This window comes from Shinella sp. WSJ-2 (genome assembly GCF_003432075.1).
GTDB lineage: Bacteria > Pseudomonadota > Alphaproteobacteria > Rhizobiales > Rhizobiaceae > Shinella.
Window position 1 is genome coordinate 111,887 of the sequence record NZ_QWBU01000003.1, and the last position, 55,162, is coordinate 167,048.

General features: G+C 64.1%; 57 protein-coding genes and 1 riboswitch (2 of these 58 cut by a window edge). Of the genes, 21 read left to right on the forward strand and 36 right to left on the reverse strand.

The genetic code is table 11. The features are described from left to right. A protein-coding gene (locus D0Y60_RS08190) for a glycine--tRNA ligase subunit alpha (protein WP_117368681.1) crosses the window boundary here: on the forward strand, positions 1-172 show its 3' portion. 788 nt of this gene lie to the left of the window's left edge; 172 of the gene's 960 nt are visible here — the last part of the coding sequence; its start codon lies beyond the left edge, outside the window; it ends in the stop codon at positions 170-172. A gap of 74 nt (positions 173-246) precedes the next feature. On the opposite strand, the gene D0Y60_RS08195 is transcribed toward D0Y60_RS08190, so the two are convergent. Further along, on the reverse strand, positions 247-492 hold the full coding sequence (locus D0Y60_RS08195) for a hypothetical protein (RefSeq protein ID WP_245409123.1): 246 nt from the start codon (positions 490-492) through the stop codon (positions 247-249). A gap of 150 nt (positions 493-642) precedes the next feature. On the opposite strand from D0Y60_RS08195, the gene D0Y60_RS08200 reads away from it, so the two are divergent. The 4 genes from D0Y60_RS08200 (at position 643) to D0Y60_RS08215 (ending at position 5,839) form a co-directional block, all read left to right on the forward strand. Continuing rightward, positions 643-1,191, forward strand: a complete 549-nt coding sequence (locus tag D0Y60_RS08200) for a LemA family protein (RefSeq protein ID WP_117368683.1) — start codon at positions 643-645, stop codon at positions 1,189-1,191. A gap of 14 nt (positions 1,192-1,205) precedes the next feature. After that, entirely contained in the window at positions 1,206-3,140 is a 1,935-nt protein-coding gene (locus D0Y60_RS08205) for a DUF2207 domain-containing protein (RefSeq protein WP_117368685.1), read from the forward strand. A gap of 85 nt (positions 3,141-3,225) precedes the next feature. Further along, positions 3,226-5,340, forward strand: coding sequence for a glycine--tRNA ligase subunit beta (gene glyS, locus D0Y60_RS08210; protein WP_117368687.1), 2,115 nt, complete (start codon positions 3,226-3,228; stop codon positions 5,338-5,340). Positions 5,341-5,353: 13 nt separating this feature from the next. Continuing rightward, positions 5,354-5,839 carry a DUF523 domain-containing protein gene (locus D0Y60_RS08215; protein ID WP_117368689.1) on the forward strand — a complete coding sequence of 162 codons (486 nt, stop codon included), beginning with the start codon at positions 5,354-5,356 and terminating at the stop codon, positions 5,837-5,839. Positions 5,840-5,939: 100 nt separating this feature from the next. On the opposite strand, the gene D0Y60_RS08220 is transcribed toward D0Y60_RS08215, so the two are convergent. The 3 genes from D0Y60_RS08220 to D0Y60_RS08230 form a co-directional block, all read right to left on the reverse strand. Next, positions 5,940-6,401 (reverse strand): plant virulence effector HPE1-like domain-containing protein, encoded by a 462-nt coding sequence (locus D0Y60_RS08220; RefSeq protein WP_117368691.1) that lies wholly within the window; start codon positions 6,399-6,401, stop codon positions 5,940-5,942. A gap of 106 nt (positions 6,402-6,507) precedes the next feature. After that, the gene (purD, locus tag D0Y60_RS08225; protein WP_117368693.1) at positions 6,508-7,779 is read right to left on the reverse strand and encodes a phosphoribosylamine--glycine ligase; all 1,272 of its coding nucleotides are present in this window, start codon (positions 7,777-7,779) and stop codon (positions 6,508-6,510) included. A 77-nt stretch (positions 7,780-7,856) separates the two neighbouring features. Further along, positions 7,857-8,096, reverse strand: coding sequence for a hypothetical protein (locus D0Y60_RS08230; RefSeq protein WP_117368695.1), 240 nt, complete (start codon positions 8,094-8,096; stop codon positions 7,857-7,859). 168 nt (positions 8,097-8,264) lie between these two features. Here D0Y60_RS08230 and D0Y60_RS08235 point away from each other — a divergent pair, with 168 nt between their 5' ends. Continuing rightward, positions 8,265-9,074, forward strand: a complete 810-nt coding sequence (locus D0Y60_RS08235; RefSeq protein ID WP_199564126.1) for a MipA/OmpV family protein — start codon at positions 8,265-8,267, stop codon at positions 9,072-9,074. Between the two features lie 60 nt (positions 9,075-9,134). Beyond that, positions 9,135-10,100, forward strand: coding sequence for a 4-hydroxybenzoate octaprenyltransferase (gene ubiA / locus D0Y60_RS08240; RefSeq protein ID WP_117369661.1), 966 nt, complete (start codon positions 9,135-9,137; stop codon positions 10,098-10,100). Positions 10,101-10,154: 54 nt separating this feature from the next. Here the strand turns inward: ubiA and D0Y60_RS08245 are convergent, their stop codons facing one another. The 3 genes from D0Y60_RS08245 to D0Y60_RS08250 form a co-directional block, all read right to left on the reverse strand. After that, positions 10,155-11,525 (reverse strand): cyclopropane-fatty-acyl-phospholipid synthase family protein, encoded by a 1,371-nt coding sequence (locus tag D0Y60_RS08245; protein ID WP_117368699.1) that lies wholly within the window; start codon positions 11,523-11,525, stop codon positions 10,155-10,157. Between the two features lie 109 nt (positions 11,526-11,634). After that, complete coding sequence (locus D0Y60_RS24720; RefSeq protein ID WP_158565434.1) at positions 11,635-11,805, reverse strand: hypothetical protein; 171 nt, start codon at positions 11,803-11,805, stop codon at positions 11,635-11,637. Positions 11,806-12,050: 245 nt separating this feature from the next. Beyond that, the gene (locus D0Y60_RS08250; RefSeq protein WP_117368701.1) at positions 12,051-12,614 is read right to left on the reverse strand and encodes a DUF6101 family protein; all 564 of its coding nucleotides are present in this window, start codon (positions 12,612-12,614) and stop codon (positions 12,051-12,053) included. A gap of 285 nt (positions 12,615-12,899) precedes the next feature. Between D0Y60_RS08250 and D0Y60_RS08255 the strand changes: the two genes are divergently transcribed. Beyond that, on the forward strand, positions 12,900-15,221 hold the full coding sequence (locus tag D0Y60_RS08255; protein WP_117368703.1) for a DUF1217 domain-containing protein: 2,322 nt from the start codon (positions 12,900-12,902) through the stop codon (positions 15,219-15,221). 3 nt (positions 15,222-15,224) lie between these two features. Here the strand turns inward: D0Y60_RS08255 and D0Y60_RS08260 are convergent, their stop codons facing one another. Both D0Y60_RS08260 and D0Y60_RS08265 read right to left on the reverse strand, forming a co-directional pair. Further along, positions 15,225-16,655 (reverse strand): FAD-binding oxidoreductase, encoded by a 1,431-nt coding sequence (locus D0Y60_RS08260; RefSeq protein ID WP_117369663.1) that lies wholly within the window; start codon positions 16,653-16,655, stop codon positions 15,225-15,227. Positions 16,656-16,671: 16 nt separating this feature from the next. Further along, entirely contained in the window at positions 16,672-17,646 is a 975-nt protein-coding gene (locus D0Y60_RS08265; protein ID WP_117368705.1) for an L-threonylcarbamoyladenylate synthase, read from the reverse strand. Positions 17,647-17,803: 157 nt separating this feature from the next. On the opposite strand from D0Y60_RS08265, the gene D0Y60_RS08270 reads away from it, so the two are divergent. Next, a complete protein-coding gene (locus tag D0Y60_RS08270) occupies positions 17,804-18,853 on the forward strand; it encodes a diguanylate cyclase (RefSeq protein WP_117368707.1) in 1,050 nt (349 codons plus the stop codon). Between the two features lie 41 nt (positions 18,854-18,894). On the opposite strand, the gene D0Y60_RS08275 is transcribed toward D0Y60_RS08270, so the two are convergent. Both D0Y60_RS08275 and D0Y60_RS08280 read right to left on the reverse strand, forming a co-directional pair. Continuing rightward, positions 18,895-19,209, reverse strand: coding sequence for a hypothetical protein (locus tag D0Y60_RS08275; RefSeq protein ID WP_117368709.1), 315 nt, complete (start codon positions 19,207-19,209; stop codon positions 18,895-18,897). A gap of 50 nt (positions 19,210-19,259) precedes the next feature. Then, positions 19,260-19,835, reverse strand: a complete 576-nt coding sequence (locus D0Y60_RS08280; RefSeq protein ID WP_117369665.1) for a DUF6656 family protein — start codon at positions 19,833-19,835, stop codon at positions 19,260-19,262. 353 nt (positions 19,836-20,188) lie between these two features. Next, a riboswitch (cobalamin riboswitch) is annotated at positions 20,189-20,398 on the forward strand. Between the two features lie 103 nt (positions 20,399-20,501). Between D0Y60_RS08280 and D0Y60_RS08285 the strand changes: the two genes are divergently transcribed. Then, positions 20,502-21,743, forward strand: a complete 1,242-nt coding sequence (locus tag D0Y60_RS08285; RefSeq protein WP_117368711.1) for an aromatic ring-hydroxylating dioxygenase subunit alpha — start codon at positions 20,502-20,504, stop codon at positions 21,741-21,743. 1 nt (position 21,744) lies between these two features. Then, positions 21,745-22,848 carry a hybrid-cluster NAD(P)-dependent oxidoreductase gene (locus D0Y60_RS08290; protein WP_117368713.1) on the forward strand — a complete coding sequence of 368 codons (1,104 nt, stop codon included), beginning with the start codon at positions 21,745-21,747 and terminating at the stop codon, positions 22,846-22,848. A 43-nt stretch (positions 22,849-22,891) separates the two neighbouring features. Here the strand turns inward: D0Y60_RS08290 and D0Y60_RS08295 are convergent, their stop codons facing one another. After that, positions 22,892-23,986 (reverse strand): GH25 family lysozyme, encoded by a 1,095-nt coding sequence (locus D0Y60_RS08295; RefSeq protein ID WP_245409125.1) that lies wholly within the window; start codon positions 23,984-23,986, stop codon positions 22,892-22,894. Between the two features lie 173 nt (positions 23,987-24,159). On the opposite strand from D0Y60_RS08295, the gene D0Y60_RS08300 reads away from it, so the two are divergent. The 5 genes from D0Y60_RS08300 (at position 24,160) to D0Y60_RS08320 (ending at position 30,573) form a co-directional block, all read left to right on the forward strand. Next, positions 24,160-24,684, forward strand: a complete 525-nt coding sequence (locus D0Y60_RS08300) for a BA14K family protein (protein WP_199564127.1) — start codon at positions 24,160-24,162, stop codon at positions 24,682-24,684. 188 nt (positions 24,685-24,872) lie between these two features. Next, the gene (locus D0Y60_RS08305; protein ID WP_117368717.1) at positions 24,873-26,645 is read left to right on the forward strand and encodes an acyl-CoA dehydrogenase; all 1,773 of its coding nucleotides are present in this window, start codon (positions 24,873-24,875) and stop codon (positions 26,643-26,645) included. Between the two features lie 10 nt (positions 26,646-26,655). Continuing rightward, on the forward strand, positions 26,656-27,411 hold the full coding sequence (locus D0Y60_RS08310) for a crotonase/enoyl-CoA hydratase family protein (protein WP_117368719.1): 756 nt from the start codon (positions 26,656-26,658) through the stop codon (positions 27,409-27,411). A gap of 187 nt (positions 27,412-27,598) precedes the next feature. Continuing rightward, the gene (locus D0Y60_RS08315) at positions 27,599-29,692 is read left to right on the forward strand and encodes a methyl-accepting chemotaxis protein (RefSeq protein ID WP_117368721.1); all 2,094 of its coding nucleotides are present in this window, start codon (positions 27,599-27,601) and stop codon (positions 29,690-29,692) included. A gap of 122 nt (positions 29,693-29,814) precedes the next feature. Further along, on the forward strand, positions 29,815-30,573 hold the full coding sequence (locus D0Y60_RS08320) for an SDR family oxidoreductase (protein WP_117368723.1): 759 nt from the start codon (positions 29,815-29,817) through the stop codon (positions 30,571-30,573). Positions 30,574-30,589: 16 nt separating this feature from the next. Here D0Y60_RS08320 and D0Y60_RS08325 read toward each other — a convergent pair whose 3' ends face one another. Together D0Y60_RS08325 and D0Y60_RS08330 are read right to left on the reverse strand one after the other, a co-directional pair. Further along, positions 30,590-31,843, reverse strand: coding sequence for a class I SAM-dependent RNA methyltransferase (locus tag D0Y60_RS08325; protein WP_117368725.1), 1,254 nt, complete (start codon positions 31,841-31,843; stop codon positions 30,590-30,592). Further along, positions 31,840-32,592 carry a TlyA family RNA methyltransferase gene (locus D0Y60_RS08330; protein WP_117368727.1) on the reverse strand — a complete coding sequence of 251 codons (753 nt, stop codon included), beginning with the start codon at positions 32,590-32,592 and terminating at the stop codon, positions 31,840-31,842. Before D0Y60_RS08330 ends, D0Y60_RS08325 begins: the two co-directional genes overlap by 4 nt. A 369-nt stretch (positions 32,593-32,961) precedes the next feature. On the opposite strand from D0Y60_RS08330, the gene D0Y60_RS08335 reads away from it, so the two are divergent. Further along, the gene (locus D0Y60_RS08335; RefSeq protein WP_245409126.1) at positions 32,962-35,028 is read left to right on the forward strand and encodes a HAMP domain-containing methyl-accepting chemotaxis protein; all 2,067 of its coding nucleotides are present in this window, start codon (positions 32,962-32,964) and stop codon (positions 35,026-35,028) included. Between the two features lie 66 nt (positions 35,029-35,094). Here D0Y60_RS08335 and D0Y60_RS08340 read toward each other — a convergent pair whose 3' ends face one another. Then, positions 35,095-35,367: a hypothetical protein gene (locus D0Y60_RS08340; RefSeq protein ID WP_117368729.1), complete on the reverse strand. Its 273-nt coding sequence runs from the start codon at positions 35,365-35,367 to the stop codon at positions 35,095-35,097. Positions 35,368-35,557: 190 nt separating this feature from the next. Between D0Y60_RS08340 and D0Y60_RS08345 the strand changes: the two genes are divergently transcribed. After that, positions 35,558-36,574 (forward strand): DUF4424 domain-containing protein, encoded by a 1,017-nt coding sequence (locus tag D0Y60_RS08345; protein WP_117368731.1) that lies wholly within the window; start codon positions 35,558-35,560, stop codon positions 36,572-36,574. A 25-nt stretch (positions 36,575-36,599) separates the two neighbouring features. Here D0Y60_RS08345 and dxs read toward each other — a convergent pair whose 3' ends face one another. From dxs to D0Y60_RS08380, 7 genes are all read right to left on the reverse strand, one after another. Beyond that, positions 36,600-38,519 (reverse strand): 1-deoxy-D-xylulose-5-phosphate synthase, encoded by a 1,920-nt coding sequence (gene dxs / locus D0Y60_RS08350; RefSeq protein ID WP_117368733.1) that lies wholly within the window; start codon positions 38,517-38,519, stop codon positions 36,600-36,602. A 238-nt stretch (positions 38,520-38,757) separates the two neighbouring features. Further along, the gene (locus D0Y60_RS08355; RefSeq protein ID WP_117368735.1) at positions 38,758-39,156 is read right to left on the reverse strand and encodes a DUF1801 domain-containing protein; all 399 of its coding nucleotides are present in this window, start codon (positions 39,154-39,156) and stop codon (positions 38,758-38,760) included. A 14-nt stretch (positions 39,157-39,170) separates the two neighbouring features. Continuing rightward, positions 39,171-39,581, reverse strand: coding sequence for a DUF1801 domain-containing protein (locus D0Y60_RS08360; RefSeq protein WP_117368737.1), 411 nt, complete (start codon positions 39,579-39,581; stop codon positions 39,171-39,173). 9 nt (positions 39,582-39,590) lie between these two features. Continuing rightward, positions 39,591-39,797 carry a hypothetical protein gene (locus D0Y60_RS08365; protein WP_117368739.1) on the reverse strand — a complete coding sequence of 69 codons (207 nt, stop codon included), beginning with the start codon at positions 39,795-39,797 and terminating at the stop codon, positions 39,591-39,593. Between the two features lie 12 nt (positions 39,798-39,809). Beyond that, positions 39,810-40,238: an SRPBCC domain-containing protein gene (locus D0Y60_RS08370; protein ID WP_117368740.1), complete on the reverse strand. Its 429-nt coding sequence runs from the start codon at positions 40,236-40,238 to the stop codon at positions 39,810-39,812. Continuing rightward, positions 40,235-40,558, reverse strand: coding sequence for a metalloregulator ArsR/SmtB family transcription factor (locus D0Y60_RS08375; protein WP_117368742.1), 324 nt, complete (start codon positions 40,556-40,558; stop codon positions 40,235-40,237). Before D0Y60_RS08375 ends, D0Y60_RS08370 begins: the two co-directional genes overlap by 4 nt. 127 nt (positions 40,559-40,685) lie before the next feature. Then, entirely contained in the window at positions 40,686-41,609 is a 924-nt protein-coding gene (locus tag D0Y60_RS08380) for a pirin family protein (protein WP_117368744.1), read from the reverse strand. 152 nt (positions 41,610-41,761) lie between these two features. On the opposite strand from D0Y60_RS08380, the gene D0Y60_RS08385 reads away from it, so the two are divergent. Continuing rightward, positions 41,762-42,148, forward strand: coding sequence for an ester cyclase (locus D0Y60_RS08385; RefSeq protein WP_117368746.1), 387 nt, complete (start codon positions 41,762-41,764; stop codon positions 42,146-42,148). A gap of 3 nt (positions 42,149-42,151) precedes the next feature. Here the strand turns inward: D0Y60_RS08385 and D0Y60_RS08390 are convergent, their stop codons facing one another. The 3 genes from D0Y60_RS08390 to D0Y60_RS08400 form a co-directional block, all read right to left on the reverse strand. Continuing rightward, entirely contained in the window at positions 42,152-42,400 is a 249-nt protein-coding gene (locus tag D0Y60_RS08390) for an exodeoxyribonuclease VII small subunit (RefSeq protein WP_117368748.1), read from the reverse strand. A gap of 2 nt (positions 42,401-42,402) precedes the next feature. Further along, entirely contained in the window at positions 42,403-43,329 is a 927-nt protein-coding gene (locus tag D0Y60_RS08395; RefSeq protein ID WP_117368750.1) for a histone deacetylase family protein, read from the reverse strand. 70 nt (positions 43,330-43,399) lie between these two features. Then, positions 43,400-44,350 carry a zinc-dependent alcohol dehydrogenase family protein gene (locus D0Y60_RS08400; protein WP_117369671.1) on the reverse strand — a complete coding sequence of 317 codons (951 nt, stop codon included), beginning with the start codon at positions 44,348-44,350 and terminating at the stop codon, positions 43,400-43,402. Between the two features lie 21 nt (positions 44,351-44,371). Here D0Y60_RS08400 and D0Y60_RS08405 point away from each other — a divergent pair, with 21 nt between their 5' ends. Further along, complete coding sequence (locus tag D0Y60_RS08405; RefSeq protein WP_245409127.1) at positions 44,372-44,773, forward strand: thioesterase family protein; 402 nt, start codon at positions 44,372-44,374, stop codon at positions 44,771-44,773. On the opposite strand, the gene D0Y60_RS08410 is transcribed toward D0Y60_RS08405, so the two are convergent. The 6 genes from D0Y60_RS08410 to D0Y60_RS08435 are packed head-to-tail and all read right to left on the reverse strand — an operon-like array spanning position 44,759 to position 49,693. Then, positions 44,759-45,154: a GFA family protein gene (locus tag D0Y60_RS08410; protein WP_117368755.1), complete on the reverse strand. Its 396-nt coding sequence runs from the start codon at positions 45,152-45,154 to the stop codon at positions 44,759-44,761. The two genes, D0Y60_RS08405 and D0Y60_RS08410, sit on opposite strands and share 15 nt — an antisense overlap. Then, the gene (locus D0Y60_RS08415; RefSeq protein ID WP_199564148.1) at positions 45,151-46,338 is read right to left on the reverse strand and encodes a thiolase family protein; all 1,188 of its coding nucleotides are present in this window, start codon (positions 46,336-46,338) and stop codon (positions 45,151-45,153) included. The genes D0Y60_RS08410 and D0Y60_RS08415 overlap by 4 nt, the downstream gene beginning before the upstream one ends. Beyond that, positions 46,322-47,809: an AMP-binding protein gene (locus D0Y60_RS08420; RefSeq protein WP_117368759.1), complete on the reverse strand. Its 1,488-nt coding sequence runs from the start codon at positions 47,807-47,809 to the stop codon at positions 46,322-46,324. Before D0Y60_RS08420 ends, D0Y60_RS08415 begins: the two co-directional genes overlap by 17 nt. A 4-nt stretch (positions 47,810-47,813) precedes the next feature. Further along, entirely contained in the window at positions 47,814-48,377 is a 564-nt protein-coding gene (locus D0Y60_RS08425; protein ID WP_117368761.1) for a biotin transporter BioY, read from the reverse strand. Between the two features lie 36 nt (positions 48,378-48,413). After that, a complete protein-coding gene (locus D0Y60_RS08430; RefSeq protein ID WP_117368763.1) occupies positions 48,414-49,019 on the reverse strand; it encodes an energy-coupling factor transporter transmembrane protein EcfT in 606 nt (201 codons plus the stop codon). Then, positions 49,013-49,693, reverse strand: coding sequence for an ABC transporter ATP-binding protein (locus tag D0Y60_RS08435; protein ID WP_117368765.1), 681 nt, complete (start codon positions 49,691-49,693; stop codon positions 49,013-49,015). Before D0Y60_RS08435 ends, D0Y60_RS08430 begins: the two co-directional genes overlap by 7 nt. Before the next feature lie 182 nt (positions 49,694-49,875). On the opposite strand from D0Y60_RS08435, the gene D0Y60_RS08440 reads away from it, so the two are divergent. Next, complete coding sequence (locus D0Y60_RS08440; RefSeq protein ID WP_117368767.1) at positions 49,876-51,075, forward strand: winged helix-turn-helix domain-containing protein; 1,200 nt, start codon at positions 49,876-49,878, stop codon at positions 51,073-51,075. Between the two features lie 9 nt (positions 51,076-51,084). Here the strand turns inward: D0Y60_RS08440 and D0Y60_RS08445 are convergent, their stop codons facing one another. The 5 genes from D0Y60_RS08445 to D0Y60_RS08460 all read right to left on the reverse strand — a co-directional run. Continuing rightward, a complete protein-coding gene (locus tag D0Y60_RS08445; RefSeq protein ID WP_117368769.1) occupies positions 51,085-52,044 on the reverse strand; it encodes a hypothetical protein in 960 nt (319 codons plus the stop codon). 81 nt (positions 52,045-52,125) lie between these two features. Then, positions 52,126-53,226: a 3,4-dihydroxy-2-butanone-4-phosphate synthase gene (ribB, locus tag D0Y60_RS08450; protein ID WP_117368771.1), complete on the reverse strand. Its 1,101-nt coding sequence runs from the start codon at positions 53,224-53,226 to the stop codon at positions 52,126-52,128. Between the two features lie 27 nt (positions 53,227-53,253). Beyond that, positions 53,254-54,351 carry a chorismate synthase gene (gene aroC, locus D0Y60_RS08455; protein ID WP_117368773.1) on the reverse strand — a complete coding sequence of 366 codons (1,098 nt, stop codon included), beginning with the start codon at positions 54,349-54,351 and terminating at the stop codon, positions 53,254-53,256. Between the two features lie 100 nt (positions 54,352-54,451). Next, a complete protein-coding gene (locus D0Y60_RS24600) occupies positions 54,452-54,940 on the reverse strand; it encodes a hypothetical protein (RefSeq protein ID WP_147324509.1) in 489 nt (162 codons plus the stop codon). A 177-nt stretch (positions 54,941-55,117) separates the two neighbouring features. Then, a protein-coding gene (locus tag D0Y60_RS08460; protein ID WP_147324510.1) for an EAL domain-containing protein crosses the window boundary here: on the reverse strand, positions 55,118-55,162 show its final stretch. 3,507 nt of this gene lie beyond the right edge of the window; 45 of the gene's 3,552 nt are visible here — the last part of the coding sequence; the start codon falls outside the window, past its right edge — the gene reads right to left on this strand; it ends in the stop codon at positions 55,118-55,120.

Here is a 55,162-nt window from a genome sequence, read left to right on the forward strand (position 1 = left end):
CCAGTGCATCAAGGCCAGTCACGTCTTCAACCTGCTCGATGCGCGCGGCGTGATCTCGGTCACCGAGCGCCAAAGCTATATCCTGCGCGTGCGCACGCTGGCCAAGGCCTGCGGCGAGGCTTTCCTGCTGACCGATGCCGGCGGCGTGAACTGGGCCAAGGACGCGGCCTGATCCGCTTCCGCAGATCTCCCAACGCAAAAAGCCATCCGGACCGGATGGCTTTTTTGTTTGCGGATGAAAGAGCCTCAAGCCTGCGAGGAAACCTTCACGCCGAGTTCCCAGACGGGCTTCAGGGTGGGGAAGGCGCCGGTGGGGAGCTGGCCGGCATAGGTCTGAAGAGCCCGGCGGACACCCGTCGGACGGTCGACCGAAGCGCCCATCGTGTAGGCGAGAAACAGGGCGGTGAAACCGAGGACGTTGAGGGTGAAGGTGAGGGCTTTCATGACGGTGGCTTCAAGGTTCGTGTTGGCGATGAAGCGACTATCGGCCAAAGCGCGTCCGCGCGCGGTTCCCGCGGTGACAGGGTCCGGGAGCATCTGTGCGTATTGATGCATTGGCTGCCGGCACCGCCCGCGACAGGGCTTTCCTGCCGCGCGGCGAGTGCTAAGTTTCAGCGAGAGAACAGAGGAGCGGAGAACCCCATGATCGGTCTGGCAATAGCGGCGGTGGTCGTCATGTACGCCATCATCATCTACAACGGCCTCGTGCGTGCGCGCCAGGTCAAGGAAGAGGCCTGGTCAGGCATCGACGTGCAGCTGAAGCGCCGCGCCGATCTCATCCCCAATCTCCTGGAAACCGTGAAGGGCTACGCCGCGCACGAAAAGGAGACGCTGGAAAAGGTCGTGGAATTGCGCAACCGCGCCCAGGCCGTGCCGGCGGGGGATGTTACCGGCCGAGCTGCCGCAGAGGGCATGCTGAGCCAGGCGCTCGGCCGTATCTTCGCGCTTGCCGAAGCCTATCCGGATCTGAAGGCCAACCAGAATTTCGCTGAATTGCAGCAGACGCTGGAGACCACCGAAGGCGAGATCCAGATGTCGCGGCGCTACTACAACGGCGCGGCGCGCGATCTCAACGTCAAGGTCGAGAGCTTCCCGTCGAACCTCGTGGCAAACGTCTTCAAATTCGCCAAGGCGCCCTATTTCGAGATCGACAACCCGGCCGACCGCGCTGTGCCGACCGTGAAATTCTGATCCCGGAGTTTTCCATGACGCGGATTGCTGCGCTGCTGACGTTTTGCTTCTTCGTTCTCGTCGGTACCGCGGCGCGGGCGGAGGAGTTCTTCGACCGCTACGATTCCGATATCAAGGTGGCGAAGAACGGCACGCTGACGGTGACGGAGGCGATGCGCGTCTATGCCGAGGGTAACCAGATCCGCCGCGGCATCTATCGCGATTTCCCGCTCACCTTCGTCGATGCCAATGGGCGCGAGCTACAGGTCGGCTTCAAGATCCTGAGCGTCGAACGCGACGGCAAGCCTGAGCCCTATCACACCGAAAGCATCCGCCGCGGCGTGCGCATCTATTTCGGCTCGGCCGACGTGCTGCTTGATCCCGGCTACCACGATTACCGCCTGACCTACGAGACGACGCGGCAGATCCGCTTCTTTGATAGCCATGACGAGCTGTTCTGGAACGTCACCGGTACGGAATGGGCGTTTCCGATCCGCCAGGCGACGGCGACCGTCACCCTGCCGGAGGGCGTGAAGGCGGAGGAGCTGACCTATTTCACCGGCCCGCTCGGCGCGACGGACAAGAACGCGCGGGCGGAAAATCTGGGTAACGGGGCGACGTTCGAGACCACCCGTCCGCTCGGTGTCATGGAAGGATTGACGATCGGCGTGAAGATGCCGGCCGGCAGCATAACCAAGCCGACGGCGGCGGAGGAGCGCATGCTGTTCCTTCAGGATAACAAAAGCCTCTTCCTCGCCTTCGGCGGGTTGATCGTCGTCGTGGGTTATTATCTCTGGGCTTGGCTCTCGGTCGGCCGCGATCCGCTGGCCGGCGTCGTCGTACCGCGCTGGGATGCGCCGGAGGGCCTGTCGCCGGCGCTCGTCAACTATATCGACGAGAAGGGCTTTGGCGGGCAGGGCTGGACGGCGGTATCGGCCTCCTTCCTCAACCTCGCGGTCAAGGGGCTGGTAGAGCTCAAGGACCTGAAGAACTCCATCACCGTCACCCGCACCGCAAAGCCCATCGAGGGGCCGCTGCCGACCGGGGAGGCGACGCTGATGTCGTCGCTGCGCGCCGAGGGCAGCCTCTTCGTCATCGAAAAATCCAACGGCAAGCGCGTGCAGACGCTCGGCAAGGATTTTCGCGAGGCGATGGAGCGGGAACACCGCCGCAAATATTATCTCGCCAATTGGCCGCAGGCGATCGGCGGCGTGCTGCTGTCGCTGGTCTGCCTGGCGGCACTGCTCATCTTCGGCGCGCTGCCGGAGGAGGGGATCGCGCTGGTCGTCGTTCCCGTCTTCGCCTCGGTCTTCATCTCGATCTTCGCCGTGGCGCTCGGCCAGAACCTGCGGCAGGCGCGCTCGCTCGGCGCACGCATCTTCGCGGTCGCCATCATCGCCTTCGTCGGCTTCATCTTCCTCACGGTGTTCGGCGGCCTTGCCATCGGCTTTTTCGTGACGGGGGCGGCAAACGGCCAGCTGCCGCTGCTCGCCGCGCTCTGCGGCATCCTCGTCACCAATCTTGTGTTCTTCTTCCTGATGGGCGCCCCCACCCCGCTCGGGCGACGGATGATGGACGGTATCGAGGGGCTGCGGCAATATCTGACGCTGGCCGAAAAGGATCGCATGAACATGGCCGGCGCGCCTGATATGTCCCCCAGCCATTTCGAGAAGCTTCTGCCCTATGCCGTGGCGCTCGGCGTGGAAAAGCCGTGGGCCGAGACCTTCGACCGTTGGCTTCTGGCGGCAGCTGCGGCCGGCGCTGCGGCAAGCTACCAACCCGCCTGGTATCACGGCGACAGTTTCTCCTCCGGCAGCTTCTCCGATCGCATGGGCGGCTTTGCCGGTTCCATGGCGAGCACCATGACATCCTCGCTACCGGACCCGCCGAAAAGCTCGTCCTCCGGCTTCTCCTCGGGCGGCGGCTCCTCCGGTGGCGGCGGAGGTGGCGGCGGCGGGGGTGGCTGGTAGACTTTTCGGCATTGAGCGGATGACAATTGCGCCGGGGCTTGCTAAGTCCCCGACCAGTTGAAAATCCTGATGTTTGTGAACGCCCATGCCCGATCTTCTGCTTGAACTCCGCTCCGAGGAAATTCCCGCCCGCATGCAGCGCAAGGCGGCCGGCGACCTGAAGAAGCTCCTGACCGATGCACTGGTCGAAGCGGGCCTGACCTATGAGGGTGCACGCGAATACTGGACGCCGCGCCGCCTGACGCTCGACATCCGCGGCCTCAATGCCCGTTCGAGCGATGTGCGCGAGGATATCAAGGGACCGGCGACGTCAGCACCCGAGCAGGCGATCCAGGGCTTCCTGCGCAAGGCGGGCCTCGCCTCGATTTCCGAGGCTCATGTCCATTCGGATCCGAAGAAGGGTGATTTCTATGTCGCCCATGTCGTCAAGCCCGGCCGCCCGGCAGACGAGATCATTGCCGGCGTGATGCCCGGCATTATCCGCAATTTCCCTTGGCCGAAGCCGATGCGCTCCGGCGCCGGCTCCGCCAAGCCCGGCTCGCTGCAATGGGTGCGCCCACTGCAATCAATCGTCTGCACATTCGGCTCGGAAACAGAGGAGACGCGCGTCGTGCCCTTCGAGGTCGGTGGCATCGTCGCCGGCAACGTCACCTATGGCCACCGCTTCCATGCGCCCGAGGCCATCACCGTGCGCCGCTTCGAGGACTATGTATCGAACCTCGAAAAGGCCAAGGTCGTGCTCGATGCCGAGCGCCGCAAGCAGATCATCGCGACGGATGCCAACAACATCGCCTTCGCCAACGGCCTTGAGCTCGTCGAGGACGAGGGCCTGCTGGAAGAAGTCTCCGGCCTCGTCGAATGGCCGCAGGTGCTGATGGGGACCTTCGAGGAAGAGTTTCTGGCGATCCCCTCGGAAATCATCCGCCTCACCATCAAGACGAACCAGAAATGCTTCGTCACCCGCAAGCCGGGCGCCGAAACGCTCTCCAACCACTTCATCCTCGTCTCCAATATCGAGGCGAAGGACGGCGGCAAGGAGATCGTGCACGGCAACGGCAAGGTCGTGCGCGCCCGCCTGTCGGACGCCAAGCACTTCTGGCTGCGCGACCAGGGCAACCTGCCCGACCTCGAAACGCTCGAAGCCTCGGCCGCGAAATTCAACCTCGATCTCGCCAAGCCGCTCGACCAGCGCATGGCCAAGCTCGACGCGCTGAACGTAACGTTCCACGCCAAGCTCGGCACACAGGGTGCGCGCGTCGAACGCATTCGCACGCTCGCCGCCGAACTCGCGCCCGTTGTCGGTGCCGATCTCGCGCTTGTCGACCGCGCCGTGGTGCTCGCCAAGGCGGACCTGCGCACGGAGGCCGTCGGCGAATTCCCGGAATTGCAGGGCATCATGGGCCGCAAATATGCCCTGCTGCAGGGCGAGGATGCCGCCGTCGCCGAAGCCATCGAAGACCATTACAAGCCGCAAGGCCCGTCCGACCGCGTTCCGGCCGGTAAAGTCGGGCTCACCGTGGCGCTTGCCGACAAGCTCGACACGCTGATCGGCTTCTGGGCCATCGACGAGAAGCCGACCGGCTCGAAGGATCCCTATGCGCTGCGCCGTGCAGCGTTGGGTGTCATTCGAATGCTGCTCGAGAAGAACGTCCGCCTGCCGCTCGCTTCGGTGGCGAAGGACCCGGATCTCATTACCTTCTTCCATGACCGCCTCAAGGTCTATCTGCGCGACATGGGCGCGCGTCATGATCTCATCGACGCCGTGCTGACGCCCGAGGCCGACGATCTGCTGATGGTCGCCCGGCGCGTCGAGGCGCTGACGGCCTTCATCACCTCGGAAGAGGGGCAGAACCTGCTCGCCGGCACCAAGCGGGCCACGCAGCTTCTCGCCGCGGAGGAGAAGAAGGGCACCGTCGTCGATGGCGCGGTTTCGCCCGCCCTTCTGCTGCTCGATGCGGAGAAGGCTCTGTACGCCGCCGTGGAAAGCGCCTCGAAGGATGCAGCCGCCGCCGTCGCCAAGGAAGACTTCCGCTCCGCCATGGAGGCACTCTCGACGCTGCGCGGCCCGGTCGACCAGTTCTTCACCGACGTGCTCGTCAATGACGAGGACCCGGCGATCCGCGCCAACCGTCTCGCGCTTCTGGCCGCCATCCGTTCGGCGACCGGTACGGTTGCCGATTTCTCCAAGATCACGGGGTAAGGGACGGGCGCTGATGGCCGGGAAAATCCTCATCAGCGCCTGCCTTGCCGGTCTGCCGGTCCGTTACAACGGCTCGGCCAAGCCGCTGATCCATGATGCCGTCGAGCGCTGGAAGGCGGAGGGGCGGCTGGTGACGCTCTGCCCGGAGCTCGCAGGCGGCTTCCAGGTGCCGCGTCCGCCGGCGGAAATCGAAAACGGTCTCAACGGCGACGACGTGCTCGACGGGCGCGCGCGGGTGCTGGAAATTTCCGGTGGGGATGTCTCGGCCGCCTATATCGACGGCGCGCGCATCGCGCTCGATGTGGCGCGTGAGAACGGTTGCCGCCATGCGCTGCTCATCGATGGCAGCCCGTCCTGCGGGTCCGGTTTCGTTTACGACGGCTCGTTTTCCGGCCGGAAGCATGCGGGGCAGGGGGTGACGGCGGCGTTTCTGCGCCGCAACGGCATCGCAGTCTATTCCGATCGTGAGGTCGACCAACTCGTGGAGGCTATCGGCTGACACGAATACGCCCCTGCTTGAGGTCAGGGGCGTATCGTCCGCTTGCGCGGAATCCTGTCAGTCTGGAGGGACCGAGAGGCAGGGTCCCGCCAATATGGGGTCAGTTGACGCGTAATTCAAATCCTGACGGATCAAACTCCTGTGAAGAGGCGATCGCCGCCGTCTTCGCATCGCGTGCGGCGTCGCTGTCGAGCGCGCTTGTCTTGGCGGTGGCATCCACCGCGATCGTGGTGTCTTCCACCGGTGCTGCGGCATCGGCCGCCTGCACGGTCTCGGCCGGTGCCTTGCTGACGAACAGCACCGGCGATCCGCCCATCCAGGCCTCGGTGCGGTAGATCTTGCGCTCGCCGTTGGCTTCGCGGATCTCGACCTTCTGCGTGCCGGGGTCGATGGCGTCGACGTGATAGGTGCTTGCCTCGCGCTTCGGCTTCAGGGCCGGGCAATCGTCGCAGCTGACGGTCTCGATGCTTCCGGCCGTCGTCGTGCTGCTGACGGGCTCGAACGAACCGGCAAAAGCAGGGGCGGCGGCAAGCAGCACGGCAAAGATCAGCAGGGTGCGCATCGAAGGGTCTCCCTCATGGTTGAGAGGACAATAGCGCCCGCCGGTTACGGTCTCGTCAGGAGAAATGGTAAACTTTGAACTACCGGGCGTTTTGCGCCCGGCCGCATCAGGCCTGTTCGCGGGCGACGGCGCGCCAGCCGATGTCGCGCCGGCAGAAGCCGTTGTCCCATTCGACCTTGTCGAGCGCCTGGTAGGCCGCAGCCTGGGCTTCGGCAACCGTCGGTGCCACGGCCGTGACATTGAGCACGCGCCCGCCGGTCGCGACCAGCTGTCCATCCTTCAGTGCTGTGCCGGCATGAAACACCTTGGTGGCGGCATCATCGGCGGGAATGGACCGGATCGACGTGTTCTTCTCGTAGCCGGCCGGATAACCCTTGGAGGCCATGACGACCGTGAGCGCCGGGGCGTCGCGCCACTCGGCGGAAACCTTGTCCAACCGGCCGATTGCGGCGGCATGCAGGATCGGCAGGAGATCGCTTTCGAGGCGCATCATCAGCACCTGGCATTCCGGGTCACCGAACCGCACATTGTATTCGATGAGTTCCGGACCCTTGGCGGTGATCATCAGGCCGGCGAAGAGCACACCCTGGAAGGGATGGCCATCAGCCGCCATGCCGCGGATCGTCGGCTCGATGATCTCCTTCATCGTGCGCTCGACCATCTCGGCCGTCATGACGGGGGCAGGCGAATAGGCGCCCATGCCGCCGGTGTTCGGGCCGGTATCGCCGTCGCCGACGCGCTTATGGTCCTGTGCCGAGGCGAGCGGCAGCGCGTTCACGCCGTCGCAGAGGCAGAAGAAGCTCGCTTCCTCGCCATCGAGGAAGGCCTCGACCACGACTTCCGCCCCGGCCGCGCCGAAAGCGCCGTCGAAGCAGTCGTCGACGGCGGCCAGCGCCTCGTCGAGCGTCATCGCCACGGTCACACCCTTGCCGGCGGCAAGCCCGTCCGCCTTGATGACGATCGGTGCACCCTCAGCCTGGATATAGGCCTTGGCGGCGGCGGCATCGGTGAAGCGCTGGTAGGCGCCGGTCGGAATGTCGTATTTGGCGCAGAGATCCTTGGTGAAGCCCTTGGAGCCCTCGAGCTGGGCGGCGGCGGCGGAGGGGCCAAACACGGCGATGCCGGCGGCACGCAGCACATCGGCAATGCCGGCAACCAGCGGCGCTTCCGGACCGACCACGACGAAGCCGACGCCGTTTTCCTTGCAGAAGGAAACGACGGCGGCGTGGTCATCGATGTCGAGCGAAACGAGTGTGGCACATTCGGCGATGCCGGGATTGCCGGGCGCCGCATAGAGCGTGTCGAGGAGCGGAGATTGCGCCAGCTTCCAGGCGAGTGCATGCTCGCGTCCGCCCGATCCGATCAACAGAACCTTCATGCCCGTACCCTCGATCCGTCCTTGGTTGTGAGGGCGGGTTAAGGGGGCAGGGCGCAAAGGTCAAGGGCTGCGGGGCGTCAGAGGGTGGCCGCGCCCTTTTCATCCACGCTGCGGCCGACGTTTTCCAGTTCGGTGTCGATCAGGTGCACGTCCTCGTACCAGCCGTCGTCTTCCACCATGGCGCTTTCGGTGGCGGCGCGCTGGAGGGCGCGAGCTTCGGTGCGCAGTCTTTCCAGCTTGACGATCTTTTCCTTGCGGGAAAGGCCGGTATCGCTGCGGATCGCGTTGAGTTTCAGTTCCATCGTGCTGACGGTCATCGGAAATCTCCTTCTTTCGTCAGCAAAACGCCGGCTGGAACGAATCGTTCCGAGTGCCCGCGCCCGAAGGGATGGTTAGCGAAACGGTAATGAAACGCGGCTATTCCTAATGAAATCGAAGGTTTCGGCGGCCCGCGGCGGGTCTGCCGGCAAAGCGAGGATTGTGTTTTGCGTATCCGTATCCCGACCGCAATGACTGCGGCCGCCCTCATTCTTGCGCCCGTTTCCGCCCTGGCTGGCGACGGCGAATATTTCTGGTCCGGTGACTGGTATCTGAAGGTCGGCGCCGCCGGGTTCGCCGCGCCGCGCTATCAGGGCGCCAAGTCCTATCTGTTCCAGGTCACACCGATGATCTCGCTCGGCAAGGCCGGCAGCACGGTGCGCTTCTCCTCTCGCAACGACAATCCGTCCTTCGCGCTCATCGACAATGGCGGCTTCCGTGCCGGTGCCACCGGCAAGCTGGTCATGCCGCGCGACGAGGACGATTCCGAGGATTTCAAGGGCCTGACGCCGGTCAAGCTCGGCGGTGAACTCGGTGCCTTCGCCGAGGCCTATCCGACCGACTGGCTGCGCGTGCGCGGCGAAGTGCGCCATGGTATTCGCAGCCATCACGCTGTCGTCGCCGATCTCTCGGCCGATGCCTTCGTCGATGTCCGCCCGGATGTGCGCATCTCCGCCGGCCCGCGCATGACGCTCGCCTCGAAGGACTATATGAACGCCTATTACGGCGTGAAGCCCGGCCAGACCGCCGAGTCCGGCCTTGCCGCCTACAATCCGAACGGCGGCGTCGAATCCATCGGTGCGGGCGCGGCGATCACCTGGCAGGTCAACGAGAAGATCGAGACCAGCGCCTTCGCCGAATACAAGCGCCTCGTCGGCCCGGCCGCGGATTCGAGCCTCGTCAAGCAGCGCGGCGACCGCGACCAGTTCCTGATCGGTCTTTCGGCGACCTATCGCTTCGATTTTACGCTGCGGTAAGACCATGCGGCCTCGTGGCGGCTTGACCCCGGTCGAGCCGCTTGCGATCTAGGCTGCATGATGAGCCAGACACCCGATTCAAGTCACCCCGATTCAGGCCGCGTCGCCGACGCCCCCTCGCAGAACTGGGTTTACCGCGTGCTGCCGCGCGGTCTCTGGCCCTATGCGCAGCTTGCCCGCTGGGACCGGCCGATCGGCTGGCAGCTGCTGATGCTGCCGTGCTTCTGGTCGGCGGCGCTGGCGGCCAATGTGGCGGCCTCCGCCGGCACATTCAGCGCCGGGCGCCTCGTCTGGCATCTCCTGCTGTTCTTCATCGGCTCGGTTGCGATGCGCGGCGCCGGCTGCACCTACAATGATCTCGTCGACCACGAGATCGACAACGCGGTGGCGCGTACGCGCTCGCGCCCGCTGCCGTCGGGCCGCGTCACGCGCGGCCAGGCAAAGATCTTCATGGTTCTGCAGGCCCTTGCCGGTCTCGTGGTGCTGCTGCAGTTCAACACCTTCTCGATGGTGCTCGGCGTTGCCTCGCTCGCCATCGTCGCGATCTATCCCTTCGCCAAGCGCTTTACCGACTGGCCGCAATTCTTCCTCGGCATGGCTTTTTCCTGGGGCGCACTGATGGGCTGGGCAACGGAGTTCGGCACGCTCGCCGCCGCCCCCGTCGCGCTCTATATCGCCGCCATCGCCTGGACGATCGGCTATGACACGATCTACGCCCATCAGGACAAGGAGGACGATGCGCTGATCGGCGTGCGCTCGACCGCGCGCCTGTTCGGCGAGAAGACCGCGCAATGGCTGATGGGTCTCTACGGCCTGACGGTCGCGATGATCGCCGTCGCGTTCTGGCTGGCCGGCGTGGGGCTTGTCGCGTGGCTTGGCCTTGCCGTCGTGGCACTGCTTCTCGCGCGCCAGATCGGCTCGCTGGAAATCGACGACCCCGAACAGTGCCTGGCGCTGTTCAAGTTCAACGGGGTCGTCGGTCTGATCCTGTTTGTCGGGCTGATCGCCGCGCTGCCCTTCGCGTAGGGCATACACAGCCGAAGCGAAATCGCTTCGGCGCCGAACAGACAATCAAGTCAATCAGGCGGTCTTCAGAACGCTTGCCGGTGCGTCGGCGTCGATCCGGCGTGCGCCGCCATATTCCGTCGTGCGGTCGAAGCCGATGCCCGAGGCGCCTGAGCGGCGGCTGGTGGCGACGACCTGGAACGCATTGAGCGCGCCACGGTGGAAGGAGAGGGCGCAGAGCGAGAGATAGAGCAGCCAGATGCGGGTCTGCGGCATGCCGACGAGGGCGGCACCCTCTTCCTTGCGGTCATAAAGGCGGCGCACCCAGTGCTCGGTCGTGTAGCCGAAATGCTCGCGCACGGCTTCCACTTCATGCACCTCGAAGCCGGCCTGTTCGAGCGCGCCGGTGGTCATGCCGATATGGTCGAGCTCGCCGCCGGGGAAGATGTATTTGATGATGAACTGCATATAGGGCGTCAGCCGTGGGAAATCTTCCGGGCGCGCCGTGTTGCGGCGGAAGCTCGCCTGGCCGAAATAGACGCCGCGCGGGCGCATGTGCTTGCGCAGGTACTTGTAGAAGTCCTGGTGGTTGGCGATGCCGACATGCTCGATCATCTCGACCTGGGCGATCTTGTCGAAGACCTGGTCGTCGGAAAGGCTGCGGCAATCGCGCAGTTCCACCTTCACGCGGTCGCCGAGGCCCATATTGGCGACCTTGGTCTTCACATGGGCGAACTGCTCTTCCGACAGCGTCGTGCCGTAGGCTTCGACACCATAATGCTGGGCGGCGTAGCACAGGAGGCCACCCCAGCCGCAGCCGGGGTCGAACAGCTTGTCGCCGGGGGCGAGCCGCAGCTTGCGGCAGATCAGGTCGAGCTTGTTCAGCTGCGCTTCGTCGAGCGACGAATCCGACGTCGGGAAATAGGCCGAGGAATAGACCATCTCCTTGTCGAGGAAGAGCTCGTAGAAGGCGTTGGAGAGATCGTAGTGGAAGCCGATCATCTCCTTGTCGTCACGGCCGCTGGTCGGTTTGACGCCGGCCGTCTTGGTGAAGCGCTTGACGAAAGATGAAACGGAATAGCTTTTCAGAAGAAGGGGCAGCGCCATCTTCAGCATGCGCACCTTGTTGACCTTGCGGTGCAGGGAGAGGAACTGCAGATGGTCGACCCGGCGCATCGCATCGACGGGGTTAGCGCCGACGATGTCGAGATCGCCCGTCGCATAGAGTTCGGCCACGCTGATCAGCGACGGCGCGCGCAAGAGGCGGCGTAGCACGTTGGCGGAAGCAATGACGAAACGGATATCGTCCTTGGCACCGGTGCCGAGCGGGATGATCGTGCCGTCCCAAAGTTCAAGGCAGATATTGACGTCGAGATGTTTCGCCAATTCTCCGATGACGGCCTTGGTTGCTTGCAGTTCCCGTTCCGTACCAAGTTCGCGCGACATAAAGAGACTTCCCGACGTTTCAAACCGGAGTGCAATGTGCTGTTTCACGGACTGTTGTCAACCGCCGCGGGCAAAATGTCGGGGAATACAGGGCGCTCGAAGCCCTGATTTACCGGTAGCGCGGCGCCCGCCCTCCGGCCGCGCTACGCTCTTCGAGGCGCCGCAGGGTTGCGGGGTGTACGGCGAGTTCAAACCCGCGGCGCGGCGGGCGGCCGCGCTCGATAAGAGCCGCATCGGCCTTGCGGACCTGGACGAGAAGGGTGGTGAAGAGCTTTGCCATCGTTATTGTGTCCTTGCGTTCTGCGCCGCGGCTTAGGCCGCTCGTGTTGAACGCTCTTTCCCACGCGGCGCGCGGCAAAAGTGTTCCGGAGGGAACAGGGCACGAAAAAAGCCGGCCGCAGGGGACGGCCGGCTTTTGGTCCATTCCCGACACGAGGCGGTCGCGCCCGGAATGGCCGAAGAGAAAGGGCGTCATCGCGACTGGAGGAAGCGCAGACGCCCCAAGGGCTCATGTTATCGGCATGCTCAACGGCGAGCGATGATCTCTCGGCCGTCGATCTTCATCTGCACGCCGAGCTTGCCCGTCGTGCGGCGCACGAGGAAGCGCGGGCGGCGATCTGCGAAATAGGAGTGGCGGCGGCGCGGCTTGGCGGGCCGGTTCGTGCCGGTCAGGTGGTCGTCGAGCGGGCGGGCGACGCCGTCGGCTTCCACCATCAGCATGGGAATACGGTAGGCGTCCGCCCAGCTGCGCCAGTCGGCGGCAATGTCGCAGAGGTCATGCGCCACGAGGAGCGGGATGCAGAGATCCGGATCGTCATGGTGCAGTTCCAGCGTCACGGTCACGTCGCCGTTGCCATGGTCGATGGCGCGGGCGGCGACACCCTTGAAGGCGCGGGCCGGCAGTGCGATGGAGAGCGGCAGGCCGCTCGACGGCAGGATCTTGCGCAGCACGGCGCCGCGTTCGTCGAGGGTGATGGTGGCATCTGTTCCCTCGCCGCGCAGCTCGAAGGTCATCGCCTGCGGGAAGCGCTTGGGATCGAGGCGGAGCGTGGTGCCGGCCCAGGCCGGCTTGGAAACGGTATTCAGCATGTCTTTCGCCCTTGTTTTCCTTGAGAGCCGGTTTCCGGTCTTCTCATCGGGACTTTTCGTCCTCTGAGGGCGAGAATAGGCGTGGCCCCTTCCTCGTCGCTTAAAAATCGCGGTTAAAAAAACTTTGCGCTTTCTGATGGTTATCAAAACCGCACGGGCTAGGGTTTAGGAGAAGTGAACATCGCCCGGGGCATTTGAACCGTTGCGGAGAAAGGCCCGGACAAGCCACGCGCGCGAAAATACGGTATAATCGGCCTGCGTATGATCCGAAGGAAGAGCGCCTCGATGCTGTCGACCTATACGAGCTACAACCTCATCGCGAACGACATGTTGAAGTCGCTGAACCGCACCGCGACGGAAACGGTCAACGCCCGTGATGCGGAATATTACAAGGAAAACATTGGCAAGGTCACCTCGGTCGACGAATTCCTTGGCGACTACCGGCTCTATTCCTACGCGGTGAAGGCCTTCGGTCTCGAGGAGATGACCTACGCCAAGGCCTTTATGAAGAAGGTGTTGGACAGCGACCTGACGGACAGCGCGAGTTTCGCAAACAGCCTGACGGACGAGCGCTACCGTAACTTCGCGGCCGCCTTCAGCTTCGCCGATTCGACCGCCTCCGCGCAGACCGAAGTGCAGCTCGACGAGACGATCGGCCTCTACACCGCGACCGCCAACAATGCCGGCGACGTCATCAAGGAAGAGACGCGCTACTACAATATCGTTATCGACAGTACGACCAATGTTGATCAGTTCCTCAACAACGACCGTCTGCGCAATTACATGTTCACGTCCTACGGCATCGACCCGGACACCTATTCGCGCGCGACGGTCCGCGGCGTGCTGACGAGCGATCTCAACGATCCCGCAAGCTATTTCAACACGCAATTCGAGCCGAAGAAGACGGCGGCCGTGGCGGCGATCCAGGCCGCATCGGACGAATTGTCGACCTTGGCGAACAACGCCACCAACGCCGCCCGCATTGCCCAGCTGAAGGCCGAGATCACCAAGCAGAATGCTGTCATCACGGGCGTCGAGAAATATCGTACGCTGGCGGAAGCCTATAATTTCAACCCTGATGGCACGGCGACGGCCGGCAGCGTTCAGGATGCCAGCCAGAAGGCGGCGACGAACGAGCTCTACACGCTTTCGAACCCGCGCGTGACCTCGGCTGCGGCGCTGCTCAACCGGGCCTATTTCGAGGAGAAGATCGGCTCCGTCACGAGCGTGAGCGAGCTTGTCAGTGATTCTCGCATGCTGAGCTACGTCAAGACGGCCTTTGGGCTCGACAAGCTCTCGGTCGTCAGTTCCACGATTTCCAACATCCTGACGAGCAGTGCCGATCCGAGCGACACGTCGAGCTATATCAATCTGTTCGGCGGAGAGGACAAGGCGGCGTATTTCGCGCTGCGCAACGCCTTCAACTTCCAGGAGGACGGCACGCTTGCGGCCGGCGATGCCGCCCAGACGGCTGCGCAGACAGCGACTGTCGGCAACGCCTATATGAACACTTACAACGACAAGGACGACGAGGCGGACGCGACCGCCGTCAAGCGCTTCAAGAGCCAGATCAGCGCGGTCAAGACGGTGGCGGACTTCGTCGGCGAGTCTTCGGTGTACGACTTCGCGTTGAAGGCCTTCGGCCTCGATCCGAAGAAGGTCTCCGCGCTGACGATCAAGAATGTGCTGAAAAGCGACCTCAACGATCCCAAGAGCTACGTGTACCAGCTCAAGGACGAACGCTATGTCGAGCTTGCCAAGGCGTTCAATTTTGATGCGAAGGGCACCATCACCGCGCCAAAGCTCGCGCAATCCGAGGCCGAGATCATCGTCACCTCGCGCGCCTATGTAGTGGAAAAATCCCGTTTCGGAACGGAGGACGACAAGACCAAGGCGCAGGACGAGGCGAAATATTACTCCGTCCAGATGCAGAAGATCGAATCCGTCGATGAGCTGCTGGCCGACAAGCGCCTCGTCAACTTCGTGCTCGAAGCCAACGATATCGACCCCAAGAGCGTCGATACCACCTTCCTGAAGAAGATTTTCGCCTCCGACCTCGACGATCCCAAGAGCTTCGTCAACCAGCAGGCCGACCGTGCCTACCGCAAGATCGTCGCCTCGTTCAATTTCAATGCCGAGGGTAAGGTCCAGCAGCCCGATGACGCGCAGATCCAGTCACGCCGCGGCATCTACGAGACGATCGACAACTATGTGCGCCAGCAGCTGGAAGAGGAGGCGGGCAACGACAATGCCGGCGTGCGCCTCGCGCTCTATTTCGAGCGCAAGGCCGGCACGATCTCCAGCGCCTACGACGTTCTCGCCGATGACGCGCTCTTCGAGGTGTTCAAAACGCTCTTCCAATTGCCGGACGAAGTGGGTAGCGCCGACATCGACGCCCAGGCCGATATGGTCAAGCGCTACCTGAAGCTCGAAGACCTGCAGGACCCGGAAAAGGTCTCGAAGATGATCGTCAAGTTCTCGGTGCTCTACGACCTCGACAACCAGGCCACCGACAATCCCGCTTTGTCGGTGCTGACCAGCTCCGGCTCCGCCGGAATCAGCGCTGACACGATGATGTCGCTCGCGCAGCTGCGCACCGGCGGTTAACGTTCAGATCGCGACGACCTTGCCGGGGTTCATGATGCCGGCCGGGTCGAAGGCATGCTTGACCCTTCGCATCAGGTCCATCTCGATCGGCGCGCGCACCGCCGCCAGCTCATCGCGCTTCAGCTGGCCGATGCCGTGTTCGGCGGAGATCGAGCCGTCGTATTTCAGGACGATGCCGTGCACGAGATGGTTCATCTCGCGCCAGCGGTCGAGGAAGGCCTCCTTGTCGGCGCCGACGGGCTGCGAGATGTTGTAGTGGATATTGCCGTCGCCCATATGGCCGAAGGAACAGATGCGCGCGCCCGGCATCGCCGCCATCACGGCCGCATCGGCCTCGGCCATGAAAGCCGGAATGGAGGAGACCGGCACGGAGACGTCGTGCTTGATCGAGCCGCCCTCCGGCTTCTGCGCCGGCGACATGCTTTCGCGCATATGCCAGAGCGCCTTGCGCTGTTCCTCGCTGGAGGCGATCACGGCATTCTCGACCGGTCCTGCCTCGATGCCTTCGGCCAGCAGCGCCTCCATCATGCGGCTCGCCGTCTCGGCGGCGTCCGACGTCGAGATATCGATCAGCACATACCAGTCATGCCGGGTGGCGAGCGGATCGCGCACGCCGGGAATGTGCCGCGTGGTGAAATCGACGCCGAGGCGCGGCATCAGCTCGAAGCCGGTCAGTGCCGCGCCGCAGCGGCTCGCGGCACGCTCGAAGAGGGCGAGCGCATCCTCGACGGATTTCAGTCCGGCAAAGGCCACCTCGTGGCCGAGCGGGCGCGGAAAGAGCTTTAGCACCGCTCCGGTGATGACGCCGAGCGAGCCCTCGGCGCCGATGAAGAGATCACGCAGGTCATAGCCGGTATTGTCTTTCTTAAGGCGGCGCAGGCCGTTCCACACCTCGCCGGTCGGCAGCACGACTTCAAGGCCGAGGCAGAGCTGGCGCATATTCCCATAGGCGAGCACCGCGGTGCCGCCGGCATTGGTGGAAAGGTTGCCGCCGATCTGGCAGGTGCCTTCCGAGCCGAGCGACAGTGGGAAGAGCCGGTCGACCTCTTCCGCCGCCTTCTGTATGTCCGCCAGCACCGCACCGCCGTCGGCGACGATGACATTGCCGACCGGATCGACATCGCGGATGCGGTTGAGGCGCGAGAGCGACAGCACGACATCCGCCATGCCCTCGCGCGGCACGCTGCCGCCCACATGGCCCGTATTGCCGCCCTGCGGCACGATGGCCGTGCCGGTTTCGGTGGCGAGCGCCAGGATCGCCGAGACCTCCTTCACCGAGCCGGGCCGCAGCACCAGCGGCGAGGTGCCATGGTAGAGCCCTCGGCTTTCGACGAGATAGGGCGCGATGTCCTTGTCTTCGACCAGCGCATGGGCCGGACCGGTGATGGCGGCGAAACGGGCGATCAGCGCGGGGGAAAGCGTTGCGGCAACCATGGTCGTCGTCTCCATATCATCCGCGCGGGGCGGCGGCCCGCTGCAAACGGTCGTTGATCGCCTCGCCGAGGCCGGTGGCGGGAATGGGTGCGAAGGCGATTGCATCCGCACCCGTGGCGTCCGCCTGTTTCATATAGCCGAAGAGATTGGCGGCGGCTTCCGCAAGGTCGCCGGACGGGCTGAGGTCGAGCACCAGGGCGGCTTGCGCCTCGCCGGGAAGCGGCGCGCCCCCGAAGCGGATCAGCACTTCGCCGGGCCGCACGTCGCTTGCATTAAGCCGCACCGGTGCATCCGGCGCATAGTGCGAGGCGAGCATCCCGGGCGCCTCGATGGTCGCGCCGGCCGTCTCGTTGCGCTGAACGGTGAGGCCGGTGACGCGTTCGATCTCGGCGGCGTCCAGTCCGCCGGGCCTCAGCAGGCGGATCGTCTCGCCCTCGACCTTGATGATTGTCGACTCGAGCCCGACCACTGCCGGCCCGCCATCGAGCACCAGTTCGAGCCTCGAGCCGAAATCGTCGGCGACATGGCGGGCGGTGGTGGGGCTGATGCGGCCGGACGTGTTGGCGCTGGGGGCGGCGAGCGGCTTGCCGAAGACGGCGAGCAGCCGGCTGGCAAATCCCTTGGGAATGCGGATGCCGACCGTATCAAGCCCGGCCCGCGCCAACGGATGGATGGCGCTCTCGGGTCGGATCGGCAGGATCAGCGTCAGTGGCCCTGGCCAGAACGCTTCGGCGATCTTGCGCGACAGCGGATCGAAAACGGCATGTCTTTCCGACATGGCAAGATCGGCCATGTGGCAGATCAGCGGGTTGAAGCGCGGCCGGCCCTTCATTTCATAGATGCGGGTGATGGCGAGCGGATTGGTGGCGTCGGCGGCAAGGCCATAGACCGTCTCGGTCGGGATGGCGACCGGCACGCCGCGACCGAGCGTTTCGGCGGCGCGCGCCAGCGCTTCCTCCGCATCCCTGCGCGTATCAACGATGTCAGCCATTTCGCCCTTCCGTCTTTGCCGCTTCCTTTACAGGGCTTTGCCGGCAAATGCCAAGAGTTCGGCGGATGGCTAAAATTCGAACGGCCGGATTAGAGGGCTCGAAAGACGGGACTGTTATGGTCACGGTGAAAAGTCCCGCAAGCAGGTCCGCATCTGAATGGCAAACAGGAAATCCTCGACCACCGACGTCGCCTTGCGCGTTGCAACGGCCATGAAGCAGATGGGCATAGACGGCCTGCCGCGCAACTACGAACTGGTCTACGAGGCCTATGCCGGCAGCAACCCGGATCTCGTACGCGACTTCATCGCGCTCGGTAAATACAAGACCCAGGCCGCGCTCGATGAACTCGGCCGCAAATACCTGCCGCACCAGCACGAGGCGAGCGTGCTGCAGCGCTCCGCGGGTGCGATCAGCAACGAGATGAGCAATTTCATGGACCTGCTCAGCCAGGAGCGCTCCTCGCTGAACGACTATGGCCGCCTGATCGGCGAGGCCTCGCAGGTGATCGGCAGCGTCGGCGGGGCGCTCGGCAGTTCGCTCGAAGCCTTGCAGCGTGCCACCGAGCTGCGTGTCACCCACACGGCGGAAATGGCGGAAAAGGTCGCCGCGCAATCGGCCACGATGGACGGCATCCAGAAGGAGATGGCGGAATTCGAGGCGATGAAGTTCGTCGATCCGCCGACCAAGCTCGGCAATCGGCGCGCCTTCAACAAGGCGCTCGCCCGAGTCTATTCGAACCCCAATCTGCCGATGCTCTGCGGCGTCGTGGTGGCGGAGGTGGATGCCGAACGCCGCTTCTCACCGGCCCAGATCGAGGCTCTGTCCGATCATCTCGTGACCTTCTACGGCGGCCTCATCCGCCAGGCCTTCCCGACGAACGACCTTGCCGTACGCTTCGATGGCTTGCGCTTCGGCTTCCTATTCAACACGGCTGATGAAGGGGAGGTGGAGCGGCTGATCGACCTCCTGCGCGCCGCCTTCCAGACGGTGGCGCTGCGCGACCCGCGCACCAACCGCAATCTCGGCCATCTCACGCTGTCGGCCGGGGTCTGCATGTCGGATCGCGCCGACAGTGCGCTGGACCTCTCCTCGGCCTGCGAGCGGGCGCTTCTGGAGGCGAAGGCCTCCGGCGGCGACCAGATCGTCATCTACGGCCGCGGCGACGAGGTGCCGGCGGGCAAGGAATGGATGCTGTATCGGGCGTGAGAAAGCGATCTCGGAAACCCGCACGGTTCGTGTCGGGCGCGTTATAAGTCCGGCTTGGGAATGGCCATCAAGGGCCGCGTATCAACACGATTAAACTCGAGTTCCCCGAAGTCGCCCGCGATTGTCTCATAGAGTATGACATCAATGAGCGCACCGTCTTTGTCATTCGAGAGTTGGGAGGCGGCCAATGTCACGCTCCCAGCCGTGAGCGTGGCGCTTCTGATGGTGTGCGCGTTGTCTACTATGCAATCGACCACTTGCACGGCATCCAAATAGTCATCGGGCCAGTCAGGCTCGAACTTTTTTATCCAAAGCCTTTCAAGTTCGACCAGATATCTGGGATTTGCCGTCCACATGCCGTTCGACGTCTCGTGCTTTCGAAATCTGATGGCGATCTGTCGACAGACTAAAGCGCCTGAATGATCTTGCGCAGCGCCTCGTTGCGGGCGCCGAGCATCAGCACGTTCTTCATGGCGAGCTTGGGATCATCCGTGCGGAAGATAACGCCGTTGCCGCGCACCTTGCGGTCGATCGCGAGACGACCTTCATGGTCCGTCGGCGTGATGGCCACGGCGAAGTACATGCGGCCGTGCTTTTTCGAAATGCCGGCGAAGAACTGCTCTTCCTCGCCGATCTCGGCAAAGAAATTGGCCATGTAGAAGGCCCATTGCACATTCTGGAAATCCGCGAAACTCGAATTGGCCACGGTGATATGGCAATAGCCGAGATGCGGTGTCTCTGCGAGCGTGCGGTGGAAGATCAGCTTCGGAAAATGGATGGAGCGGTGAAAACCGTTGATGCGGTCATGGGTGACGGTGCCGGCGCGTTCCAGCTTGCGGCCCGTGCGTTCGGCCACCTCGGCATAGGAGAGATAGCGTTTCTCGCTTGGGCTCCAGTTGTCGGGCGTGCGGTCGATGCGGCCGGTGCGCAGGAATTCCGTGTGCACGGCGGATTTCGGCGGGTTCGCGCGCTTATAGGCCACGGCATCGTAATAGCGAAACTTCGTCTGCTGTTGCTGCACGCCGCGCACTCCCTGTTCGCGCGGCGCTTTGCGCGCACGCCCTGATGGCGAAAGTTTATGGAAACGCCGTTAAGCATTCCTTGCGGTTTACCCCCTCAAACCTTGCAGGGCGATTTTCATGGTCGCAATATGACAAGGTGCCGCTTTACGCGCCGCCTTGCCTGTTCTCGCGCCAATACGCGTGATTAAAAGGCATATTATATTGATATATATCGATAAATATTGCAGTGGAGGCAAGCCGCCTTCATTTCTCGTCTGTCGTCAAATCATGAAGACGCGTCGTTTTTTGACATGTCGAGCCATGATTCTTGCGGTTAGATAAAGACACTCAAGGTGTCGCCTTCTAGGGAGGGCGGAGAATTGGGAAGCCGGTTGAAATCCGGCGCTGCCCCCGCAACGGTGTTGGAGAAAAAGCGGCAAAAAGCCACTGGACGGAAGTCTGGGAAGGCGCCGCATCGGTCGCAGGCTTCGTCCTGCATGACCACTCCTCAGCCCGGAAACCAGCCTGGAGAAAAGATCGTGACTGGCTGCGGCGGGCGGCCGGGAAGCGTGCACGCCGGGCGTTTTCACGCCCGGATGCCGTCTCCTCCGTGCGCCTCATCCCTAACTGGACTTATGAGGATTGCCATGGATATCCGCAGCGACGTGCTCCGCAAGCTCAAGAACCGGCGTGAAGGCCACAGCCTCGAACAGGCCTTCTACATCGACCCCGACCTTTATAAGCTCGACATGGAGACGATCTGGTATCGCGACTGGCTGTTCATCGGCCATGACTGCGAAATCCCGAAGGCCGGCAATTATTTCACCGTTCAGGTCGGCGATTATCCGGTCGTTATCACCCGTGACCGCTCGGGCGCGGTCCGCGCGCTGCACAATTCCTGCCGCCACCGCGGCTCGCGCGTCTGCACCCAGCACAAGGGCACCTCGGCCAAGCTCGTCTGTCCCTATCACCAGTGGACCTACGAACTGGACGGCTCGCTGCTCTTCGCCCGCCACATGGCGGAGGATTTCGACAGGACGCAGCACAGCCTGAAGCCGATCCATTGCGAAACCCTCGGCGGCTACATCTTCATCTGCCTTGCCGATGACGCACCGGATTTCTCCGCCTTCCGCGCCACCGCCGAACCCTATCTTGCCCGCCACCGTCTCGGCGAAACCAAGGTCGCCTTCGAAAGCACGATCATCGAGAAGGGCAACTGGAAGCTCGTCTGGGAAAACAACCGCGAGTGCTATCACTGCGCCGCCAACCATCCCGAACTCTGCCGCACCTATCCGGAGGCGCCTACCGCCACGGGTGTGCAGGGCGCCAAGGATGATCCTGTCATCGCCGCGCATTGGGCGAAATGCGAGGCCGCCGGCCTGCCGAGCGAGTTCCGCATGTCGCCGACCGGCCAGTTCCGTGCCGCCCGCATGCCGCTCATCCAGGATGCCGAAAGCTACACCATGTCCGGCGCGCGCGCCGTCCAGCGCCCGCTGTCGAATGATGTACTGGAAAGCGGCATCGGCACGCTGCTGCTCTTCCATTATCCGACGACCTGGAACCATGTGCTGGCCGACCACGCCATCACCTTCCGCGTTCTGCCGCTCGGCCCGGAACTGACGCAGGTCACGACCAAGTGGCTGGTCAACAAGGATGCCGTCGAGGGCGTCGATTACCGGCTCGACGAGCTCACTCATGTCTGGACCGAGACCAACGATCAGGATCGCCAGATCGTCGAGGAAAACGCCTTCGGCATCCGCTCGCCGGCCTACCAGCCCGGCCCCTATTCGCCGGAGGACGAGGGTGGTGTCATGCAGTTCGTCGAATGGTATTCGAACTTCATGATCGATCGGCTGGACAACAAGAAACCGATGTCGCGGGTGGCCTGACATGACGATTGCGAGCCAATTCCGTCACTTCGACGAACTTCACCCCTGGCACGATCGCCACAACCTGCTCGAATGCATCGCCGCCACCGTGGAAACGGCCGACGTGATGACCTTCACCTTCCGTTCCGATGAGAAGAACTGGTTCCGCTATCTGCCGGGCCAGTTCGTCACACTGGAACTGCCGGTGTCGGAAGACGAGCCGGTGATGCGCACCTATACGCTCTCCTCGACACCCTCGCGGCCGTTCTCCGTCGCCGTGACGGTTAAGGCGCAGAAGAACTCTATCGGAACGCGCTGGATGTTCGATCATCTGCGCCCTGGCATGACGCTGAGGGCCTTCGGCCCGCTCGGCGATTTCTCCTTCGTGCGCTATCCGGCGGAAAAGTACCTGTTCATCTCGGCGGGCTCCGGTGTGACGCCGATGATGTCGATGACGCGTTGGATGGCGGATTGCGCGCCGCAATCCAACGTCGCCTTCGTCTCTTGCGCCCGCAAGCCCGAGGACCTGCTGTTCAAGCCGGAACTCGAATGTCTCGCCGCCCAGATGCCGAACCTCGCGCTCGGCTTCGTCGTGGAAGGCCACAATCCGCGTGACGGGTGGCACGGCCTGCGCGGCCGTATCGATGCCGCCCGCCTCTCGCTGCTCGCGCCCGATTTCCGCGAGCGCACCGTATTCTGCTGCGGCCCCGAACCGTTCATGCGCGGGGTCAAGGACATGCTGAAGGTCTGCGGCTTCGACATGAACCGCTACCACGAGGAAAGCTTCCAGCCCGCCAATGCGCCCGCTCCGGAGGCGATCGCCATCCGCGCCGGTGCGGGCGAGCAGGCGGTCGACGCTAACGCCGTCTCAACCGTCACCTTCACCATGGCCGGGAAGGACGCCCAATGCCCCCCCGGCCAGACGATCCTGCAGACCGCCCGCGCCGCCGGCGTGCGCATCGGCGCCGCCTGCGAGGGCGGCCTCTGCGGCACATGCCGCGTCATGAAGGTCTCGGGAGAGGTGGAGATGCACCACAATGGCGGCATTCTCGACGACGAAATCGAGGAAGGCTACATCCTCGCCTGCTGCTCGCGGCCCATCGGCGACGTGCAGATCGAGGCGTGAAGGATGCGCCGGTGCAGCCACGCTGCGCCGGCGGTAATGGCGCTCAGAAATCCTGATAGTTCAGCGGCGTCACCTCGACCATGCGGCGTCCGAGCGTGGTGCTGGCCGTTCCGTGTGCCATGATGCCGGCCCGCACTTCGGCGGTGACGGTAAGGGGGAACGAGGACGCCGTGCTCGCGGCGAGCGTGACGGCACCTGCCGTCTGCGCGCCGGTGCCGGCGGCGGCTTCGGCTTTCACGGTTGCCTGGAAGGAGCCGCCGGTCGGAATGGAGGCCGTAAGCATCGTGTCGAGCGGCTCTTGCGGCTTTTCCGGCAAAAGGCTGCCAAAGGCCCAGGTCTTGGCGAGGTCCGTCTTACTCATCGGCGCGACATTGACGTCAATGTCGTTTTCCGCCCCCTTCACGCGGTAGGGGCAGCGGCGCTTGGAGCAATTGACGCCGGCGGAAAACTGCCAGAGCGCGTAATTGTCCCAGTTGCCCATCGGGAACGCGCCCTCGATGCCTGGCTTGTAGCGGGCGTACCAGAGCGGCAGGCGCGAGAGGATGCGGTACTTATCGCGGTTGAGCGCGATGGTGCGGGCGGTGGAATGGTTCGTGTAAAGCACCGGATAACGCCCGGTGCGCGTCTTGATATGGCCGGCGAAGATCTGGGCATCCTCGAGCGACATGTAATTGTCGGGATCGATGCCCTCGATATCGAGCACCATCATCTCGTCGTCCTGCGGATTGGCATAGTCGAGGAAATGGTTGGCCTGGTCGATCGGATTGCCGGGGCGGGCAAGATGATAGGCACCCCAGAGCAGGCCCTTGGCGCGCGCCAGGAGGCGGCGCGTTTCGTAGAGCTCGCGGCTGACGGCGTATTTGCGCCACATGGTCTTGCAGTGGGCGACGGTGTCGCCGCTGTGCTCGCCCTTGCAGCTATAGCTTTCCGGCAGGCCGTCGGAGGCCTTGGAGATGAAGCCAGCGATGCGCGTGTCGGAGAGCATTTCCGACCAGTCGATCTCGTTCAGCTCATAGGCATCGATGACGATGGCGTTGTTCGTTTTCTTCCACGGTTCGACGGTGGCCGCCCCGGCGGAAAGGGGCAGGGCCGCTGAAAAGAGGAGGGCGGCGAGGCCGGAAAGATACTTCTGATGCAATGGACGCTCCTGTTCGATCCCCGGTCCTCCGCGAACGGACATGGTGCGTGGATATGGTTAATGCTCCGCTAACACAGTTTTTTCTGCCGGTCGGAACAAACAATCGTAAGCTACGTTCTTATGCGAAACTGCCGCATCTTCTTCCAAGAGGCGGCGCTTTTGGGAGAGCAGTCATGAAATTTTCAGGAAAATGTTTTGCCGTCGCGATGTCGGCGCTCTTTGCCTTCACGCCGGTCGTTCCGGCTGGCGCGATGCCCTTCGCACCCGCTAAGATGCAGGCAACGGGTGGAGAGGGTAACGTCCAGCTCGTCCGCAACAATGAATGGCGCGAAGGCTGGGATGGCCCGCGTGTTTGGCGTGAGCGCCGTGGTGAGCGCGGTAATCGCCATTGGCGCGCCGATCGGCGTGAGCGCCACTGGCGCGGTGACCGCGGCTATCGCCACGGCTGGTATCGCGGTCATCGCGGCTACCGCTATGCCCGACCGGGTTATCGCCACCACAATGGCTACTGGTTCCCGCTGGCTGCCTTCGGCGCCGGTGCCATCATCGGCGGTGCCATTGCCAACGATCGCGGTTATGTCGGTGGAGGTTCGCATGTGAACTGGTGCGCTAATCGCTATCGTTCGTATCGCGCCTACGACAACACCTATCAGCCCTATGGCGGGCCGCGCCGGCAGTGCGTGTCGCCCTATAGGTGATCTCTAACAAGAGCGTGCCGGATGGTCCCCCGGCACACAAAACAGGCCACCCGGTCCGCCAACCCGGTGGCCTGTTTTCGTATGCGACGGCTGCGGCAAGATTGACGTTTACGTAAAAATCAATAATCTGCCTGGCAGACACAGGGCCACCGGGTCGAGTCCCGAAGGGCGGTCGCAGGAGGATAATGATGTACAAGGCGCCGGTCGAGGAGATTGCCTTCACGCTGAAACATGTCGCGGGGCTTGCGCCCGCGCTGGAGGACGGCCGTCTCGGCGACCTCACGGACGACCTCGTCGAGGCCATCCTGTCCGAAGCCGGACGTTTCGCCACCGAGGAGGTCGCCCCGCTCGCCGAGATCGGCGACAAGCAGGGCGCCCGCTTCATCGATGGCGTGGTGAAAATGCCGGACGGCTGGCCCGCGCTTTACAAGGCCTGGGCAGAAGGCGGCTGGAACTCGCTGACCGCAGCACCGGATTTCGGCGGGCAGGGGCTTCCCCATATGCTGCATGTCGCAGCACTCGAAATGTGGAACAGCGGCTCGATGGCCTTCGCGATCGGCCCGACGCTTACAATCGGCGCCATTGAGGCGCTGACCACGCACGGTTCCGATCATCTCAAGACGACCTATCTGCCCAAAATGGTCTCCGGCGAATGGATGGGCTCGATGAACCTCACCGAGCCGCATGCCGGCTCGGATCTCGGCGTGATGAAGACACGTGCCGAGCGCCGCGACGACGGCACGTATCGCCTGTTCGGCCAGAAGATCTTCATCACCTATGGCGAGCATGATTTTACAAACAATATCGTGCATCTCGTGCTCGCCCGCCTGCCGGATGCGCCGGCCGGCACGCGCGGCATCTCGCTGTTCCTCGTGCCGAAATTCCTCGTCAATGCGGACGGCTCGCTTGGCCCGCGCAACGATGTGCATTGCCATTCCATCGAGCACAAGCTTGGCATCCACGGTTCCCCGACCTGTACGATGATCTACGGCGACGGCCGCTTTGGCGACGAACCGGGCGCCATCGGCTGGCTGGTCGGCGAGGAAAATCGCGGCCTCGCCTGCATGTTCACCATGATGAACAATGCCCGCCTTGCTGTCGGCATGCAGGGCGTGGCGATTGCCGAGGCAGCCATGCAGAAGGCAATTGCCTATGCGAAAGAGCGCACGCAGGGCAAGGCGCCGGGCTGGCAGGGTTCCGGCATGAGCCCGATCATCGAGCACCCGGATGTCGCCCGCATGCTGCTGACCATGAGGGTGCTGACCCAGGGCGCGCGCGCCATCACCTATGCCTGCGCGCATGCCATCGACATGGCGCATGGCGACGACGCAAAACATTGGGCCGAGCGCGCCAGCCTGCTCACCCCCATTGCGAAAAGCTTCGCCACCGATGCCGGCGTCGATGTTTCCTCGCTTGGCGTTCAGGTGCACGGCGGTATGGGCTTCATCGAAGAAACCGGTGCGGCGCGTCTGTATCGCGACGCCCGCATCGCCCCCATCTACGAGGGCACCAACGGCATCCAGGCGATCGACCTCGTGACGCGCAAGCTGCCGCAGTCGGATGGCAACCATATCAGGGGCTTCATCGCGGAACTGCGCGATATCGCCGCCAAGGCGCGTGCGGCCAACACTCCGGAACTCGGCGAAACCGGCGCGCGCCTCGAAGCCAGCATCGCCGATCTCGAATCCGCCACCGACTGGCTCCTCGCTACGCTGGCCGAGGGAAAGCAGGCGGAGGCCCTTGCGGGTGCCACGCCCTACCAGCGTCTTTTCGGTCTCGTCCTGACCGGCGCCTATCTCGCCAAAGGCGCGCTGGCCGATGGCGGCGACGGCCGCAACGGCGAACGCGCAGCACTCTGCCGCTTTTCCGCGGAAAACATCATCGGCGAGACTGCGGCGCTGAAGGATCGCGTCATCAACGGTGCCGCAAGCCTTGCGGCGGCCCGCGCGGCTCTCGGCTGAGGAGAAGAGCATGACCGACCATATCCTGATAGAGCGCCGGGAAAGCGCCCCCGGCGTGCAGGTGATCCGCCTCAACCGCGTGGAGAAGAAGAACGCCCTCACGCGCGCCATGTATCAGGCGATGACGGATGCGCTGCGGGCGGGCGATGCGGACGAGAGCGTGCGCGCCACCGTCTTCCTTGGCTCCGAAGGCTGCTTTTCTGCCGGCAACGACCTCAACGACTTCATGGCATTCGCCATGGGCGGCACGATGGGCCGCGAGGTGATCGATTTCCTGCATGCGCTCGCTGCCCACACCAAGCCGCTCGTTTCTGGCGTTGATGGCTTGGCGATCGGCATCGGCACGACAATCCATTTGCACTGCGACCTGACCTATGCCTCGATCCGTACGGAATTTCGCACACCCTTTGTCGATCTGGCCCTGGTGCCCGAGGCGGCTTCCAGCCTGCTCGCCCCACGCCTGATGGGTCACCAGCGCGCCTTCGCGCTGCTCGCGGCCGGCGACGGCTTTTCCGCCATCGCCGCGCGCGATGCGGGCCTCGTCTACGCCGTCGTTGAGCCGGGCGTCGTGGAGGAGCAGACGCTCGCCGCCGCAAAGCGCCTCGCCGCCAAGCCGCCGAAGGCACTCGCTATTGCCCGCAGCCTCATCCGTGGTGATCGCGCGGACGTCGCGGCGCGCATCGACGAGGAAGCGGGATATTTCGCCGCCCAGCTGAAAAGCCCGGAGGCCCGCGCCGCCTTCGAGGCCTTCATGGCGCGGCGGTGATCCATCTTGCGATTTGTGGTCTATCAATTTTAACAGTGCCTTAAACACGTTTTCCTAGGGTGCGGCCATTCTCCGGCCTCTTTGCCGGCGGTCGCATGATGCGTCCGTTTTTCGCCTTCCCGGCATGCCGTTCAGCATCGCGCTCCCGCCGTCTTCGGCGAGTGCCTCCTAGGGAACATCGCGCCCCATGTCCAAGCGCTCCAATCTCATGACGCGCATTCTCGTCGTCGCGTCGCTCGTCGTCATCGCCGCGTTCACCGGTTTCTCCCTCTACATCGACAGCCTGCAGCGCAGCGTGCTGACGAAATCCGTCGAGGAGAGCATTGACAGCTCCGGCAAGCAGGCGGCGCAGAGCATCGCCAACTGGCTGAATGCCCGCGTCATGCTGACCGAGACGGCGGCGAACGCCGCCGGCAAGGCCGCCGATCCGGCAGGCATCACCGCCGTGTTGCAGAACGATGTGCTCGTCGGCCAGTTCATGACCACCTATGTCGGCGACGAGGCCGGCACCTTCACCATGTGGCCGCAGTCAGCCATGCCCGAAGGCTACGACCCGCGCCAGCGCCCGTGGTATCAGGATGCGGTGAAGGCGAATGGCAGCGTGCTGACAGAGCCCTATATCGATGCATCGACCAATGAGTTGATCATCAGCGCCGCCACACCCGTCAAGAAGGATGGCAAGGTGCTGGGCGTCGCCGGCAGCGATTTCTCGCTGAAGTCCCTCGTCGACATGGTCAATTCTGTCGATCTCGGCGGCCAGGGCTTTGCCTTCCTCGTCAGCAAGAACGGCCAGATTCTCGTGCATCAGGACAAGGCGCTCGTCACCAAGACGCTGGCCGATGCCTTCCCGCAGGAGACGCCCGCCATCGGCGAAGGCGTGATGCAGACGACCTATGCCGGCGCGCCGGTGCTCGTCTCCTTCGTCCCGGTCACCGGTCTGCCGTCGGTGGAATGGTATCTTGGTTTCACCATTGACCGCGGCATGGCGTTTTCTGCCATCGATCAGTTCCGCATCGCCGCGACGATCGCGACCATCCTCGCCGTCGTGCTGATGATGGGCTTCCTCGCCACCGTGCTGTCACGACTCGTCGTGCGTCCGGTCAAGGACATGACCTCGGCCATGCAGAAGCTCGCTTCGGGTGACGTGCGCACGGAAATCCCCGGCCAGGAGCGCAGGGACGAGATCGGCCAGATGGCCGCCGCCGTCGCCGTGTTCCGCGACAATGCCATCGAGCGCACCCGCCTCGAAAACGCCGCAGAAGAGGGCCGCGTGCTGTCCGAAAGCGAGCGCCGCGAGCGCGAGGCCATGAAAGCGCGCGACGCTGCCGAAATCCAGCATGCGGTCGACGCGCTCGCCGATGGTCTCGGCCGCCTTGCCGAGGGCGATCTCGCCCATCGCATCGAAAAACCCTTCGCCGGCCATCTCGACCGCCTGCGCGACGACTTCAATCACTCCGTCACCAAGCTGCACACGGCGATGACGACGGTCGGCCAGAACGCCCGCGCCATCGATGCCGGCGCGACCGAAATCCGCTCGGCCGCCGACGATCTCGCCCGCCGCACCGAGCAACAGGCCGCCTCGGTGGAAGAAACCGCCGCCGCACTGGAAGAGATCACGACGACCGTCAAGGACTCGACCCGCCGGGCCGAGGAAGTCGGCTCGCTCGTCTCGCGCACCCGCGCCGGTGCCGAGAGGTCGGGTGAGGTCGTGCGCCGCGCCGTCTCGGCGATGCAGGGCATCGAAAAGTCCTCGCACGAGATCTCCAACATCATCGGCGTGATTGACGACATCGCCTTCCAGACGAACCTACTGGCGCTGAATGCCGGCGTCGAGGCGGCGCGTGCCGGTGAAGCCGGCAAGGGCTTTGCGGTTGTCGCACAGGAAGTCCGTGAACTCGCCCAGCGTTCGGCCAATGCGGCCAAGGAGATCAAGGCGCTGATCACCACGTCAGGCGAACAGGTCCGCTCCGGCGTGTCGCTGGTCGACGAGACCGGTGCGGCGCTGGAAGCCATCGTGCGCGAAGTGCAGGAGATCAACGGCCACGTGAACGCCATCGTGCTTGCCGCCCGCGAGCAGTCGACCGGCCTTCAGGAGATCAACACGGCCGTCAATACCATGGACCAGGGCACCCAGCAGAACGCCGCGATGGTGGAAGAACAGACCGCCGCCAGCCACGGCCTCGCGTCGGAAGCCGCAGCCCTCAATGCGCTGCTCGCCCAGTTCCGCCTCGGGCAGGGGGGAGCAACCTACGCCGTCAACCCGGCGCGCCGCGCAGCCTGATTGGCAGCTTCAGCTGAAGAAAAGGCCCGGGGTCGCTCCCGGGCCTTTTTGTTTTGGCATTCTCGGTTGCAGCCTGACCGGATATAGCTTGGTTGCACATTGCACAGACGAGGATGCGAAGAATGGTTGAATTGAGCGGGCGAACGGTCGTCATCACGGGCGCCGGCCGTGGGTTGGGTGCGGCGCTTGCCACGTCGTTGGCCGAGGCAGGATGCACGATCGTCCTGTGCGGCCGTACCCTTGCCGCACTTGAAAAGGTGGCGGACGGGATTGCGGAAGCCACAGGGCGCCGTCCCGCCTGCATCGCCGTCGATCTTGCCGAGAGCGCAAGCGTGCGGCGGGCAATCGAGGCGATCGTCGGCGCACACGAGCACATCGACCTGCTTATCAACAACGGCGCGATGTGGCTGGAGGCGCGCGATGAGCCGCATACGGCCGAGGAGGTCCTCGGTGTCATAAACTCCGCCGTCACCGGGACGTTCCTGCTGACTCAAGGCCTTCTGCCGCTGCTCCGGCGCTCCGCCAACCCGGACATCGTGACCATCGGCTCGGTCAGCGGCCTTCCGAACGGCTTGCTCGATGGCGTTTCCGTTCCCTTCTACGCCGCCAAGCGGGGCCAGACGGCGATTGCCGAGGGACTGCGGCAAATGCTGGCGGGAACGCCGGTCCGCTCGATCATCCTGCACCCGCCCGATCTGGACGACATTCAGCCGGGCGAACCGGCATGGGCCGAGGCGCCCGGCCGGGTCAAGAGTGCGCGCGCCACCAACCGGGATGTGGTGGAAGCCGTCCTGTTCGCCGTCACGCGCCCGCGCAACATCTCGCTCTCCATCGTGCTGGATGCGGATGATGGCGGGGTGTTTCCCACGCAGATACGCTGAGCCGGGTTGCGGTCGCTTACTTCTCCAACACCACCACCGCTTCCACATGTGCCGACCACAGGAACTGATCAACCGGCGTGACGAGGCGGATGCGGTAGCCGGCGGCCGTCAGAATTGCGAGGTCGCGAGCGAGGCTGATCGGGTTGCACGAGACTGCGATAACCGTCTTCACGCCGGAGCGGGCGAGCTCCTTGCACTGGTCCTCCGCACCTGCGCGGGGCGGATCGAAGACCACGGCGTCATAGACCTTGAGCTCGGAGGCCATCAGCGGGCGGCGGAACAGATCGCGCCGCTCCACCGTGACAGGCTTGAGGCCCTGCGTGTTGCGCGCGGCGAAATCCAGCGCCTTCAGCGCCTTTTCGTCACCCTCGACGGCATGTACCTTGGCCTGGCGGGCGATCCTGAGCGCGAAGGTGCCGGAACCGGCGAAGAGATCGGCGACGCGCTTGGCCTTGCCGAGCGCCGTCAGCACGATCTCGGCCATGGCATCCTCGGCGGGCTTCGTCGCCTGGGTAAAGCCGCCGGCGGGCGGCGAGACGCGCACGCCGGAAAACTCGATCTCCGGCTTCTGCGGCTCGATGACGATCTCGCCGTCGCTGGAAACGCGGTTGATGCCGGCGCGCAGCGCAAGCACGGTCTCGGTGACGGCGCGGCGCTGTTTATCGCCGACCTTCTTGACGCCTTCGAAGGCGAGGTCGAGGCCACCGAGTGTTTCCAGCACCGTGACGCGGAACGGTTCCGCCGAGGTGGCGATGGCCGCGGCGACGCGGCGGATCGCCTCGAGTCTTCCGATGATGCCGTCGCTGGAAATCGGACAGTGATCGATGGAGACGATGTGGTGGCTGCCGGCCTGACTGAAGCCGACCAGCATGTCCTTTTCCGTCCTGCGCAGGGTGAAGACGACGCGGCGGCGTTCGCCGGGCCGGGCGATGACGAGCGGCGCGACCTCGGCCGTAAGACCCTTGGATTTCAGCGCCTGGACGACGAGGTTGCGCTTGAAGTCATGATAGAGCGCATCGCTGGCATGCTGCAGCGTGCAGCCGCCGCAGGTGCCGTTCTTGCCGTCGGGGCCGAAGTGCACGCAGGGCGGCGTTACCCGCTCGGGCGAGGCCTCGGACATCGACATGACCGTGCCGTGGTTCTTCACGCGCGCCACGGCGACGACTTCGCCGGGCAGCGTGAAGGGCACGTAGACCGGACCGCCGGTCGTTTCCGCAATGCCGTCGCCGCCACTGCCGAGCCGCGCGATGGTGAGGGTTTCCGTCGTCATGGCTTGCGACCTCCGAGCAGGAACTCGACATTGCCGTCACCACCGGCAATCGGCGAGGGGATGAGGCCGAGGCTCTGCCAGCCCATGTCTTCCACAAGCCAGCGTTCGAGCTCCGCGGCGACGGCCGGCGCGCTCTCCGGATCCTTCAGCAGGCCGGCCTTGCTGATCGCCTCGCGGCCCGCCTCGAATTGCGGCTTGACGAGCAGGACGCAGAAGGCGCCGGGTTCAGCAAAGCCGAGCGCCGGGGGCAAGGCGAGTTTCAGCGAGATGAAGGAGACGTCGGAAACGACGACGCCGATCTCGCGATCCTCAAGATGGTCCTCGTCGAGGACGCGGGCATTCAGGCCCTCGTAATTGGTAATGCGCTCGTCTTCGCGAAGCCGGGGATGCAACTGGTCATGGCCGACATCGACGGCGATGACGTGGTTTGCGCCGCGCTCCAGCAGCACATCGGTAAAACCGCCGGTGGAGGCGCCGATATCCAGACAGTCGAGCCCGGCGGGGTCGAGGCCGAATTCATCGAGTGCGGCCTTCAGCTTCAGCGCGGCGCGTGACACATAGGCCTGGGCGGGGTCGTCGATCTCGATCTTCACATTGGCGGGAAAGGTCGAGCTCGGCTTGGTAACGGTGCGGCCGTTGACGCGCACGGTGCCGCGCGAAATGGCGTCGCGCGCGCGGGAGCGGCTGGCAACGAGGCCGGCATTCAGCAGGAGCTGGTCGAGGCGGATGGTTTCGATAGGTCGGGACATCGCCTCTCATGACGCCTCATGGGGCGGGTGGCAAGCCCCGTCGCCGTCAAACCTCCTCATATGGTCTCTGCCGGAATGGCGAGCCCCCAAAGAAACACTATGTCATATTCATTCTTTCTTAAATTATGACAATCACCGTTCGTTAAGGATAACCGGGATGTGACCGGCATTTGGCTCCATGTGCGGACGGAGCGCTTCCAAAGGTTTTCAGCAATGGCGACCCGTCGGGAACGGGCGCAAGGAGCATCCATGACCCTACGTCTGTCCCACCGGATCGGCCTGATGGCGCCGATTGCCGTCGCGGGCATACTTCTCATCGTCGGTATTTTCGAAGTCGAGCGGCGCACCGCTTAAGAATATGGCGCCAAGGTGGAGCGTCAGCGCAGCGCCGACGACGCCCTGCGCGAGTTGGAGATCGACTTCCTGCAGAACCGGCGCGCGGAAAAGGATTTCCTGCTGCGGCGCGACGAAAAATACATCGCCGCCCATAAGGAGATTTCGGCAAAGGCCGAAAAGTCGCTCGAAAACCTCGGAACGCTCCTCGACAATCCCGCGACCCGCGCCGATCTGCAGACGATTTCCGACGGCTACACCGCCTATCAGCGCAGCTTTGCAACGCTTGCGCAGGCCAGCATCGCGCTCGGCCTCGACCCGTCGTCGGGCCGGGAAGGGGCGATGCGCACGGCGGTGCACGCCATCGAGGAACTGTTAAAAGCTGTCGACGACAAGGGTCTTCAGGCAAGCATGCTGATGATGCGCCGCCACGAAAAGGATTTCATCATGCGCCGCGACGCGAAGTACGTCGCCAAGCACGCCGAAGAGCGCGCCGCCTTCGCCAAGACACCGGCCGAAAAGTTCGGCGGCGCGGCAAACCAGGCGACGATCCTCAAGGCGCTCGACGACTACGGCAAGGCCTTCGAGGACTATGCCGCGATCGCCGGGACGGAGGCCGCCGCCCGCCAGAGCGTGTCCGAAGCCTTTGCCGCGGTGGAACCCGTCTTTGATCAGATGTCTGCCGGTATTGCCGCCGACAAGGCTGAGGCCGAGGCGGAGAGCGTGAAGGCGCTGGAATTCGCTCATTCGGTCGCCATCGCCGCAATCCTGGCCGCGATCGCCACAATCGCTGCGACGGTTCTTTTGATTGGCCGGTCGATCTCGCGCCCCATCGTCGCCACCACGAAGGCGATGACGGTTTTGGCCGGCGGTGACACCGCCTCCGCCATTCCCTATGCCGGGCGTCGCGACGAGATCGGCGAAATGGCCGGCGCTGTGGAGGTCTTCCGCCAGGCAGCCATCGCCAATCGCCGGCTTGAAGCCGAAGCGGCGGAAAACCGGAAGCGCGCCGAGGCCGAACGCATCCACCTCCAGGAAGCGGCGGAAGCGGCCGCGCAGGCCCGCCTTCAGCAAGCGACCGCAGGCTTGGCAGGTGGTCTGCGCCGTCTCGCGTCGGGTGATCTAAGCTTCCAGCTGACGGAACCCTTTGCGCCCGATTTCGAGCAGCTGCGCCACGATCTCAACTCCGCCGTCGCCGAACTCGGTGCGACGCTCGGTGCCGTCGCGCAATCGAGCGGTTCTATCGACGATGGTTCGCGCGAGATCAGCGTCAGCGCTGACGATCTCTCCAAGCGCACGGAGCAGCAGGCCGCGTCGCTGGAGGAGACCGCCGCGGCACTCGACGAGATCACCGCCAATGTTGCCAACTCCACCAAGCGGGCCGATGAGGCACGCAGCGTGGCGGGCGAGGCCAACCGCAGCGCCCAGAAATCCGGCGAAATCGTCGCCGGTGCAATCGAGGCGATGAAGCGCATCGAGCACTCCTCCGGCCAGATTTCCAACATCATCGGCGTGATCGACGAGATCGCCTTCCAGACCAACCTGCTGGCGCTGAATGCCGGCGTTGAAGCGGCGCGCGCTGGTGACGCCGGCAAGGGCTTTGCCGTCGTCGCGCAGGAGGTGCGGGAACTGGCGCAGCGTTCGGCGCAGGCCGCCCGCGAGATCAAGGACCTAATCCGCAACTCCACGGCCGAGGTCGAGGGCGGCGTGCGGCTGGTGCAGGATACCGGCGCCTCGCTGCAGGCGATCGGCCTGCATGTCGCGACGATCAACCAGCATATGGATGCCATCGCCATTTCGGCCCGTGAACAGTCGGTCGGCCTTTCGGAGGTCAACACCGCCGTCAACCAGATGGACCAGGTGACCCAGCGCAACGCCGCAATGGTGGAAGAGACCAACGCCGCCAGTGCCTCGCTCGCCAATGGAGCGGTGCGGCTACGGGATCAGATCTCCCGCTTCGTACTCCCGAGCGTTTCCGGTGGCATGCGCGACCTGAAGGCCGTGCATCGCAAGATGGAAACGGTGGCGCGCGCACCTGTTCGGCCAGCGCCGCTCGCTTCTCACGGCAATGCCGCGCTCAAGCAGGAATGGACGGAATTCTGAGCGAAGATCTTTCGTAAATACAAACGCCCCGGTCATGCCGGGGCGTTTTGTTTGTGGTAGGGCCGGTCAGAGCCAGATGATGCGGCCGGAATAGGTTTCGATCGTTTCGAACTCGGTCATGGCGGAAATACCCTGCGGCTTCATCTCGTCGCGTGCCGCACGCACAAGGCCGGGATCGCCTGCGATATCATGCGACTTGCGGATGTCCGGTAGCTTTTTCTGCAGGATGGCGATTGCCGCGGCCTCGATGGCCGGGTCGTATTCCGGCCGCTCTTCGGCGGCCGCGATGGAGGTATGGCAAAGCGTGGCGGCAAGAGCCGCAAGCAGCGCGTATCGCATAGTGAAAATCCCTGTCCGGCTTTTCTTTTCGTTGCGGGGACACTAGCAGCCGGAGGTTTCGCAACGGCCAAGGGATGTGGTTACGCGGTTGCAAAACGGGATGGTTGAGAAAGCGTGAGGGCCGCTTTCCCGCGCTTGCCGTGCCGAGAGATTTCGGTTGTTATCGCGCCACACGCCATTGGAGATTTCCATGAAAAACGCTTTGCGCCACCTGCCGCTGCTTTTCGCGCTTTCGGCAGCACCAGCTCTCGCCAATGACACGATGGCGGAGCTGAAGACGGGCGGGCTCACCTTCGTGCGCACGCCGGAAGTGGAGATGACAAAGGAGGCGCTGTTCATCTCGCCGAGCGAAATCCGCGTCGACTATGTCTTCACCAACACCTCGGACAAGGACGTGTCCGGCCTCGTCGCCTTCCCGATGCCCGATATCGGCGGCGATCCCTATGCCAATATCGCGATCGACGATTTCGAGACGGACAACTATCTCGGCTTCACCGCCGCGCAGGATGGCAAGGCGGTAGCCGTCACCCTCCAGCAGCGCGCCTATGCCTCCGATATCGATGTGACGGAGGACCTGAAAGCGCAGAATATTCCGCTCCTGCCGATGTCCAAGGCCGCCAAGGAGGCGCTGAAGAACCTGCCGGAGGACGTCGCCGCCGACTGGATCGCCCGCGGCCTCATCTTCATCGATACCTATGACGATGACGGTACCGGCATGAAGGACTACCGCACGCCGCTCTGGTCGCTGAAGTCGGTCTATTGGTGGCGCACCACCTTCCCGGCGGGCAGGCAAGTGACGGTGCAGCACCGTTACAAGCCGAGCGTCGGCGGCACGGTCGGCATCTCCTTCCTGGAGGACGGCCAGCCGAAGGGCGAGCGCTATCAGGATTACGTCAAGCGCTACTGCATCGAGGACGCTATCGTGCGCCGCGCCCAGCAGGCCGAAAAGGACATGCAGGCAGGCAAACCCTATCTCTTCGAGGCCTGGATTTCCTACATCCTGTCAACGGGCGCCAATTGGGGCGGCCCGATCAAGGATTTTTCGCTGACCATCGACAAGGGGGCTGCGGAAAATCTCGTCAGCTTCTGCGGCGAGGGCGTCAAGAAGATCGGCCCGACGACCTTCGAGATGAAGGCCAAGGATTTCACGCCGACCAACGAGATCGATATTCTGCTGCTGAAGCCAAGCGGGGCGCAGGCGCAGTAAAAGCACGAGGGTAGGGCGGAGGCGGTCAGCCCGCCGCGCCCACACCGACGGCCTTCTGGCCGAGCGCCTTGAACACCGTCGCGACGATGCCGGCGCGGTCCAGTCCGGCCTTGGCGTACATCGCCTCGGGCTTGGCCTGTTCCATCCAGATATCGGGCAGCACCAATGGGCGCACCTTGAGCCCATGATCGAGCAGGCCTTCCATAGCGAGGAACTGCAGCACGTGGCTGCCGAAGCCGCCGACGGCGCCTTCCTCGATGGTGATCAGCACCTCGTGGTGGCGGGCAAGCTGGCGGATGAGGTCGTGATCGAGCGGTTTGGCGAAACGCGCATCGGCGACCGTCGTCGAAAGGCCTGCGGCATCGAGGTCTTCGGCGGCCAGCAGGCAATCCGCAAGGCGCGTGCCGAAGGACAAGAGCGCGACCTTCGATCCCTGCTTGACGACGCGGCCCTTGCCGATCTCCAGGATTTCACCACGGGCGGGCATGTCGACACCCACACCTTCGCCGCGCGGATAGCGGAAGGAGATCGGGCCGGCGTCATAGGCGGCTGCGGTGCGCACCATATGCTTCAGCTCCGCCTCGTCGGCGGCGGCCATCACCACGAAACCGGGAAGCGTTGCGAGATAGGTCGTGTCGAAGGAACCGGCATGGGTCGGCCCGTCGGCGCCGACGAAGCCGGCGCGGTCGATAGGAAAGCGCACGGGCAGGCCTTGGATGGCGACATCGTGCACCACCTGGTCGTAGCCGCGCTGCAGGAAGGTGGAATAGAGCGCGCAGAATGGCTTGTAGCCCTCGGCTGCAAGGCCGGCGGCGAAGGTCACGGCGTGCTGTTCGGCGATGCCCACGTCGAAGGTGCGCATGGGATAAGCGGCGGCGAGCTTGTCAATGCCGGTGCCGTTGGGCATGGCGGCCGTGACGCCGACGATCTTCTCGTCGAAACCGGCTTCCTGCACCAGCGCTTCGCCGAAGACCGAGGTGTAGCTCGGCGCATTCGGCTTGGCCTTGGCCTGCGTGCCGGTGATGACGTCGAAGGTGTTGACGCCGTGATACTTGTCGGCGGCGGCTTCGGCGGGCGGATAGCCCTTGCCCTTCTGCGTCACGACATGGATCAGCACCGGACCCTTGGAATTGTCGCGCACATTGCGCAGCACGGGCAGCAGGTGCTCAAAGGAATGGCCGTCGATCGGTCCGATGTGATAAAAGCCCATCTCCTCGAACAGCGTGCCGCCGGTCACATAGCCGCGCGCGTGCTCGACGGCGCGGGTGATTGCCCGGTCGACCTTCTTGCCGAGATAGGCCGTCAGTTTCTTGCCGAGTTCGCGGAAGCCCATATAGGTGCGACCGGAGGCGAGACGCGCCAGATAGGCGCTCATCGCGCCGGTCGGTGGCGCAATCGACATGTCGTTGTCGTTGAGAATGACGATGAGGCGTGCATCGAGCGCACCGGCGTTGTTCAGCGCCTCATAGGCCATGCCGGCCGACAGCGCGCCATCGCCGATGACGGCGATGACATTGCGGTTCGCGCCGGAGAGATCGGCGGCGACCGCCATGCCGAGGCCGGCGGAAATCGAGGTCGAGGAATGGGCCGCACCGAAGGGGTCGTATTCGCTTTCCGCGCGGCGGGTGAAGCCGGACAGGCCGTCTTCCTGGCGCAGCGTGCGAATGCGGTCGCGCCGGCCGGTCAGGATCTTGTGCGGATAACATTGATGGCCGACATCGAAGATCAGCCGGTCATCGGGCGTGTTGAAGACCTTGTGGATGGCGATGGTGAGCTCCACCACGCCAAGCCCGGCGCCGAGATGGCCGCCCGTGCGCGAGACGGCGTCGATCATTTCCGTGCGCAGCTCGCTGGCGAGCTGCGGCAGGTCGCGATCGTCCACAGCCTTCAGGTCCGCGGGAATGCGCACCTTGTCGAGCAGGGGGGTGGCTGGCGTTTGTGTCACTCTCAGGCCTCGTCTTCTCGCCCGCGTGCCGAAGCTCCCTCGCGGAACCCGGTCCGGCGTTACGGTTCGTAACCGCGCTAGTCTGTCAAATGCAGAATGCGGCGCGCGATTTCAACCGTTTCGGCAAGTCTAGAGCGTATTTCGCCGGATTGATACCACGCAATCCGACGCAGCCTCGCGTTCTCCAAGGCAAATCAGGCATTTTGCGGACGTGACGAACGGCAAAAACCGTCGATATCTACTTCTTCTTCTTGGTGCGAGAGGCCTGATTCAAGGCGACGGCGGCGCGGATCAGCGCCTTCAGCGCGTCTTCGTCGATGTCAGCCCCTTCCGGGAAATCGATGGCGCGGCGCGTATTGCCCTCGAGGCTGGAGTTGAAAAGGCCGGCGGGATCATCGAGCGACGCGCCCTTGGCGAAGGTCATCTTCACCACGGACTTGTAGGTCTCGCCGGTGCAGAGAATGCCGTCATGCTCCCAGACGGGCACGCCGCGCCACTTCCATTCCTCGGTCACGTCTGGATCGGCCTGTTTGATCAGCGCCCGCAGCCGCGCGAGCATGACGCCGCGCCAGTCGGCGAGTTCGGTTATGCGCTTGTCGATCTGCGCCGATGGGGATTCGGTTTCAGTCGTGCTCATGGTGTCATCCCGCGTCAGAGGCGTTCGCCGGGAAGTGCTGCTGCCTGCCGGATCCAGCCGGAAAGCAACGCTTCATCGAGCGCTTCGCCCTCGTGAATATGAAAATAGCGCGTTTCCGCTGTTTTCGAGGCGACCGGCGGCACCGGATGGAGTGCTGCGCCGCGAAAGAAGGTCAGCTTTATGTATTTCGCAAAACAGTGATAGCTGAGGAACCAGCCGTCGCCTTCCTTGCCATAGAAGGGCGAGTTCCATTTCACCGCCTTGGCAACACCGGGCACGGTCTTTTCGACCAGCGCATCGAGTCTTCGGCCGACATCGCTTTTCCAGCCGGGCATGGTGGCGATATAGGCCTGGACCGGCCCGTCGCCATACCCTTTCGCAATCTGCGGATTGCCGCCGGATAGCAGCACCGGTTCGTCGCTCATCCTTGTCTCCTAGCCGCGTCGCGCACGGCCAATATAGGGCAGCGCGAAGAGATAGAGACCGCTGACCAGCAAAAGGATCAGCGGAAAGAGCGCCAGAAAGCCGACCCAGAGCGGCGGCTGGCCCTGCGTCATCGCCGCGATGTTGACGAGCACGGCGAGCGTGAAGAGGATCGAAATCCAGCGGTGCCCCTGGCGGATCAGAAGGTTCCAGTTCATTGCCGCTTTTCCTTATTCCAGTCCCGCCAGAACCCGCTCGAGGTTGGTGAAATGCGCCTCCCAGCCAAAGCGGGCGCCGCCGAAGGCCTGTTTCTGTTCCGGGCGGAAGCCGGTCTGCTCCATACGCAGATGCGTGCCCGTCGCCGTCGGCGTCAGGGTGAAGCTGACCACGCTGGTGAGGTTGAAGGCCGGGTCTTCATGCGGGTGGTCCCAGCGATAGGTCAAAACCTTGCCGGGCTCGACCGTCAGCACTTCGCATTCGACGCCGCCCCAGTCGCCGCTGAGTCGGAACTTGTGGCCGGCGGCGGGCTGGAAATCATCGTTGCGCATCAGCCATTCCGAAATCAGGTGCGGCTGCGTCAGGGCACGCCAGAGCTTTTCCGGCGGATGGGCGATATCGCGCTCGACGACGACGGAGCGCACCACGGATGCGGTGGTCATTGATCCATTCTCCTCAGCAAATTTTCGAGATCGTCGAAGCGCTGCTCCCAGAACCGCGCCATCTGGCTGGTCCAGTCGACCAGCGGGGTGAGCGCGCCGAGCTGTGCGCTGTAATGCGTCTGGCGTCCCTCGTGGCGATCGCGCACGAGGCCGGCCTGCTTGAGCAGGCCGAGATGTTTGGAGACGACCGGCTGCGAAACGCCGGCCTGCGCCGTCAACGCCCCCACCGTCTTTTCCCCCTCGCGACACAGCCGCTCGAAGAGCGCGCGCCGTGTTGGGTCCGCAAGCGTGCGGAACAGCATGTCATGGGCTTCAGCCATTAGATCCATACCTCGTTGGCTATGGATTTTTATATAGCTGAATGGCTATGAATAAGTCAACGCCAAAAAAGCGAGGCGCCCCACTGGCGCCTCGCTTACATATTTTCCATTCTGTTGCGGCTATATATCAGCCGGCTGGAAGCGGGACGAATTCTTCTTCGTCGCCCGGCACGATGTCGAAGCGGCCGGTGCGCCATTCCTCCTTGGCCTGCTCGATACGCTCCTTGGAGGAGGAGACGAAATTCCACCAGATATAGCGCTTGGAGCCAAGCGCCGCGCCGCCGAAAACCATGATGTGACAGCCTTCGGGGCCGGCCTTGAGCGTAATGGCATCGCCGGCGCGGAAGACGAGCAGCTGATCTGCGGCGAAGACGTCGCCCGCCACATCCAGCGTGCCGGACAGCACATAGACCGCGCGTTCCTCCCAGTCCGCCGCCAGCGGAGCCGAAGCGCCAGGCGCCAGCATCAAATCGGTATAGAGCGTGTCCGTGGGCACGCTGACGGGCGAGGCATGGCCCTCATATTTGCCGATGATCGTGCGCCCGGCAATGCCGTCGGCCGAGAAGGCGGGAAGCTCGGCCTTCGTCGTGTGCGAAAAGACCGGCGCCATTTCCTCGTGGCTATCGGGCAGCGCAAGCCAGGTCTGCAGCCCGGAAATCGACTGCGGTCGCCCACGCAGGTTTTCCGGCGAGCGCTCCGAATGCACGATGCCGCGCCCCGCCGTCATCAGGTTGATATCGCCGGGGGCGATGACCATCTCGGTGCCGAGACTGTCACGGTGCTTGATCTCGCCGTCGAACAGATAGGTGACGGTGGAAAGCCCGATATGCGGATGCGGCTTGACGTCGATCGCCTCGCCGGCGCGCAACAGCGCCGGCCCCATGCGGTCGAAGAAGATGAACGGTCCGACCAGCCGGCGCTTGGCCGAAGGCAGCGCACGCCGCACCTCCAGCCCGCCGATATCGCTGGTGCGCGGAATGATCAGATGCTCAAGCGCATCACACGCCGCCGCATCGCCGGCCTCGGGGTCTTTTCCGGGAAAGAAGCTCATTGCGCCCTCCTGTGATTGGGTTCGTTGGGTGCATGCTAGCGGGCAGGGTGGGGTGTGGATAGGGCGGCTGATGTTGACGGTGTGGTCAATCTTTTCCGCCTCTGGCCTTTGCCGCGATCCGCGCCATATTCGCCAGAAGCAGGGAGACGATCATGACCGGACAGGAACTGGCAGCACTCTACCGTGGCTATATCGCCTGCCTCAACAGGCAGGATTGGGCCAGCCTCGGCAGCTTCGTCCACGAGGAGGCGCATTACAACGGCAAGCGCATCGGCCTTTCAGGCTATCGCACGATGCTGGAGGGCGATTTTCGCGCCATCCCGGACCTGCATTTCGCCATCGATTTCCTGGTGATCGAACCGCCACGCGTGGCAAGCCGCCTGCTGTTCGACTGCACGCCCGTCGGCGAACTCTTCGGCCTGCCGATCGACGGCCGCAGGGTGTCGTTCACCGAAAACGTCTTCTACGAATTCGAGGATGCGCGCATCTGCAATGTCTGGTCGATCATCGATAAGGCGGCGATTGCCGCGCAGCTCTGAGGCTCACGCCCCGTCCAGCGGTTCCGTGCCCTGCGGCTTGCCGGCGCGGTCGAGGCGGATTTTCTCGATGCGGTTTTCGGCGGCCGAAAGCAGGGTTTCGCAATGCTTCTTCAGGGCTTCGCCGCGCTCGTAGATCTCGATGGAACGATCGAGAGGCACGTCGCCGCGTTCCAGCGCGGCAACGATCTTTTCCAGTTCCTCGACGGCCTGTTCGAAGGAGAGGGCGGAAACATCGGGAGCAGGATTGGTCATGGTCAGCCTCTCATCAGGCGGTAGATATGGGTGGCGGCGGATTCGGCCAGGCCCGTCAGGTCGTAGCCGCCTTCCAGCAGGCTGACCACCCGGTTGTTGGCCGATTTTTCGGAAAGTTCCATCAGCTTGGCCGTCGCCCAGTCGAAATCGTCGGCGACGAGGTTGATTTGCGCCAAGGGATCGCGGTGATGCGCATCGAAGCCGGCGGAGATGATGATGATATCGGGCTTGAAATCGGCGACGCGCGGCAGGACGCGGGACCTGAATGCCTCGCGAAAATGGTCGCTGCCGTCATTGGCCGAGAGCGGCGCATTGACAATGTTGCCGGCCCCGGTCTCGGTCTTGGCGCCGGAGCCGGGATAGAGCGGCATCTGGTGCGTCGAGCAGAACAGCACGGACGGGTCGTCGTAAAAGATATCCTGCGTGCCGTTGCCGTGGTGCACGTCCCAGTCGACGATGGCGACGCGCTCGGCGCCGTAGGCTTTCTGCGCATGGCGGGCGGCGATGGCGGCGTTGTTGAAGAAACAGAAGCCCATCGCCTTGTCGCGCTCGGCATGGTGGCCGGGCGGGCGGGCGAGCACGAAGGCATTGTCCGCCTTGCCGGTAAAGACCGCATCGACAGCCGCCATCGCTGCGCCGATACCGGTCAGGGCCGCCTGGAAGCTGGCAGGACTGGCATAGGTGTCGGATTCGATCTGCTCGATGCCCTCTTCGGGCATCGCCGACATCACGGCGCGCAGATGGCTTTCCGGATGGGCGAGCAGCACGAAATCCTCGTTGGCCTGCGGTGCCTTCTCGCGCTTCAGCGGGAGAAAGCGCTCGTGTTCCAAGGCGAGATTGATCGCGCGGATGCGGTCGGACCGCTCCGGGTGGCCCTCCGGCGTGTGATGCTCGAGGAAGATCGGGTTCTCTAGGAGACACGTCGTCATGGCCGGAAGCTATCCATTGCAATTGGCGCGGTCCACGGGAAATGGGCCGGCCGCACTGTCTTTTCAACAGTCACGGTGCAAGCAGCAGTTTTCCGGCGCGGGCCGGATCGTCCTGCCGGGCAAGTGCGGCAGGGAGATCGGAGAGGGCGAAAACCGTGTCGATGGCGGAGGCGAGGTGCCCGGCGCGGATGCCGGCGAAGCTGCGTTCGAATTCGGCGGCGATCTCCGCATGCGCGGCGGAATGCACCCAGTTGCGCAGCCAGAGGAAGGAGAAGGCAACATCCTCGCGACGGGCAGTGATGAGCGCCGGATCGAGCTGCGCACCGGACAGTGCGCCATATTGCACGAAGGCGCCGCCACGGTGGAGGGTGCGGAAAAGCGCATTGCCCGCTTCGCCGCCCACGGCATCGAGGACGGCATCGAGCGGCGGGGCATTGGCGATGACGATCTCGCCGGAAAAGCCCTCGGCCAGCCGTTCGGCCGTCGCGGCGCTGCGCACGACAGCGACGGGGCGGAAACTGGCCTCGGCCAAAAGCGTGAGCAACATCCTGCCGATGGCCGACGCCGCGGCCGTTACGCCGATGCGCTGGCCCGCGGCCATGCCGAAATGCGTTTTCACGGCATCGACCAGCCGGAAGGCCGTGAGCGGATTGACATAGGCCATGGCGGCCTGATCGTCAGTGATATCGTCCGGCACGGCAAAACACCAGGCGGCCGGACGCACAAGATAGGCCTGCCAGAGCCCGCTTGCGCCGATCGGCAGCACGCGCTGGCCGGGGGCAAGATCATCAACGCCCTCGCCAAGGCGGGTGATTTCGCCGACGCCCTCGAAGCCGGGCACGAAGGGCAGGCTGGTGCGGCTGCGATAGGCGCCGGTGACGGGAATGAGGTCAGAAGGGTTGATGGCGGCGCGGCGGATGCGGATCTCCACCTCGCCGGGGCCGGGGGCGGGGCGCTCCGCCTCTTCCAGCCCGATCACTTGCCGGGGGTCGCCGAAGGCTCTAACAACGGCACAAAGCATGAAACGACCTCGGGATACGACGTGGAACAGGCGGCAGACATCACGGTCAGCGAAGTCAGGATACCGTTTCGCGATATAGACATGCACGGCCATATGCACAATGCCGCCTACTACGCCCATGCGGAAGCGGCCGTCGCCGGGCTGTGGCGTCACCGGCCGGTCGGGCCAAACGATCCCGTCTATTTCGTGCGCAAATCCGGCTGTACCTTCCACAAAGGTCTGCGGCTGGATGACATGGCCCGTTTCAAGGCTTCGGTGACGCGCATCGGCGCCACCTCGGTCAGCTTCGCCGTGGCGATCGCCTGCGATGGCGCAGCGGTGGCGGATCTGGAGATCGTCTGGGTCGCCGTCGATCCCGCAACCCGCCAGCCCGTCAACGTGCCGCAGCCGATCCGCGACTGGCTGAAATCATTCCTCGCCTGAGGCGGTGTCCACGCTGAGCCAGCCCGGCCGGCAATCCTCGAAGGAATGGTATTGCGGCGTAAAGGCCGGATCGGTGGGCTCGTCGAAGCCGCCGATCAAGAGTGCCACGACCGGCTCGTCATCGATCGCGCCGATGGAGCTGCCGCAGGCTGGACAGAAGGCGCGGCTGGAATAATCCGACGAGCGCCAGGTCGAGGGTTTTGCACCCGTGCCGGTCCATTGCACGCGGTCGGCAGGGAACTCTACCCAGGCGGCGGTTGGCACGCCGGTATGCTGCTGGCAGAAGCGGCAGGAGCAGGTATGCGGCTTTTCCGCCGGCCCCGTCGCCTCGAAACGAACGGCGCCGCACAGGCAGCCGCCGGTATAGATCTTTTGGCTCATCCTGTTCCCCCCAGCTTGCGAAACAAGGTCGCAATGCCCATGCCGCCGCCGATGCCCATCATGGCGAGCGCTTCGGTTTCCGCATCAGCCTCCCGCATCTGCGCAAAGAGCCGCGTGACGAGAATCGCACCGGACGCACCGTAGGGATGGCCGAGCGCAAGCGCACCACCCTCGCGGTTGACGATCGCGTGATCGATGCCGAGCGCATCGAGGCTGGCGAGCACCTGGGCGGCGAAGGCCTCGTTGAATTCGATATAGGGGATGTTTGTGGCGTCGAGACCCGGATTGCGCGCGACAAGCTTTTCCATCGCCGGAACGGGGCCGAGACCGAGCAGGTTGGGGTCGACACCGACCGTGACGCTGTCGACGAGTTCCAGGAGCATCGTCAGGCCACGCCGCCGGGCTTCGGCCAGCGAGGTCACCAGCACGACGGCGGCACCGTCATTGACCGGGCAGGCATTGCCCGCCGTCACGGTTCCATCCGGGCGGAAGACCGGCTTCAGCGCCGCCAGCTTTTCCAGCGAGGTGTTTTCGCGCGGGCATTCGTCCTGCGCGACGCGACCAGCTGGTGTGTCGAGCGGCACGATCTCGCCGGCAAAGCGACTGGCCTTTTGTGCGGCAACGGCGCGGCGATGGCTTTCCAGCGCAAAGGCATCCTGCCGTGCGCGGCTGATACCGGCGTGGCGCGCGACGTTTTCGGCGGCGATGCCCATGTCGGGGTCGCCGATGGCATCGGGCGCCATGCGGGCACGGCGCACGGGCTCTGGCGCGCCGTCTGATGTGAGCGGCGGACGGAAGCGCAGATGCGCACGACTGCTGCTTTCGGTGCCGCCGGCAAGATAGATGCGTCCGGCACCCGCGGTGACCAGCCGGGCGGCGAGCGCGATCGCCTCCAGCCCCGAGCCGCATTGCCGGTCGACGGTCAGTCCGGGCACGGAAACGGGAAGCGCCGCCTCCAGCGCCGCGAGCCGCGCCAGATTGCCGGCGCTGTTGGCGGCATTGCCGAGCAAGACGTCATCGACATCTTCGGCGGCAAGGCCGGTGTCCTGCAGGATGCGGCGGATCAGCGGCGCGGCAAGGCTTGCCGGCTCGATGGCTGAAAGCGTGCCGTTGACCCGGCCGATCGGCGTGCGGAAGGCGGCGGCGATAACGGGAATGCGTTCGGGATCAGCGGAGCGGTTCAAGGACATCGCTCTCCTCCGCCACCCATTGCCGCACGGTTTTCGCCTCCACCTTGCCCGAAGGGGTCGTCGGCATTTTAGCGCAGAGCCAGAGCCGGCGCGGCTGCTTGTAGCGCGGCAGCAGATCGGCCAGCGCCGTGGTGAGCGCCGCAGTCGTCAGGCCCGGTGCTGTGGGCTCGATCACCGCCACCAGTTCGCTGCCGAGATCGGCATGCTCGCGGCCGAAGACATGGGCGGCGCGCACGAAAGGCAGGCTTTGCAATGCCGCCTCGACCTCGGAAGGATAGATGTTGTTGCCGCCTGACAGGACCATGCCGCCGGCGCGTCCGAGGAGATGCAAGGTGCCGTCCGCCTCCAGGAAGCCGAGATCGCCGACGGTCGCCAGCGCGCCGAACCGCGCCAGTCCCGCACCGTCGCCGGCCCCGAGATAGCCAGTGGCGACAAGCGGGCTTCGGACGAAAACGGTGCCGGTCTCGCCTGTGGGCACGGGAGTGCTGGCCGCACCGAAAACCGAGATCGCAACACCCGGAAAGGCCTTGCCGACGGCCGTGGACGAGGCGGCATCGTCGGGCGCGGTGACGGTGATGAAGCCGAGTTCCGAGGCGCCGTAATATTCCCTCAGTGCCGCGCCGGGAAAGTGGCTGCCACAGAGCGCGTGGTCGCCCGCCGTGAGCTTCGCGCCGGCCACGGTGATGGCCGCGACATTTTCGAGCGGCGCACCCTCACAGAGCCGGCGCAGCATGGTCGGCACGAGTACGAGGCGCTGCATGGCATGCCGCCGGATCGTCTCCCGTGCTCCGTGCGCGTCAAAATGCCGGGTGGAATGGAAGGCAGCACCGGCCAGCAGGCACTCCGTCATGGCATAGAGCGCAAGCCCATGGGCGAGCGGGCCGGGGGCATAGGTGCTGGTCTGCGCCGCAATACCGAAGAACGGTGCGCCGGTGGCAAGGCTGATGCGCCAAGACCTGCGGTCGCGGATGATCGGTTTCGGATCGGCCGTCGTGCCCGAGGTGAAGACGATGAGGAAAGGCGCATCCGCCAGCCCTTCCGGCAGGGCGGGATCGGTCGCTTCCGCCTGCTCCGCGACAGTTTCGGCAGCACCTCGCCTCGGGGCGCGGACGTGGAGATTGTCGCCTTCGGCTGTGACGATGAGGTCGGGATCGATCTTGTCGAGCAGCCGCTGCCGGGTCGCTTCGGGCAGATGCGGATCGATGAGGGCGGCGCACATTCGGCCCGAGGTTGCGGCGGCGAAGGCCGCTGGGAACAGCGCGTGATTGCCGGTGACGAGTGCGATCAGCCGGTTGTCAGGGCCGATGCTGCTTTGGCCGTCCGGCGCCAGATTCGAAAAAATGGCGTGCAGGCGCCGCGCCGTGGCTGCAAGCGTACCGTAGGACAAAACCCGGCCGTCCAGATGGAAGGCCGGGTTTTGAGGATTTCGGGCGGCGTGCCGTTCGAGGGCGCCGGAAAGCGGCATCGGCTCAGGCGCGCTGCGGCAGGAGCGGGTAGCCCGACAGCACGGCGCGGCCGGCCAGCATGGCGACGAAGGCCTTCACGAGATCGCCCGGCAGGAAGACCAGCGAGGCGGCCGCCGTCTCGAAGAAGGCCTTGCCGCTCATATAGGCGAGCCAGGGCATGCCGAAGAGATAGACGACACCGATGCCGCCGATAACGGCGGCAGCGAGGAAGGAGAGGAACTGCGTGAGTTCCGGCTGCTCTTCGCGCACGAGGCGTTCGGCGACGAGGCCGCAGACGAAGGCGCCGAAGACCCAGCCGACGAGGTAACCCGCCGTCGGGCCGGCGAAGACCGCAAGGCCGCCGCGACCACCCGAAAGCACCGGCAGGCCGATGGCAACGAGCAGCAAGACGAGCAGCACGGCGCTCGCACCGCGCTTGGCGCCGAGAATGCAGCCGGCCAGCATGACGCCGAGCGACTGCGCGGTGATCGGCACCGGAATGAAGCCGAGCGTGATCGGCGGCAGCAGGCCCAGCACCACGATGATGGCGGCGAAAAGGGCGATGAGGACGATGTCTCTGGTGTTCATGTCTGGTTCCCCGATGGACAAAGTTGGGTCGAATGCTTAGTGCCGCCGAAAGCCACGCGCGTCAATCGCCATGGCGATCGTGTCGGCATCCTTCAGCGTCAGAATGATGAGCGGCACAAGCGTGGTGAGCGGCCGCACGGGCAGGCCGCGCGCCTTGTGTGCGGCCGCAATCTCGCCGTAGCGCGCAAAAATCTCCGGCACGAAGCGGATGACGAGCCCGACCGCGAGACTGACATCCGCCGCCCTTACGAAACCGAATCGCTCTAGCGGCGTGATCAGCCGGGTGATCTCATCCATGAAGGCGGAAATGCTCGTCGTCGCCGTCACGGCGGCGGCCAGCAGCACCAGTGTCGAGAGCCGGCAGAAGACGACCACACCTTCATGCGGCGACTGGAAGACGTAATTTGCCGCCGCGACGAGCAGCACGGTGAACAGCGCGAAACGCGTACGCCGCACCGCCTCACCAACGCCGATTCCCGTTGATAAATAGAGCACTACCGAGAGGCCGAGTGCCGGCACGAGCAGGCGCAGGTCGGAGAGAAGGAACAGCGCGATGGCGGCGGCAAACAGCAGGAGCAGCTTGCCGCGCACGGGCATGCGGTGCAGCGGCGAATTGCCCTCGATATCGAGCCCGTTCAACATGCCGCGATCTCCCGATAGGCGCGGATCGCTTCGGCCGGCCGGTCATCCGCCGCCATCCGCCCGTCATGGAACACCAGAACGCGGTCGAAATCCTCGATCAGCGCAAGGTCGTGGGTGATCACCAACACCTGTTCGGGCAGGCCGGCAATGGTGCGTGCGATCAGCGCGCGGTTCTTCAGGTCGAGCTGGTTGGTGGGCTCGTCGAGGATCAGAAGCTCCGGGCCGGTGACGAGCACGCTGGCAATGGCGCCGAGCTGCGTTTCGCCGCCGGAAAGCTCATGCACGCGGCGGCGCGCGAGATGCGAAATGCCGAACCGGGCGAGCACGGCCTCGGTGCGCCCGGCGATCTCGGCCTTGCCCAGCCCGCGGTTCTTCAGGCCGAACGCGATGTCCTCTGCGAGGATCGGCAGGATCATCTGGTGCTGCGGGTTCTGGAAGATGAAGCCGGTCTTGCCGCGCGCGGCCTGTTCGTCCCCGACCGTGTCGAGCCCGCCCACCGTGACGGTGCCGGCGGTCGGCTTGACGAGCCCGTTGATCAGCCGTGCCATGGTCGTCTTGCCGGAACCGTTGAGGCCGACGACGCCGATGCGTTGCTCTGAGAGCCGCAAATCCAGCGACTGGAGCGCCGTGCGGCTGCCATAACGCACCGTTGCAGCGGAAAAGACGATGTCCAAGAGCCAGGTCCCGGTTCGCGGATGAGTGCAGGACCTATAAGCAATTTAGCGGGACCTGCGAAGAGCTTTTGCGTGAGCTCCCCTGATTATGTTGAACAATCCGCAGAAAGTGTTGAAATCCGCTTTGTTCAACCTGTGGAAAACGGGTGGAACAAACCAAGAATATGTGCGTATCATCCGGCATGACGATTCTTCTTTCAAATGCCGATGCTCGGCGCATTTTCCTCGCCCGCCAGGGGCTCAGCGCGCCGCCCGCCCGCCAACTCGGCAAGGCGGGGCTGCTGCAGCTCATCCACGATATCGGCTTCGTGCAGGTGGACAGCATCGCCACCGTCGAGCGGGCGCATCACCAGATTCTCTTCTCGCGCAACCAGACCTATCGGCGCGAGCACCTGACGGAGCTTCTGGAGAAGGACGGCGATCTCTTCGAGCACTGGACGCACGACGCCTCGATCATTCCGAGTACCTTCTTCCGCTATTGGAAACACCGTTTCCGCCGCAAGGAGGCCTCGATCCTCGAGCGCTGGAGCAAGTGGCAGGGGGAGGGCTTCGACAAGGCGTTCAACGAGACCTATGAGCGCATCGCCTCCGGCGGCGCCGTGCTGTCGCGCGAATTGAAGACGGACGATCACAAATCCGGCGGCTGGTGGAACTGGCATCCGAACAAGACGGCGCTGGAATTCCTCTGGCACACCGGAAAACTCAGCATATCCAGGCGCGAGAATTTCCAGAAGGTCTATGATCTCACCGAACGCGTGGTGCCGCCGCATCATCACGAGCCCGCCGTCGAACACGATGCCTTCGTCGACTGGGCCTGCCGCAGCGCGCTGACCCGACTGGGCTTTGCCACCCATGGCGAAATCGCCGCCTTCTGGGCGCTGATCTCGCCGGAAGAGGCGAAGACCTGGGTGGACGCCCATCGCGACGAACTGCGCCCCGTCTCGATCGAAACCGCCGATGGCGGCAAACCACGCCTCGCTTATGCCTTCGACGGCTTCCCGGACAATCTCGGCGATATCCCCGAACCGCCGGCCCGCCTGCGCGTCCTCTCGCCCTTCGACCCCCTGATCCGTGATAGAAACCGCACCGAACGCCTTTTCGGCTACTACTACCGCATCGAGGTCTTCGTACCGGAGCCGAAGCGCCAATACGGCTACTACGTCTTCCCGCTCCTCGAAGGCGACCGGCTCGTCGGCCGCATCGACATGAAGGCCGACCGCAAAACCGGCACGCTCGACGTCAAACGCCTCTGGTGGGAGCCAAAGGTCCGCGCTTCGGCGGGACGGATGGAGAAGCTGGAGGCGGAACTGGCAAGGCTTGCGAAGTTTACCGGGGTGGAGGGGGTTCGGTATCTCGATGGGTGGAAAGGCGAGGCGAGCTAGGCCCCGGCTTCAGGCCGTTATCGCCCTTCCGCCAAAGGCGCCCTTGGCCTGCTCCGTCAGCGCGCGGAACTTCTCCGAGGCCCCTGTCAGCTTGGCGTCCCAGTCCGGGTCCGGCACTTGGCCGCGGATCGTGTCAAAATAGACGGCCATCAGGGCGGCGATGGCGAAGGGTTCCAACACGGCGGCCTTGAAGGCCCAGGCGAAGACGAGGGCGACGATGAAGCTCAGTGCCGCGAGATCGCCGGGGAAGAGATAGACGATCGCCGCCGCCGGGGCCAGCGCCATGAGGAAGACGACAATGGAGAGGATCCACAGGAAGACCGAGAGCCAGACGGCGTTCTTCACCATCTTCAGGCCGTTCTGCGCATAGAGCACCAGACCGCGGCGCGAGCTTTCCCAGGCATTGTCGCTGCCGGTGCGGATATTGTAGCCGAGGATGATCTCGTCGACATAGGTCATGGACAGGCGGATGACGGTGTTGGCGAAGCGCACGATGCCGTCGAGGCCAGGAATGGGCAGGAAGGCTGCGATGCCGCCGAGCAGCCCGGTGATGGCGGCGATCACGCCCTTGATGAGCTGGTCGAGCGCGAAAAGCACGTTCGCCTCGCCGAAGCGGGCGGTGACGACCTCGCGGCCATAGGCGACCTGGCCTTTGCCGTCAGGCAGGGGTTCGCCGTCGATCAGCTTGACCATGACGGCGATATGGGCGGCCTTGACCATATAGAGCAGCCACTCGCGCGCCCAGTAGACGGCGGTGCCGACCAGCCCCATGCCGAAGATGCCGCCCCAGACGGCGAAGGATTCCGGGCTGTCGGAGAGCGAGCCGACGCCGTAGCCGATGCCGGCCCCCGTGCCCGTCGCCAGGATGAAGGCGAGCGTGATGACGAAATAGATCACCATCCGCGTGATGATGAAGGGCATGGTCTTCAGCAGGATGCCGATGGTCTTGCCGATGCTGAAATCCCACATGCCGTAATTCCCCAAAGAAAATCCCGCGATCCGAACCGTCGCGCCAAAGGCAAACGTTTCGGAACCGCGGGATATTCGGGGTTAGCAGAGATCCGTCGAGCTGATCTGGATGCCGAAGCCCTCGAGGCCGACATAGTGGCGCTCGCGGGATGCCATCAGGCGGATCGAGGTGATGCCGAGATCTTTGAGGATCTGCGCGCCGAGGCCGATTTCCAGCCATTCGCTTTCGCGCGCCTGCGCCTCGTCGTGGCCTTCGCGGTCGTGCTTGCCCTTGCGGGCCGTCGAGGACTGGCCAACGCCGACGGAGCCTTCACGCAGATAGACGATGACGCCGCGGCCCTGTTCGGCGATGCGCTTCATGATCGCATCGATCTGGCGTCCCGCGCCAAAAACGTCGTCGCCGACATTTTCCAGATGCAGGCGCACCGGAATGTCGACGCCGTCCCTGATGTCGCCGAAGACGACGGCGAGGTGCTGCATCGGATCCCAAGGCAGCGTGTAGGTCGAGGCCTTCGCCTTGCCGTAGGGCGTCTCGATGTCGAAGCTGCCGACCTGCTCGATCAGGGTTTCCTTGCGCTGGCGGTAGGCGATGAGATCGGCGACGGAGACCTGCTTCAGGCCGTTCTTTTCCGCGAAGGCCGCGACCTGCGGGCCGCGCATCACCGTGCCGTCGTCGTTGACCAGTTCGCTGATCACGCCGATCGGCGGCAGGCTCGCGAGCTTGCAGAGATCGACGGCCGCTTCGGTATGACCCGAGCGCATCAGGACGCCGCCTTCGCGCGACACGAGCGGGAAGATATGGCCGGGGCGCACGAAATCCGCAGCGCCGACATTCGGATTGGCGAGGTTGCGCACCGTCAGCGTGCGGTCGTCGGCGGAAATGCCCGTCGTCGTGCCGTGCTTGAAATCGACGGAAACGGTAAAGGCGGTGGTGTGGGCCGAATCGTTTTCCGCCACCATGGCGTTGAGGTTGAGGCGCTTGGCCTCCTCGCGCGGCATGGGCGTGCAGACGATGCCGGAGGTGTGGCGCACGATGAAGGCCATCTTTTCCGGCGTGCAATGCACGGCGGCGACGATGAGGTCGCCCTCGTTCTCGCGGCCGTCGTCATCCATCACGACGACGATTTCGCCGGCCTCGAAAGCGCGGATGGCATCGACGACACGTTTTTGATCGTAGCTCATGGCAAGGGTCCTATTTCAAACGGCCAATTATTTCAGACGGCCTGTCTGGCCGCGATCACGGAGATAGTGGTCGGCAACGGCGCAGGCGACCATGGCCTCGCCGATCGGTACGGCGCGGATGCCGACGCAGGGGTCATGGCGGCCCTTGGTGCGCACATCGACATTGTTGCCGTCGGCGTCGATCGAGCGGCGCTCGGTCAGGATGGACGAGGTCGGCTTGATAGCGAAACGCGCGACGACCGGCTGGCCGGTGGAAATGCCGCCGAGAATGCCGCCGGCATGGTTGGACAGGAAGATCGGATTGCCGTCATTGCCCATGCGCATCTCGTCGGCATTGTCCTCGCCGGTGAGCTCGGCCGAGGCAAAGCCTTCGCCGATTTCCACACCCTTCACGGCGTTGATCGACATGAGCAGCGAGGCGATGTCTTGGTCGAGCTTGCCGTAGATCGGCGCGCCGATACCGGCCGGAACACCCTCGGCGACCACTTCCACGACCGCGCCGATGGACGAGCCGGCCTTGCGGATGCCGTCGAGATACTCTTCCCAGACGGGCACGATGGCCGGATCGGGGGCGAAGAACGGATTGTTGTTGACCTCGTTCCAGTCCCAGTTGCGGCGGTCGATCTTGTGTTTGCCGATCTGCACGAGGGCAGCGCGGACGGAAAGCCCTGGCACGACCTTGCGGGCAAGGCCGCCGGCGGCGACGCGCGCTGCCGTCTCGCGGGCCGAGGAACGGCCGCCGCCGCGATAGTCGCGGATGCCGTATTTCACGTCATAGGTATAGTCGGCATGGCCGGGGCGGTAGCGCTTGGCGATCTCGCCATAGTCCTTCGAGCGCTGGTCGGTGTTCTCGATCATCATCGAGACGGGCGTGCCCGTCGTGATCATCGTCTCGCCGTCCTCGTCCAGCATGACGCCGGAGAGCACCTTCACCAGATCGTCCTCGCGGCGCTGCGTCACGAAGCGCGACTGGCCGGGCTTGCGCTTGTCGAGCCAGGCCTGGATTTCGGCAAGCGTGAAGCGGATACCGGGCGGGCAGCCATCCACCACGCAGCCGAGTGCTATCCCATGGCTTTCGCCCCAGGTGGTGACGCGGAAAAGATGACCGAAACTGTTGTGCGACATGAGCGGACCCGGACCCGATAGAAGTTCGCCCCCTCCTTAGTGGAAAAGGCGGGGGCGGGACAAGGGTTTCGCACAGCGCGTCGTCTTTTGCGCCGGTGGGCTACTCCGGCTGTGCCTTCGAAAGATTGGGCGAGTAGGTCCCGTCGTCGGTCGCCGCATCCCGGCGTTCCTGAAGCCAGATGATGAACTGCGTCATCGACGTCGTCGTCTGGTCGCCGTTCTTGCCGAAGAATGCGAATTCTTCCATGCGGCCGCTGTGTCTGACATGGGCAAAGAGCGCGATCTGCTTTTCGACCTGCTCATCGCTCAGGGCGGCGATGTCCGCATCGGCAATTGCTTCGTGTATCTTCTTGTCGGTGAAATCCTTGGACGTGTCGGGTGGCAGTAAATATGCACCCGATCTATGTCTCTCTGCGGCTTCAATCGCGCGAGCAAACCCCTCCTGAGCCTCGGGTGAAAGGTCTTCAACTTCTACAACCGCCGAAGCAGGCACGCTTCTCCAATCCGAGAAATCTGAAATCTTGGGACCAGACCGATACCGGTCGAGCTCCGCCATGATGCTCGGGCTTATGGTGCTCGCATTCAGCATCTAGAAAATCCTTCAGATTGCGCATTCTTTACGTTCATTCCATCATAACGCGAAATCCTTACATATGGTTATCAAAGCATTAGCGCGCAGCGAAACTGTCGGCGCATAGAAAACGCCGCTCGCGCCGTTTGGCCGTGGCAAGAGCGGAGAGGCAATCTGTCGAGGGCAGGGGGAGGCTTACGACGCCAGCTTCCAGCGCATCTCGCTGCCGAAGGCCAGGAA

Bases quoted from the DNA above. Each gene is read 5' to 3' on its own strand.
- D0Y60_RS08250 (WP_117368701.1), bottom strand. From the start codon at position 12,614: ATGCTGAATACCGTTTCCAAGCCGGCCTGGGCCGGCACCACGCTCCGC.
- D0Y60_RS08270 (WP_117368707.1), top strand. From the start codon at position 17,804: ATGGCAAACAGGAAATCCTCGACCACCGACGTCGCCTTGCGCGTTGCA.
- D0Y60_RS08445 (WP_117368769.1), bottom strand. From the start codon at position 52,044: ATGTGGGATTTCAGCATCGGCAAGACCATCGGCATCCTGCTGAAGACC.
- D0Y60_RS24600 (WP_147324509.1), bottom strand. From the start codon at position 54,940: ATGCTGAATGCGAGCACCATAAGCCCGAGCATCATGGCGGAGCTCGAC.
- D0Y60_RS08355 (WP_117368735.1), bottom strand. From the start codon at position 39,156: ATGAGCACGACTGAAACCGAATCCCCATCGGCGCAGATCGACAAGCGC.
- D0Y60_RS08315 (WP_117368721.1), top strand. From the start codon at position 27,599: ATGTCCAAGCGCTCCAATCTCATGACGCGCATTCTCGTCGTCGCGTCG.
- D0Y60_RS08420 (WP_117368759.1), bottom strand. From the start codon at position 47,809: ATGCCGCTTTCCGGCGCCCTCGAACGGCACGCCGCCCGAAATCCTCAA.
- D0Y60_RS08285 (WP_117368711.1), top strand. From the start codon at position 20,502: ATGGATATCCGCAGCGACGTGCTCCGCAAGCTCAAGAACCGGCGTGAA.
- D0Y60_RS08290 (WP_117368713.1), top strand. From the start codon at position 21,745: ATGACGATTGCGAGCCAATTCCGTCACTTCGACGAACTTCACCCCTGG.
- glyS (WP_117368687.1), top strand. From the start codon at position 3,226: ATGCCCGATCTTCTGCTTGAACTCCGCTCCGAGGAAATTCCCGCCCGC.
- D0Y60_RS08390 (WP_117368748.1), bottom strand. From the start codon at position 42,400: ATGACCAATCCTGCTCCCGATGTTTCCGCCCTCTCCTTCGAACAGGCC.
- D0Y60_RS08395 (WP_117368750.1), bottom strand. From the start codon at position 43,329: ATGACGACGTGTCTCCTAGAGAACCCGATCTTCCTCGAGCATCACACG.
- aroC (WP_117368773.1), bottom strand. From the start codon at position 54,351: ATGTCGCACAACAGTTTCGGTCATCTTTTCCGCGTCACCACCTGGGGC.
- D0Y60_RS08260 (WP_117369663.1), bottom strand. From the start codon at position 16,655: ATGGTTGCCGCAACGCTTTCCCCCGCGCTGATCGCCCGTTTCGCCGCC.
- D0Y60_RS08430 (WP_117368763.1), bottom strand. From the start codon at position 49,019: ATGTTGAACGGGCTCGATATCGAGGGCAATTCGCCGCTGCACCGCATG.
- D0Y60_RS08320 (WP_117368723.1), top strand. From the start codon at position 29,815: ATGGTTGAATTGAGCGGGCGAACGGTCGTCATCACGGGCGCCGGCCGT.
- D0Y60_RS08385 (WP_117368746.1), top strand. From the start codon at position 41,762: ATGACCGGACAGGAACTGGCAGCACTCTACCGTGGCTATATCGCCTGC.
- D0Y60_RS08400 (WP_117369671.1), bottom strand. From the start codon at position 44,350: ATGCTTTGTGCCGTTGTTAGAGCCTTCGGCGACCCCCGGCAAGTGATC.
- D0Y60_RS08325 (WP_117368725.1), bottom strand. From the start codon at position 31,843: ATGACGACGGAAACCCTCACCATCGCGCGGCTCGGCAGTGGCGGCGAC.
- D0Y60_RS08340 (WP_117368729.1), bottom strand. From the start codon at position 35,367: ATGCGATACGCGCTGCTTGCGGCTCTTGCCGCCACGCTTTGCCATACC.
- D0Y60_RS08230 (WP_117368695.1), bottom strand. From the start codon at position 8,096: ATGACCGTCAGCACGATGGAACTGAAACTCAACGCGATCCGCAGCGAT.
- D0Y60_RS08410 (WP_117368755.1), bottom strand. From the start codon at position 45,154: ATGAGCCAAAAGATCTATACCGGCGGCTGCCTGTGCGGCGCCGTTCGT.
- D0Y60_RS08310 (WP_117368719.1), top strand. From the start codon at position 26,656: ATGACCGACCATATCCTGATAGAGCGCCGGGAAAGCGCCCCCGGCGTG.
- D0Y60_RS08245 (WP_117368699.1), bottom strand. From the start codon at position 11,525: ATGTCGCGCGAACTTGGTACGGAACGGGAACTGCAAGCAACCAAGGCC.
- D0Y60_RS08255 (WP_117368703.1), top strand. From the start codon at position 12,900: ATGCTGTCGACCTATACGAGCTACAACCTCATCGCGAACGACATGTTG.
- D0Y60_RS08440 (WP_117368767.1), top strand. From the start codon at position 49,876: ATGACGATTCTTCTTTCAAATGCCGATGCTCGGCGCATTTTCCTCGCC.
- D0Y60_RS08365 (WP_117368739.1), bottom strand. From the start codon at position 39,797: ATGAACTGGAACCTTCTGATCCGCCAGGGGCACCGCTGGATTTCGATC.
- D0Y60_RS08370 (WP_117368740.1), bottom strand. From the start codon at position 40,238: ATGACCACCGCATCCGTGGTGCGCTCCGTCGTCGTCGAGCGCGATATC.
- ribB (WP_117368771.1), bottom strand. From the start codon at position 53,226: ATGAGCTACGATCAAAAACGTGTCGTCGATGCCATCCGCGCTTTCGAG.
- D0Y60_RS08375 (WP_117368742.1), bottom strand. From the start codon at position 40,558: ATGGCTGAAGCCCATGACATGCTGTTCCGCACGCTTGCGGACCCAACA.
- D0Y60_RS08345 (WP_117368731.1), top strand. From the start codon at position 35,558: ATGAAAAACGCTTTGCGCCACCTGCCGCTGCTTTTCGCGCTTTCGGCA.
- D0Y60_RS08205 (WP_117368685.1), top strand. From the start codon at position 1,206: ATGACGCGGATTGCTGCGCTGCTGACGTTTTGCTTCTTCGTTCTCGTC.
- D0Y60_RS08265 (WP_117368705.1), bottom strand. From the start codon at position 17,646: ATGGCTGACATCGTTGATACGCGCAGGGATGCGGAGGAAGCGCTGGCG.
- D0Y60_RS08300 (WP_199564127.1), top strand. From the start codon at position 24,160: ATGAAATTTTCAGGAAAATGTTTTGCCGTCGCGATGTCGGCGCTCTTT.
- D0Y60_RS08425 (WP_117368761.1), bottom strand. From the start codon at position 48,377: ATGAACACCAGAGACATCGTCCTCATCGCCCTTTTCGCCGCCATCATC.
- D0Y60_RS08200 (WP_117368683.1), top strand. From the start codon at position 643: ATGATCGGTCTGGCAATAGCGGCGGTGGTCGTCATGTACGCCATCATC.
- purD (WP_117368693.1), bottom strand. From the start codon at position 7,779: ATGAAGGTTCTGTTGATCGGATCGGGCGGACGCGAGCATGCACTCGCC.
- D0Y60_RS24720 (WP_158565434.1), bottom strand. From the start codon at position 11,805: ATGGCAAAGCTCTTCACCACCCTTCTCGTCCAGGTCCGCAAGGCCGAT.
- D0Y60_RS08330 (WP_117368727.1), bottom strand. From the start codon at position 32,592: ATGTCCCGACCTATCGAAACCATCCGCCTCGACCAGCTCCTGCTGAAT.
- D0Y60_RS08220 (WP_117368691.1), bottom strand. From the start codon at position 6,401: ATGCGCACCCTGCTGATCTTTGCCGTGCTGCTTGCCGCCGCCCCTGCT.
- D0Y60_RS08215 (WP_117368689.1), top strand. From the start codon at position 5,354: ATGGCCGGGAAAATCCTCATCAGCGCCTGCCTTGCCGGTCTGCCGGTC.
- ubiA (WP_117369661.1), top strand. From the start codon at position 9,135: ATGAGCCAGACACCCGATTCAAGTCACCCCGATTCAGGCCGCGTCGCC.
- D0Y60_RS08380 (WP_117368744.1), bottom strand. From the start codon at position 41,609: ATGAGCTTCTTTCCCGGAAAAGACCCCGAGGCCGGCGATGCGGCGGCG.
- D0Y60_RS08275 (WP_117368709.1), bottom strand. From the start codon at position 19,209: ATGTGGACGGCAAATCCCAGATATCTGGTCGAACTTGAAAGGCTTTGG.
- D0Y60_RS08305 (WP_117368717.1), top strand. From the start codon at position 24,873: ATGTACAAGGCGCCGGTCGAGGAGATTGCCTTCACGCTGAAACATGTC.
- D0Y60_RS08360 (WP_117368737.1), bottom strand. From the start codon at position 39,581: ATGAGCGACGAACCGGTGCTGCTATCCGGCGGCAATCCGCAGATTGCG.